The following is a 56,844-nucleotide window of genomic DNA, read 5'->3' as shown; positions in this document are numbered from 1 at the left end:
CCAGGCGGCCCTGAGAGGACTCGTCACGATCAGGAAACCACTGGTGGCCAGCAGCAGGTGAGGCGGGCTCAGCAGGGCAGCAATGTTGGCCTCAATGCCCAGCAGCGTGTGCCAGAAGAGGTCGAGCACACCACCAGCCATGAAGACCAGCCCTGCAAAGAAGGCCAGGCGGTAGGCTTTCAGTTCCGGGCGGGTTCTGGATTGCCAGAAGGCGTAGGCAGCGCACAGGAAGGTGGCAAAAAATCCGGAATACAAAACAGCGTGCCAGGGCGTGAAAAAGGTTTCGAGTTCTGCAACATGGGTGTGTGCCCAGCCATCCAGATACAGCCCTGCCACGAACCACAGAGAAGCCAGGGTGAACGTCCAGTCGATGGTGTTTGGAGCCGAACTGGACTGCGGTTGCGTCATGGTTCTCGTCATAAAGTCCTCCAATGTACACGGATGTCTCAAGTATGCTGCTGCACTGTGAAAAGCACTTCCGACTTTGGGAGTAGGCCATTGTGCCTAACCCGAACATCCCCCCATTTCTAACTATACGTTTGTATAAGTCAGTGATCTCAGGATGCCAGACTTTGCTAGAATCGTCAACATGAACCGCAACCACCGGGACCGCCTGATTGCCGCAGCAAAGCAGTGCCTTGCCGAAAAAGGCTATGCCAACACCACGGCAAGGGACCTGGTGGCCGCTTCTGGCACCAATCTGGCCTCCATCGGGTACCACTTTGGGTCCAAAGAACAGCTCCTGAACACGGCCCTGATGAAAAACTACGAAGAGTGGCTCACCCCCCTCCTGCAGAGGCCCCACCCGGAAACCAGCAACAGCACTTTCATTGCATCTGGCATCCGCAACTACCTGGATGTTTTCGAACGAGAGGGCTCAGCCTCCTACGCCTGCTATGAAGCCATCGGCCAGAGCCGCCACTCCACAGAAATCCACACTGACCTGCAAGGGGTCTACCGGGCCATCCGGGACAAGATCACCGCAGAACTGCAGCACTCCACCACCCTGAACCCCAACCAGAGCCGCAGTGTCGCCAGTCTCTTGATGGCCCTTGCAGATGGGCTCGCCCTGCAACGCCTCCTCGACCCTCAAGACAGCCCTGAACTGTCCAGTCTTGATGAACACCTGCTGGATCTGGCCCGCACATTGACCTCTGAGAATGCGAGAGGGAAAGATCAGTCCTGACCTTTCAGGGAACCGTGAATCATCCCAGAGTCCAGATGAAGATTTCTGCAAATATGGGCCGAGCCGACGGCCCGCCCCTACAGGTGTCATTCGAGATTTCTGGCAAGAGGGCGAGGCATGCCTCGCCCCTACATTGGTGGTAACAGATTCTGCCTTCTCCCTTCTGCCTTTAACCTGCACATCCTGCCCCTCAAATCCACAAATCACGTTACAGTGTAAAAACCATGTCCTCTCCCCTCCTTTTGCTTGAACATGTCCATGTGAAACTGCAAAACCAGCGGGTCCTGCATGACCTGAACTGGACGCTGGAACCGGGCCAGCACTGGGCCATTTATGGGTCCAATGGTGCAGGCAAGAGCACCTTCTTCAAACTGGTGCGGGGGGACCTGTGGCCCGAACATGGGGGTCTGAGGCAGTACAACCTCACAGGCACGCCCACCGAGAGCCCCATTCAGGCCAGGGAACGCATTGCTCTGGTCTCTCCCGAAGCGCAGGACTGGTACCTGCTGCAGGACTGGGAGCAGAGTGCCCTGCAGGTGGTGCTGACCGGGCTTTTTCAGAGCCAGTTGCTGTACCAGCACATTGAAGAAGCAGACCGAGTGCACGCCCACCATTTGCTGGAACAGCTTTGGCTGACCCACCTGGAGAACCGGGATGTGCGGATGCTGTCCCAGGGAGAGCGGCGCAGGGTGCTGCTGGCCCGTGCCCTGATCGGAAAACCTCAGGTGCTCTTGCTTGACGAATTCTTTGAAGGGGTGGACACGCCCTCTCGTGCATTCCTCAAGAAAGTGCTGGAAGATGTCGCTCACCGCACCACCATCCTCTACAGCACCCACCGCACCACCGAGGAACTCCCTTTCACCACACATGCACTGACCCTGAAGCAGGGACATCTGGAGGTGGGCCGTCCAGAAATGAAAACCCCTCCCATGTGGGGCCACGGGGTGCAGGTGCAGCAAAGCGGCAAGGTGCTGGTCTCTGTGGACTGCCCGGAGACCTATCGTGAAGAGCAACTGGTCCTGAAGAACATCCGGTTCGAAATGCATGAAGGGGAGCACTGGGCCATTCTGGGAGCGAATGGATCAGGAAAAAGCACCCTGGCAAAACTGATTCGCAAGGAGCTTTACCCTGCTTATGGCGGGAAGGTGCTGCACCACGGCCAGGAGGTCTCTGCCTGGGTGTCCAAAAAGGAATTTGCCCTGGTGGCCGGAGACCAGCAGCACCGCCACAAACTGAATGTTCCGGCCCGCATTGTGATTGCTTCTGGATTTTTTGATTTTGTGGGCAGGCACGATCCCCTGAGCAATGAACAGGAAGCCCGTCTGGAACAGGTGATCGAACTGCTGCAGCTTCAGGAGATTGCAGAGAAACCCGCCTCCATCCTCTCGCAGGGCCAGATGAAGAAGGTTCTGCTTGCCCGTGCTGTGGTCGGAAACCCGAAAGTGATCATTCTGGATGAAGCCCTCGATTACCTGGATGCCGATGCCAAAATGCTGTTCACAGAAGCCCTGGGGCAACTTGCAACGCACGGAACGCAATTCATCTGCATTGCGCACCACACCCTGGACCTGCCTGAATTCCTGACCCATGCGATGGTGCTGGAAAACGGAGAAATCAAGTATTCGGGTCCCATCCAGAACCTGCCAGAGCAAAACCTGCCCGGAGCTTAAACAGGCTGCCCGATCACGCTCTCAGCAAGCACAAACAGGACTTTTTTCAGGGCTTCTTTCAATTCTGGATCAATGATTTCTCCCTGAGGGCTGATTTTCCTGTTGATCAGGCCAATTTTCAACTGTGCCCCCTCAGGAACCCTGGCCCCGAGCATGCCCAGGGTGAGCATCAGGGAGGTGTGGGCATGCTCACCTGCTGTGGGATAGGGTGAGGCACTGATCGCTGCAACAGGACGGTCTGCCAGATCCCCTGATCCCACAAGCCAGTCCAGAGCATTCTTGAAGGAACCCGGGACACCTGCGGCGTATTCCGGGGTGCACAGGACCACCCCATCCGCAGACTTCACTTTTTCACGCCAGGACTGCACGGCTTCAATGCGAGGGGCATCTTCCACATCCAGATCAGGGTTGAAGTGGGGCAAGGCGTCCAGATCGTCCCAGACTTCAATGGCCACACCTGCAGGGGCCAGATGCTGAATGGCCTGCACCAGCAGGCTGTTGCTGGATGCTTTCCTGAGGCTTCCAGAGACGGCAAGAATATTCAAAGGACGGGACAGTTGAATGGAAGAATCATCGGACATCCCTCATCCTGTCCCGTGCTGGGCGCACAGATTGTGAGTTTGGTCAGGAGGGCAGAAATCCCACCACTTCACCAAAAGCGGTGTAGACTTTCCCACCCCACTCGGCAGAAAGGGCAGTGTCAAGTTCAGGCTTCAGGCCTTCCAGAATGAACGCAGGTCGGGCATCGATGCCAATGTGGCCTTTGCTGTCCAGCCGATCCAGCACCTGCTCAAAATCCCAGTCTCTGGCCCACAGTTTCTTGAGGGCCAGCAGAACTTCACGGCCCGGATAGGTGGTCTCGGTGGCCTCGATGTGCAGGTCATCGGGACGCCGCACATGCACAGGTCGTCCAGTGAGTTCAGAGTTTTTCAGGGCCAGGTAGATGCGCTGGATGGGGTCATCGAGCAGGTAGCTCTCGACCATCAGCTTCTGGGCCTTCTCGCAGGCCACTTCCAGAGCGTCCTCATCCACACGCTTCGGGTTGATGCCCGAAAACAGTTTGCGAAGCTGCTCTGGCAAGTTGTTGCTGGCATAAAACGTTTCTTCATAACGGGGGCTGAGAATGAACCCTCTGGCCATCTTCAGGTGGTGCTTTGCGAGCCTCAGGCCTTCTTGCCCCACTTCTTCTGCGCTCTGACTGGCAGCTTCCCGGAAAGTGTACATACGTCAATTTAACCCATCTGCCAGGGTCAGGAGCAGAAGGTGTTCACCTGATCCAGGCGTTTCCTGGAGAAAAACACCTGACGCTGATTCTCACTGAAATAAAAGGGAATCCTGTAATAAGAGAGGCAGCGCACCATCTCAGGTGTCGCCGTCATTCCGGTGTAGGTGGTCCGGCTGAAGAGGTAAAAAGTGAGCATCCCAAGCAGATAAACGAGGATCAACAGAAAAATTTGTTTGATGGTTTTCATGTGATGCCTGATCATTTTAGAGCATTTGACAGAGAAATAAGAGGTTTAAAGGCTGAAAGGGCGATTTTGAAACAAGAGGATTCTTTCGAATCCTCTTGTTTCACTGATAAACGCAGTAGGGTTGACAGAGCCAGAGAGCACCATCAGGGCAATTGCTGAGCTGCCATCGGTGTTGCAGCACCTGCCTCAGATTCAGAACCCTGATGGGCGGCTTATACTGCCAGTATGTCCCGCAGAATCACCCGAACCGATGTCCTGTCCCTGTTGCTGGGACTGCTGGTGTGGGCAGGTGTGGTGGTGCTCTGGGGCCAGCAGCGCCATGCAGAACTGCAGGAAGGGTTTGACACCGAGGCACGCATCCTGCATCGGGTGCTTTCCCAGCGTGCAGAGCAACACGACGCCATTCTGGACAGCCTGACCATCTCTGTGGAACTGGGCCTCAGCGAGGGGCAACTGGGCACTTTTGTGCAGGCCCTGACCGGACGCTACCCGCAGATCTCAGGGGTGCAGCTCTGCACCCTGGATTGCCAGTGGCTTTTTCAGAAGAACACCACTGAACACAGTTACCTGCTGTCTCGCACCACCAGCACGGATGGAAGGGTACAGCTGTGGATCGATCCAAACCAGTTACTCAGGCCAGGGGAAGGCATGTCCAGAGCCACTTTCACCCTGCAAACGCCAGAGCGAAAACTGCTGCTGGAGGTGCCATCAAAAGATCCAGTGTCTGATCTTACAGAATTGCAGGTGGAAAAAGTTCTGGGCTCGGCTTCCCAGCCTTTTGTGCTGACGGTGCATCAGGCGGTGCTTTTCAGGGATTTTTCTGTGGGCCAGATGGTGGGCACAGGTCTCCTGATCCTGCTGCTGGCTTATGTGGCAGGACGCGGACTGCAGACGGTCCTGACCGCCAGACGCCTGGCCTTTGAGGCAGAACAGGCCCTGCAAAGCGAAAAGGAACGGGCACAGGTGGTCCTGAGTGCTGTGGATGATGCCCTGATCACCTTTGACCGCAACCACACCATCGTGTATGCCAATCCTGCAGCCCAGACCCTCCTGAACGGTGCAGGCCCTCTCATTGGAAGTGTCCTGCTGGAGCAGATCAAATTTGAAGAGGGGCCCTCTCTGGCGACACTGCTTGAGCACTTCTGGCAGCATCCTGCTTTCATGGAACTGCCTGATGGGCTGATTCTGCAGGGCAGGCACATCGAGGGCAGCCTCTCCCCTCTGCCTGACCAGTCCGGGGCCGTGCTGGTCCTCAGGGATCTGGGGCCTTTCCGCCAGAGGATGCTGCACGCCCTTGAGGAAAGCGAACGCAAACTCAAGGAACACGAGGCCCTGCTCAGCCATGTCATGCGCATCAACACCACCGGGGAGGTTGCTTCAGGCATGGCCCATGAGTTGAATCAGCCGCTCACGGCGATCCTCAGCCACAGCCAGGGGGCCCTGAGGGTTCTGCAGGAAGGCGAAATGGATCTGGCCCGCACGGCACTGGAACGCACGGTGACGCAGGCCAAAAGGGCAGGCGAGATCATCCAGCGCCTGAGGGCACAACTCACCCGGCAACCCCTCGTGGCTGTGCGGGTCAACCTGCAGCAACTCATGGCCCGTCTGGTGCAGCTTCTGGAAGCTGATTTGCAGAGCAGGCACATTCAGCTGAACATTGATCTGTCTCAGGCTCCACCTGTGGAGGCAGACCCCATCCAGCTTGAACAGGTGCTGCACAACCTGATCCGCAACAGCATGGAGGCCCTGCAGGACACGCCTGCATCAGACAGGAAAATCACGCTTCAGGCCAGGACAGAGGGATCACAGCTGCTGCTCTCTGTCCGTGACCACGGTCCAGGACTCTCTGATTCGGCCTTAGAGCACCTGTTTCTGCCCTTCCACAGCACCAAAAAAGACGGAATGGGGATCGGGCTGTCCCTGTCCCGCACCCTGATGCAGAGCATGAATGGAGAGCTCTCGGGAGGCAACCATCCCGATGGAGGGGCCCTTTTCACCCTCACCCTGCCGGTCTTTCAGGAGGAACTGCATGTCCACTGACCCCCCCACAGACCATCCCCTTGTGCATGTGCTTGATGACGATCAGGCGGTGCGCGAAGCCCTCGAATTTCTGATCCAGACCATCGGTCTGCATGTGAAAACCTACAGCACCCCCATAGCGTTCTTTGCCGAATTCGATCCCGACCCGGTGGGCTGTCTGATTCTGGACATCCGCATGCCCATCATGAGTGGCCTGCAGGTGCAGGCAGAACTGAAACACAGGGGCATCGACCTCCCCATCATCTTCATGACCGGGCATGGTGACGTGGAGCTGTGCAGGCGGGCCTTTTTGAACGGTGCAGCAGAGTTCCTGCTGAAACCCATCGACGAGCAGCAACTGATCGATGCCTTGCAGAAAGCGGTGCGGCATCACATCCAGACCCGCGAGAAACTGGCCTCCACCCAGCAGGCCAGAGAATTGCTGGACAAGCTCTCTCCCAGAGAAAAAGAGGTGCTGGAAGGCATGCTGGAAGGGCTCTCCAGCAAACAGGTGGCAAAAGACCTGGGGCTTTCCCCACGCACCGTGGAAACCCACCGTGCCCACATCATGGAGAAGCTGGAGGTTTCCTCGCTGGCACAGCTGATCCGCCTTTACTTCAATGCCCTGCATCCGTAAAACTACGGATGCCAGACCGTAAAGGACCGAATTTCATCTCTGGAGCAAAGTTTTTAACATGTTCATCAAGGAGATTGAACATGTTGAAATACACCCTGACCCTGCTGGTTGCTGCTTCCACCATTGCCTTTGCCCAGAACACCGTCACCACCCAGAATGTTTCCCTGGCTGCTGCCAACACCATTGCCATGCAAGCTGTGGCTGAATGTCAGGCCAAAGGTTATCTGGTTTCTGCCACCGTGGTGGACCGCTCCGGTCTGGTGGTCGCCGTGGCCCGTGCAGATGGAGCTGGCCCCCACACCATCGAGGCCAGCAAGGCCAAGGCTTTCACTTCCGTCTCTGCCCGCAACCTGACCTCTGCGGTGCTGGAAAATGTGCAAAAGAACGCTGCTGCCCAGTACCTCCCGGACATCCCTGGTTTTCTGGTGCTAGCCGGAGGGGTTCCCATCCGTGCAGGCAATGAAGTGATCGGTGCCGTGGGCGTCGGTGGCGCACCCGGAGGCCATCTGGACGAGCAGTGCGCGGTGGCCGCCATTGCGAAGGTGTTCGGGCAGTAACTGCCAATCACACATGACAAATCCCCCAACACCCGGGGGATTCTGTAGGGGCGGGCCGATGGCTCGCCCCTGATGCATAAAAGAAATCCTTACTTGGGTTCGTTGGGCCAGCTTCCAACCACGTTTTTGGCTGCCCACTCCATGCTGGTGAGTTCCTTCACGCTGGGAATCTTGCCCTTGGTGACCACAGTTTTGCCTTTGCGGTCCACAATGGGGCCTTTGAAGGGGTCAAAGGTGGGCTTCTTCTTGTTCATCTGGGCCAGACGCTTCAGCACCAGGTCGTACACGCTGAGGGTCCCGAGGTCAGCAGTTTTGACCTTGACGCTCTGCAGTTTGGCCTTGTAGACGGGGTTGATGAGGGTTTTTTCGTCTGCACCCATCATCACGGCTTTGTCCCCGAGCAGTTGCCAGTAGTCGACGTTCTGCAGGTTCTTGGCAGTGTAGGTGCCGTTCTGGACTTTCTTGAGGAAGTCGGTGTAGAAGATGCTCCAGTCCACAAGCTGACCAGAGGCCATGGTCTTGGGGGCATATTTCAGCATGGGGCTGTAGTGCCCGAAGCTGGGGAGGCCCTTCTTGTCGGCCACCTGGGACACGGTGGGGGTGTCTTCAGTGAAGGCGAAGGCGTCCACGCCCTGGGCAATCAGGCTTTCGGTGGCTTCTTTGGCACCGTTGGGGTCGTAGAAGCCTTTGAGCCAGGTGACGTTCACGGTGGCTTTGGGATTCGCTGCGGCCACCCCGAGGGCGAAGGCGTTGATGTGACGTTTCACTTCAGGAATCGGCACAGCAGCAACGTATCCGACCTTGTTGCTCTTGGTGAGGGCTCCAGCAATCAGACCGTTGAGGTAGTAGATCTGGTAGAAGTCGGCCATGTAGTTGGCGATGTTGGGTCCGCGCTCCACACCGGTGGCCCAGCCGAAGATCACGTCGGGGTATTTCTTGGCGGCTTCCTTCACAGAAGGACCATACCCGAAGCTGGTGGCGAAGATGACCTTGGCCCCCTGCTTGACGAGTTGGTCGATGTAGGGCACAGCCTGGGCTTCAGGAACAGACTCGACGATCAGGTTTTCCACACCGAGGGTCTTTTCAACTTCCTTGCGGGCCTGGTCGTGGGCGTAGGTCCAGCCGTAGTCTCCGGCGGGGCCAATGTAGATCCAGCCGACTTTGAGTTTGTCTGCAGCCTGGGCAGAGCTGACCAGGGCAACGGTGAGGGCGAGTGCAGCAGCTTTCTTCATTACCTTCCTCCTTGGGAATGGGGCCTCATTGAATTGTGCGGAACAGGGGGACAGGAAAGCCTGTCGGGACCTTCCCATTCTAGCGTTCTCCCCGGCGGTAGGGGGTCCCGAGGGCTTCGGGCACACCACCAGAGCCTTTTTTGCCGATTGCGGTGAGGATCAGCACCAGAATCACGAACAGGTAGGGCATCATGTTGAGGAGGTCCGGGGACAGTTTTTCCTGCAGGCGGAAACTCAGCACGTAGAGGGCTCCGAAGAACACCGAACCAAGCATCACATACATGGGATTCCAGCGGCCAAAGATCACAATGGCGAGGGCAATCCAGCCCACGCCTCCAGTGGTGCCCTGCGTCCAGGATGGGCGGTAGGCCACCGAGAAGAATCCTCCTGCAATTCCAGCCATGAATCCTCCGAAGATCACTGCGGCGTAGCGGATCAGGGTCACGTTCAGGCCCTGGGCATCGACCGCTTTGGGGTTCTCTCCGGCAGAGCGGAGCATGATCCCCAGTCTGCTTTTATACAGCAGCAGCCATAACAGAACTCCAATCAGGACTCCGAGGTATGTTAAAACGCTTTGATCTGTGAAGAGCATCGGTCCCAGGATGGGGATGTCTTTCAGCACGGGAACGCTGATGTTCTCCAGGGTGGTCAGGAGCGGCTGACCTTCGTAGGCCTTGCCGATCAGTCCGGTGGCTCCGGTGCCCAGGATGGTGAGGGCAAGACCCGAAACGTACTGGTTCGCCCTGAGGGTGATGGTCACAAAAGCGTGCAGGGCACTGAAGACGGCCCCTGCGACTCCGGCCATCAGGATGCCCAGTGCCGGGTTGTCGGTGGCCATGGTGACCGCAAATCCGGTGAGGGCCCCGACCAGCATCATGCCTTCCATCCCGAGGTTCACCACTCCGGCCCGTTCCACGTAGGTTTCGCCCAGAGCAGCCCACAGCAGTGGGGTTCCGAAAGCAAGGGCACGGCCAATGATGCCCACCAGCCAGTTTTCAGCGTCCATCGGTGCGCTCCTTGGGAGTGTGGGGAAGTGCAGGGGGTGTGGCCCGCACGAGTTTGTATCTCAGGAGGGGTTCGGTGGCAATCAGCAGGAACAGCAGGATGCCGTTGAACACATCCACAATCTGGAAAGGCATCTGCAGGGTCACTTTCATCACGTCTCCAGCAGCGAAGATCAGGCCAAAGAAGGGGGCGGTGATCAGCACACCGAGGGGGTTTCCTCTGGCAAGCCACGCCACAATGATGGCGGTGTAGCCGTACCCGAGCGAGAGCTGCAGGGGGTCAAGGAGTTTGTGGTGAATGCCGGTCAGCTCTCCCACCCCTGCCAGACCTGCGGCCCCCCCAGAAATCAGCATCACCAGCAAGGTGGTCTTCAGGGTGTTCATTCCGAGGTATTTGGCAACAGAACTGCTCTCACCGAGGATGCGCATTCTGAACCCTTCGGTGGTGCGGCCCAGAATGAGCCAGGTGACCACCGCAAAGACCACCGCAAGGATCAGGGTGCCCCAGTGCAGGTTGGTTCCCGGCAAAGTGGGCATCCAGGCGGCATCCGGGATGGGGTCGGTGTAGGCGTAACCATAGGCGGTTTTGCCTTTCCAGGGGCCGTTGATCAGGTAGTTCACCAGGTTGATCGCCACGTAGTTGAGCATCAGGGTGGTGATGACCTCGTTGATCTGCAACCTGAGTTTCAGCAGGGCAGGCACAAAGGCCCACGCTGCTCCGGCCAGAAATCCCACCAGGATCATGGCGGGAAGGCGCAGCACATCAGGCATGGGCACAAAAAGGCCCATTCCGGCAGCAGCGGTGGCCCCGATCAGCAGTTGCCCTTCTGCCCCGATGTTGAAAAAGAGCGTCCTGAAGGCGAGCACCAGTCCAACCCCGATCAGGAGCAGGGGGATCGTTCTCTGCAGCACTGCAGAAAACCCGGTCCAGTCCGTCAGGGTTCCAGTAAAGATGCTCTGGAACGCCTTCACCGGACTGATCCCGTACATGGAGAACACCACTGCAAGCAGTCCCAGGGCCACCAGAATGCTGATCAGAGAGAGCAGCAAGGTCCAGCGGGTGCTGGGGGCTTTGCGTTCCTGCACCAGAAAACCAGCAATGGTCTTCATGCTTCACCTGCCATCATCAGGCCGAGTTTCTCACGCTGGAATTCGGCGCGTGTGAGGGTTCCAGTGAAGGTCCCGGCAAAAATCACCACAATGCGGTCCGAAAGGTTCATCAGTTCATCGAGGTCTTCACTGACCAGCACAATGCCCATGCCCTGTGCCCGTTTTTCCAGCAAAAGCTGATGCACCTGGGTGGTTGCCCCGATGTCGAGACCATAAGTGGGGTGGGCCGCCACGAGCACATCCGGGTTGCTTTCAAGTTCGCGGGCCAGAATGAGTTTCTGCACGTTCCCACCGCTGAGGAGCCTTGCACGGGTGTCTGCTGTGGGGGTGCGGATGTCGTACTTCTGGATGTTCTGCCGGGCATGCTCCCGGATGGCGGCAAAATCCATGATTCCAGCCTTCGAGTAAGGGTTCTGGTTCATGGCCCGCAAAATCAGGTTCTCCTCGACAGTCATGTTGGGCACGATGCCGTAGTGGTTGCGGTCCTCGGGCACGTGGGCAATGCCAGATTGGAAGAAGGCTTCTGCATTCTGGCCTTTCATGTCCTTGCCTTTGACAAAAATGTGCCCTCTGGTGAGGGGCCTCAGGCCCGTCAGCACCTCGATGAGTTCCAGCTGTCCGTTTCCGGCAACGCCTGCCACCCCGAGGATTTCGCCCCCCTGCACACTCAGGCTGACCCCTTTGAGGGCAGGTGTACCCCGTTCTCCCATCGCCCAGGCGTCTGACAGGTGGATCATTTCGCCTCTTAAATGGGGATGCCCGGCCACCCGGGTCTCTTTCAGCTCTTCCCCGATCATCATGCGGGCCAGGTCGGTCTTTTTGAGGTTCTCGTTTTTGGTGTTTCCGGTGACTTTGCCTTTTCTCAGCACGGTGATCTGGTCGCTGATGTCGAGCACCTCATCGAGTTTGTGGGTGATGATCACCATGCCGTGGTCCTGGCGCATGCGCCTCAAGACCGCGAACAGTTCCTGCACTTCCTGGGGCGTGAGCACACTGGTGGGCTCGTCCAGGATCAGGAAACGGGCGCCCTGCAAGAGCACTTTGAGGATCTCCACCCGTTGCTGCTCCCCGGCAGAAAGCTGCCAGACAGGGGCTTTTGGGTCCACTTTCAGGCCATAGCGCCCGGAGAGCTCCACAATCCGCCTGCGGATGTTTGAAGTGGGGTTCCAGAAGGACGCTCCACCGTGGGTGACCTGTGAAAGGGCAATGTTTTCTTCAACGGTGTGGGCACGGACCAGCATGGGGTGTTGTGGCACCAGACCCACACCCAGACGGATGGCGTCTTTCGGAGAGTCGATGCGCACAGGCTTTCCGTCGAGCAGGATCTGTCCCTGGTCCGGGTGGTAGATCCCGTACAGCACATTCATCAGGCTGGTTTTGCCTGCCCCGTTCTCACCGAGGATGGCGTGCACCTCTCCCACATTGAGGGTGAGGGTCACATCGTCGTTGGCGATCACGCCCGGAAACGTTTTGGTGATGTGACTGAGGGTGATCTGGCGTGCAGACACCCCATTTTGAGAGGCCATCAGGAAGGTCTCCTGAGGCCTGACCACAGCGCGGGGTGGTGAAACCCTTGCTTGACTTGCATGTTGTTCCTTTCAATCTGTCTCACATGACAGACTTACGCGGATACGCGTGCTCCAGCGGTGCACCTGCCTGAGGTGCGGAAAAGTCGTGCTGACTGGATACGGTCTTGACGTGAGCCCCATCTCACGCGATTGGACTCAGCGCAAGTGTATCTAGCATACAGAAGGCTTGTCAACCAAAAATCCCCGGTGCTGGATTTTCATCTCTGGGCACCGGGGTTACAGATCCATTCAGTTGTGTTTCAAACAACAGTCCTTACCGAATGGCGCAGGTCTCCACCTGTGCCTGGAGGGGGTGACCATTCAGGTCAGTCACGTCAATCTGCACAGGATTGCCAGCAGGAAGCAGTGTCGAATACCACCCTGTATTTTTGGTGTTGGTGTTGCGTGTGAATGTCAGGTTTTCAGTGTTGCCATTTGCATACTTAATTTGCAACTTCAAGTCAAAAACATTACTTTCAACAAACAGATCAATCTTCTGGCGATGGTTCAAAGCAGTCAACTGATCCAGCAATTCCTTTTTTAGAGCGGGACGCGAAGATTTACATTTACCAAGCGCAAGCGCCACCAGATTTCTAAGCAAAGATAAACTTGACTGGTTTCCAAACCCCTGATAATAAGCCTTCTCCCAGATCATCAATTTAGGCTTTTTTTCTTCAAAACTGCTGCTGACCAGGTATTGCTCAAGCCCTCCAAATGCTCCTCCACCATCCATTGAGTAATTCTCTATACTGGATTTCAGGTAATACTGCAAAAAACCAGGAAAATTGGAAGGCTTGGTGCTGTAGCTTGTTCCCACCAGCACAACATTACTCTCAAGGTCGTCAAACAGACCAATAGATTCAGGAAATTCAAATCTATATTTAACGTCGGTTTCCGGAAGATTGTTACTGTTGCATATTTTATTAACATCTTTTCCGGTCAGAAAATCGCTATTGTATTTTCCATCGGCAATCATCTTAAACTCGAGATCGCCCTCAGTCAGCAATTTAAGTCGAGCAACGCTTCTAGCAAGCATTGCCGAAGTCTCTTGGACGCCTTTTGTTTTCCAGTGATGATCATCCTTAAAAAAGAAACCTTCTCCATCAAGTAATGTCAGATCATCAGCATAGATGCCAATCTTATTTAGCTGTTTGATGGTTTCACGGTACAGCTGAAAGGTTTGATTTCTATCAAATTTGGCGGTATCAGGGTACTCATCAGGATCGATAAACATTGATCGGTTTGGTATAAGTGGCATGTAAATTTTTGAACCATAAACATCATTGAATATCCTGCTTAGTATTTCAATATAAGGCAGTGCTTCGGCAGAGATTTTTCCGTTCACTTTGAAGTCAGTATTGCGCAGAAACCAACCGTTCTTGCCTTCATGGATCATGTACGCAGGATCAGAGTAATTTTTAAGGTTTTTCAGTTCAGTGCAACCAGCAGCATGGGAAAGACCCAGACTGAAAAACATCAGACCCAAAACAACTTTTCTCTTCATCAAATCCTCCAGCAGAAAGCCTGTCCCTCCGCAGTTGCAGCCTCTGGAATGTCATTGTGCTGAAGACCTTTGGAGGGGACTTTCAAGATCATACCTTTAAAATCACCTTCAGCATCTGCAAGCGCAAGCGGAGCTGGATTTTGATGTAATAGATTAGAAAAGTAACAAGTGCTTTATGTTTTTCTCATTTTATGTTCATTTCTACAAGTTTTGAGGCCCAACATGTTTTGAAGGTTTCGCTGAGGAATCACGGCTTTGTTGGCGTCTGCAACAGTCATGAATTTCAGCAGAAAAGAGCTGATCTGTACAGGCAAGACTGGTGTTTCACCCATGCATCACCTCTAAACCTCGACGATATTGGTTATGATGAACAGCATGAAGCCAAAGGATTTGCTTGTGAGAATCATCAGTCTGGGTGTTGTGATGGGCACTGTGGCCAGTGCCCAGGAAGGCCTTTATGACCCTGCCCCTCCCGCCAACAGTGCATTTGTGCGCGTCTTCAACCCAGAAAAAACCGGTGTGGACGTTGCTGTAGACAAAAAAACCTACGGTAAGATCAATGCTTTCGCAGCCAGCAGCTATCAGGTGATTCCAGAAGGAAACCGGACGTTGACCTTCAACAAAGAAAACAGTGCCCTCAAGTTCACTGCTGGAAAGTATTACACCCTGGTCCTGCAAGCCAATCAGGTGGCAGTGCTCGAAGATGTGGCCAACACCAACCGGGCCAAAGCCCTCATCACGGTGTACAACCTCAGCGACAGCAAAAATCTCAGCCTCAAAACCGCAGATGGCAAAGTCACGGTCCTCAAAGACATCGAAGTGGGCAAAAGCAAATCCCAGGCCGTCAATGGCATCAAAGTGGCCCTGAGCGTTCTCAATGACACCAAAGCCATTGAGGCTTTCAAAGAAACCCAGCTGGAACGTGGGGCGGCTTACAGCGTGTTTGTCACAGGCAGCAAAGGCAATTACCGGGCAGTCTGGGTGCAATCCACCACCACCACCAAATAGGATCCAGGGATGATCTTCAGTTCCTACATTTTCCTCTGTCTTTTTCTTCCCCTCTTCCTGATCATTTATTACCTCACCCCCACCCGTCTGAAATCCACCCTGATCCTCCTTGCCAGTTATGCGTTTTATGGGTGGTGGCGCTGGGATTTCCTGTACTTGCTTGTCGCCATTACGGTGGTCAGTTACCTGTTTGCACTGGGCATTGAAAAGGCCAGAGACGCAAAACAGGCGAAGTTCCTCGTCAGCACAGGCATCGTTCTGAACCTGCTGGCCCTCGGGTATTTCAAGTACGCCAACTTCGGCGTCGACAGCTTCAATGCCCTTCTGCAGGCTTTCGGGACACAGCCCCTGCCCTGGACCCCGATCCTGCTTCCCATAGGGCTGAGTTTCTTCATTTTCCATGCCATCAGCTACCTGGTGGACATCTACCGCAAGGAAGCCCAGCCCACCCGCAACCTGATTGACTTTGCAGCCTTCATTGCCCTGTTCCCTCACCTGATTGCCGGACCGGTCCTCAGGTACCACCTGCTCGCCGAGCAATTCAGGAGCCGCACCCACACCTTCGAGAAATTCTCCCAGGGCTCCCTGCGCTTCATGGTGGGCTTCTGCAAGAAAGTCCTGATTGCCGACAGCATCGCCCCTCTTGCCGATGCCTCTTTCGCCCTGCAGAACCCAACCCTGCTGGATTCCTGGCTGGGGGTTCTGGCCTACACCCTGCAGATCTACTTTGATTTCAGCGGGTACAGCGACATGGCCATTGGCCTCGCCCTGATGATCGGCTTCAAATTCCCCGAGAACTTCAACCACCCGTACATCTCCAGAAGCATCACTGAATTCTGGCGCAGGTGGCACATCAGCCTGAGCTCCTGGCTGAGAGAATACCTCTACATTTCACTGGGTGGCAACCGCAAAGGGGTGGCCAGGACTTACTTCAACCTCTTTCTGACCATGGTGCTCGGTGGCTTGTGGCACGGCTCCAACTGGACCTTTGTGCTCTGGGGGGCATGGCATGGTGGCATTCTTGCTCTGGAGCGCTTTCTGGGCAGCAAAAAGCTCTGGAAACCCGTTCCGGCCTACCTCTCCATCCCTGGCACCCTGATCCTGGTGATGGTGGGGTGGGTGCTCTTCAGGGCACACAATGTCGGCAGTGCCTTTGAGATGTATGCGGGCATGGTCGGACTCAATGGCCTGTTCCTCAGTGATGCTCTGGGTTATCAGGTGACAGGACTCCAGCTCATCACCATCATGCTGGCCCTGATTCTGATTTTTGTGGGCCCCTGGTGGATGCAACGCCAGCAGTCCCGCGAGGTGGGAGAGGTCATGCGGGTGGGGTATGCCACACTGTCGATCCTGCCCCTGTTTGTGCTGGCAGCACTCCGTCTGGCCGCACAGGATTACTCGCCCTTTCTGTACTTCCAATTCTGAGGTGACAAGATGATCCAGAACATCAATGAATCCACCTCTGTGCCTGCCACCACCCAGCATGCCCACCCTCATCTGCAACTGATTCCAGGCATTTTCATGCTGGGGTTCCTCACCCTCGGGGCGGTTTTTGCCCTGATCTCTCCAGGCCTCCGTGATCTGCCCGAAGGGAAAGATGTGATCACAGGTGAGTGGGCGGTCACCTACGAAAAAACCTTCAACAAAGGCCTGCCCTGGAGAGACACAGGCATCCAGGCCTGGGGCACCCTGGAGTACTTTGCCTTCCAGAATGGCCGTCCTGGTGTGCTGGTGGGCAAGGAAGGCTGGCTTTTCACCACCGAGGAATTTCAGTTCTTCAAAAACGAGGCTCAGGAAACCCGCCAGAAGCTGGAAACCATCCAGCAGGTGCAACAACAACTGAAAGCACAGGGCACAGAACTGGTGGTGGCCCTGATTCCTGCCAAGACACGGGTCTATGCGGACAAACTGGGCAGGTACCCGATGCCCAGTTACACCCTGAAACGGTACTTCAGCTTCCGTGATGGCCTCTTGCAGGCAGGCATCCCTGCCCCGGACCTGCTCACTCCCCTGATACAGGCAAGAAACTCGGGCGAGGTGTTCCTCCACACCGACACCCACTGGACCCCCTTCGGAGCCAGTGTCGTTGCTGAATCGGTGAAAACTGCCCTGGATCAACTGCAGCTCAACCTGCCCACCACAGCCTTTGAGACCCGCGATTCAGCGGAAATCCAGCACTCTGGCGACCTCCTGAAGTACATCCCGCTGGGACCTTACCAGGACCAGGGGCCACAGCCAGACCATTTCACAGAGAAAGTCACCGAGCAGGCCAGCACAGACTCCTCTGCCCTGCTGGGAGATGCACCAGACGACGCCTCAGACCTGCTGGGAGACAGTGCAGGTGTGCCTGTTGCACTGGTGGGCACCAGTTACAGCTTCAATCCGAAATTCCACTTCGAAGGTGCCCTGAAACAGGCCCTGCAGGTGGATGTGCTGAACATGGCCCTGGAAGGCAAGGGACCGATGGTGCCCATGCAGGAGTACCTGAAATCCAGCGCCTGGAAGGACACCCCACCAAAAGTGGTGGTCTGGGAGATTCCAGAGCGGTTTCTGCCTGTGCATTATGAAGAAACGCCCTGATCGGGCGTTTCTTTTTGCGCTCTGCAACACCAGACTTACAGGTCAGTTCACAACCTTGGTCTTGTTCTTCATGAAGTCCATCAGCACGTATTGCCCGATGTTGTAAGGGGTGGTGAAGTACGCCTTGCCTTTGGTCATCTCGGTGATGCGGCGCACGAAGGAGATCAGGTCTGCGTCCTGTGCCAGCATGAAGGTGTTGATCTGGATGCCCTGCCTGCGGCAGTTCGCCACTTCCCTGAGCGTCGCTCCAAGCACGTAGGGGTCGAGCCCATAAGCATTTTTGTAAATGCGGCCATCGGGCAGGGTCAGGGCACTGGGTTTCCCGTCGGTGATCATCACGATCTGCTTCATGTCCTTGTTTTCGCGTTTCAGCAGTTGCTGGGCGAGTTTCAGGCCTTCAGCGGTGTTGGTGTGGTAGGGGCCAATCTGGGCCTGGGCCAGCTGAGAGATCGCCACCTGTTCTGCACTGTCATGGAACAGCACGAATTTCACGGTGTCCCCGGGATACTGGGTGCGAATCAGGTGGGCGAGGGCCAGAGCCACCTGCTTGGCCGGGGTGAACCGGTCCTCTCCGTACAGAATCATGCTGTGGGAGCAGTCCAGCAGCACCACGGTGGCTGCACTGGAGAAGTATTCGGACTGACGCACCACCAGATCGCTTTCCTGCATCTCACCAAAGCCCTTGTGGATCACGTTCTTGAGGGTTTCGGTGGTGTCGAGGTTGAGGGTGTCGCCGAACTCGTAGGATTTGAGTTCTCCGGTCTGCTCGACCCCGGAGGCGTAATCGTGGGTGTCGTGACTGCCGGAACTGGAATGTCCCATGCCGCCCATCAGGTCCCTGAGCGTCTTGTAGCCCAGGAAGTCGATGGCCTTGTTGGTCAGTTCGAAACGGGACTCGCCGCTGTCGCCAGCACCGCCCCCCTCCCCATCCTCGAATTCCTTGCGGATGAAGCCGTCCTGCACCAGCTGGTTCATCAGGCGCTGCACTTCCTGGCCGAGTCTGCTCTGGCGCATGTCCTCGGATTCCAGGGCTTCGCGCAGCATCTGTTCGGGCACCAGGTCCCGGTTGACCAGCGCTTCCAGGATCGCATCAAACAGGTCATCCATGCTGGGGCGGGCGTCCGGGTCCGGGTCATACCGGTCGTTCATGCCAGAGCCCAGCAGGGCTTCCTGAATCATCTGCATCAGTTCACTGGAATCGAGGGACTCCAGTTCGGACTCAAATTTGCTGTACCTGGTTTGCTTCATGGTTCCCCCGTGTTTTTCCATGGTACGCCCAAAGGGTTGGGGGAATCGTAGGAGGAATGGGATTTCAGTTTTCTGAAGTTGCCAGCTGTTCCAGACGCATCCGCTCTTCCTGGGTGTGGTAGGCGCGGGTCCAGCCCGATTCGCTTTCCACCATGCCTCCAGCTTCATCGATGGATACACTGCTGGTCTGCACATCAAACACAAAAGCACCGTACTGGGGCAGGTCTTCCAGAAGACCAGGGTCAAAGAATTCCGGGGGGTCCTGCTGGGGGTGCCCAGTGCCCTGTGCATCTTCCAGAATCAGGTAATCGCTCATGGGGTAGCCTTCCAGGGTGGAGTCCACGCCGAAGTACATTCTCACAAAACCACGGTCCCGCAAAGCTTCAGAAAGCCCCGAAAAATCTTCCCGATACTGGCTGTTGTAGAGCCACATGGCAGTTTCGCTGTCGATGCCCTCGTCAAGTTCCTCTGCAAGGTCTTCCAGCATTTCCCGTTGCTCCTGCGTGTGGTAAGCGCGGGAATCCGCTTCTCCCACATCAATCAGGCCTCCATCCGGGTCAGGCTCCACCGTGGCGGTCTGCACCTGAAACACGTAAGCGTTGCAGTAGGGCACGCTGCTGAAAAGCTGCAAATCCAGCAGGGGATGCCACTCTTCCAGGGTTTCCGTGCTGCCATCGAGCCGTTCCACCACCGAGTAATCGGCAGGGTCCCCTTCGTCATTGTAGAAATTCAGTCCAAAATAAACCCGTTTGATCCCTGCATTCAACAGGTCTCGGGCGGTCTGCTCCAGGGCTTTGCGGTTGCGGGTGTGGAAGTGCTGGAGGGCATGGTCGAGGGGAGACATGCTTCAGATTTTACAATTTGATTGCAATTCAAATGCAAAAACAGGAGGTGGGTCCACCTCCTGCTCGGGTTCTGCTGGGCTTCAGTTCCAGCGGCCCCCGCCTTTGAAGCGGGTTTGCTGCTCGGGTTCTGGAGCGGTGTAAGACTCTTCCGCACGGGCCAGTTTTTTGCGACCATACAGGCCCTCAAGCACAAATTCTGCTGCGCTCAGGCGGTGGGCATCGGTGCTGCCCTCGGCAAGCTGGTTGGCCAGAGGAATCAGGCCGGGCAGGTTGCGCATGCTCCGCAGGGCACCCATTTCATCTCCGGCCTGCGGGACCTTGAAGACACCACCTTTCTCGAACCAGTGCTCCAGATCGGTGGTGTCGGCACGCACGCGTCTGGCGAAGACCTGCCCCGCAGCCTTGCGGATGATCTCTTTGGCAACAGTGTCTGCGCCTTTCAGTTCACCTTCATATTCCAGTTCCAGTTTGCCGGTGATGGCTGGAAGGGCCTGATAAACATCCACCACCCGGGCCACAGGTGCATCTCCATGCATCAGGGAGCGGCGTTCGGTGCTTGCAGCCACCAGTTCGGTCAGGCTGATGGGCAGACGCTGGGACACCCCGGAGAGTTTGTCCACCCGATTGTCCTCACGGGCCTGGAAGGCAATTTCCTCAATGAGTTCCTGAATGAAGCCAGGCAGGGTCACTCCAGTGGGCGTGTAGGCCTCATTCCGGGTGATGGTCATGCCCTCTTCCACCGTCTTCGGATAGTGGGTGCGGATTTCCGAGCCAATGCGGTCTTTCAGGGGCGTCACGATCTTGCCGCGTGCCGTGTAATCCTCCGGGTTGGCCGAGAACACCAGCATCACGTCCAGCAGGAGGCGGATCGGGTAGCCTTTGATCTGCACGTCCCCTTCTTGCAGGATGTTGAAAAGGGCCACCTGCACCTTGGGGGACAGATCGGCCAGTTCGTTCACGGCGAAAATGGCCCGGTTGGCCCGGGGCAGCAGCCCGAAGTGCATGCTGCGGGTGTCGCCCAGCGAGGTGCCCAGTCGGGCCGCCTTGATGGGGTCCACATCCCCGATCAGGTCGGCCACTGTCACGTCTGGAGTGGCAAGTTTTTCCACGTAACGGTCACTGCGGTGCCACCAGCGAATCGGCAGTTGCAAACCATGCGATTCCAGCAGAGCCTTGCCTTCTGCACCAATGGGATTGATGGGGTCATCGGGCATGTCGATGCCGTCAATCACCGGGATGTACTCATCAAGCAAGGTGGTGATCTGCCTCAGAATGCGGCTCTTGGCCTGACCACGCAGTCCCAGCAGAATAAAATTCTGCTTGCTCAGGAGGGCTCCCACCACCTGGGGAACCACAGTGTCTTCAAACCCTTCAATGCCAGGGAAGAGTCTTTCACGGTTACGGAGTTTCTGAATCAGGTTCCTGCGAACCTCGTCTTTGATGCTTTCGGTTTTGTGGTCAAAAGGCTTGCGCCCCTGGTACTGCGGAAGTTCAAGAAGTTCCCCTAAAGTGTGAGGTTGCAGCATATCTCACCCTAGCATCTGGGCTTGAAATCAACTGTGAAATAAAACAGCCACACTGTGCAGGAAAACACAGGGCCAGAAGTTGTGCGCAGCAAAAGAAGAACACCCCCTTAAGGGGTGTTCCAGGGTCCCAGGAAACTCAATCCTCACGCCAGGATTGCTGCTCCGGCCAGTTGGCCCGGGCCGCGAAAGCCGTGGTGGCCGGGTAGAAGGGAGGCACTGTCCCACCGTTCATGAAACGCATGTCAAATTTGAAGCCGTCTCCGTAGCCATTCACAATGTTGACCACGCCATCGCTGCCAATGCTGCCCACCCCGCGTGGAGGATCAGATTGTTCTGCAATGCTGCCCAGCAGGTGAATGCTGCCTCTGGGAGCATTTTTGTTGTAGTCGTCTACTGCAAAGCCCTTGCCCGTGTTGCCAGCGAGAATGGCAGCATGGATGTAGATGTCATTGGGAGCACTGGTTCCAATGCGCACACTGCCTGTACCCGAAATGATGCCCATCACGTTCTTGGCACTGGAATCTGTGCGGGGATCGGTTTCATACACCAGATCGCCCTGGATGATCACATCGTTGGCAGCAGCAATGTTGAGCTGGGATTTGCTGGCCACTGCAGGTGGAATCACGCTGGGTGTGCTGTTTTCTGGTGCAGGGGAAGGCAGAGCACCTGTGCGGGCAGGCCCACGCAAGTCCACGATCTGGCCATTGGCGTACAGCTGTCCATTGGGAATTCCGGTCAGGGTCTGGGCAGATCCTGTCGGAGGCTGAATGGTGGTGGTGTTGGCGGTGTAATCCACGGTGATGGTGGTGATTTTGTCGTTGGCATCCTTGATGGTGTAAACCTGTTTGCCTGCGTTCACCGACATTTGCACCTGTTTGGCATTGCCCTGAATGTAAATTCCTCCGGTCAATGCTGAGCCGTTGTTCGGGACATAAACTCCGTTGCCCAGTGAAGAGTTGCATCCCGTGGGTGCTGCACTTCCCAGTGCAGTGCAAATTTGAGATTGAGTCGGCACCGTGCTGGTGTTCGGATCAAGCCCCAGGGCAGCCCGCTGCTGAGAGAAGCTGTTCTTGGGCAGGTCCACCTTGGGCTCCTGGTACTTCATGCCCCGCCCCCCCCAATCTGGTGAGGTGCAACTGTGGGACTGGGTGGACACAGCGGTCCACTTCTTGGTGGTGCAGTTCCACATCTCAACTGTGGCAGCGTTGGTGGTGGCCCCATATTTGAACTGAGGAGAGCCTGCAAAGCGCCAATTCTTGTTGACGTGCACAGGGCCGTCATAGTTCATGCCTGTGGCGTAATAGTTCCCTCCAGTGGAACCACCATCATCGGCAAGCAGCACGAATTGGTTCAGGTAGGTGCGTCCCAGTCGAACCAGCATGTTTCCGGAGGTGATGACATTGCGCTTGAATTGCTTGTCGTTCCCGGTGGTTTCAATGACGTACTCCATCCAGTAGTCCTGTCCAGCACTGCTGAAGCTTCCGCTGTCTGCTCGCATGTTGCTGAACTTGATTTTGGTGGCGTAGCTGTTGCCATTGATGGTTCCACTTCTGGTGAAAGCAGAATTGCCATTGAGGGAGGTGATGATTGCATTGTAATTGCTGCTGTCGATGATGGGATCGGTTGCGGCGTTCTTGGAGGAGGCTGCGAATGCCGTGAGGTAGGTCTTCATTGCATCGTTGACCTTGGTGAGGCCATCATTGACCATGAAGAACTGCGCCTCAGCCTGTCCTGCCTCGGAAACTGCACGGGCATTGGCCATGCGGGTCTGGCTGGCGCTCTGCTGGTACTCCGAGGTGGTGTTGGCCACCGACAGCATTCCCAGCAGCACAATCACCGTCAGAATGGCAAGGGTACTGACCAGAACAAAGCCTTGTTTGTTGTTGTTCATGATGACCTCATGGATTGGTGGGTTCTGCCAGTGTGGTTCTGCGCATGAACACATTCTGGCTCAGGGAATAGGTGCGGTAGGCGCTTTCACCGGGCAGTTTTTTCTGGGCCCGGCCGGTGATGGTGAGCCGGATCGATGCAGGTGTGCTGGCTGGCGTGTTGGTGTAGGTGAGTCCATCGGTGGAATACTGAAATTTCAGGTCAGTGATGTCAAAAGCCACAATCTGGGGATCTGCACTTCCCAGCTTGCGGTACAGCACGGTGCTTCCGGTGCTGGCATCTGTACCCAGGTAGTACTGCACAATGTTCATCTTCATGAAGCTGGCGGCAGGGGTCCAGACAATGCCCGTCAGTTTTTGCTGAACGTGCAGGACCTTTTTCTGGCCCGAATTGGCAAGACAGACGTTGCCCCCATTGTTGCCCACCTGCACCCACTGGGACCAGTTGCCTGATGTCACCAGGGCCCAGTCTCCTGCCACAAAGACATCCTCACAGGTCTTGTTGGCATAGTTGGGTTCAATGATGGGGGTGTTGGCACTGTTCTGCAGGCTGTTGCCATTGGGCTCTGGGATGGAGAACTTGCCGTTGTGGTCCATGTCGGTGATGGTGATGCTGGTGTTGGTGCTGGCCGGAAGGGCAGGGATGTTGTTGTTCAGAATCACCCGCGTCCCGGTGGCTTCCCTCAGGTCCTGGGACATGATTTCTGCAGCGCCCCGGAGGGTCTCCTGCAAAGGAATCAGCTGGTCCTCGCGCCCTTTGAGGCGGTATGTGGAGCTGAAAAGGGAAGCACTTGCACCCAGGATCACCAGGCCAGCGGCAGACGCGATCAGCATCTCAACCAGCGTGATGCCCAGAATCTTTTTATTTCGCGAATTGTGAGGTGAGGGCAACATTGTATTCCTTTCCTGCCTGTTTCCAGTACACAGTGGTTTCGATCTGCCAGAGCTCAGAACTGGTTCCGGTTTGCAGCTGGGTGAGCTTGATCATGTGCCGGTAAGGCCCCAGCTGGGTGCTCAGGGTGCTGGCATCGGTGGCATGACTGGCAACCCCATCTGAAGCAAAATTGTTGTTGTAGGGGTAATTGCAGGTGACTGTGGTTCCACTCTCTGTGCAAACACTGCCAGTGGCGTCCAGAGGCTCAAGTTGCTGGCGGTAGCGGTCCATCCAGATTTCTGCTGCAGCCAGGGCCTGGGTGCGCACCCTGGATTGTTTGTTGGTTCCGGTTGAACCCAGGAAGAGCGGGGCAAAAATGGCCACAATGATTCCGAAAATCACAATGGACAGCAAAACCTCAACAATCGTCAAACCCATCTGACTTTTTCGCATCAATACTCCCTTGCAACCCCTAGCGCAGTGACCAGGATCGTCTTGCTGTATTTGGGGGCCGTCGCCGTGATTTTGGGGATGCTCACTGCAGAGCCAGAACTGTTGGTGCTGGTCATGAAGCCCCGGGTGCTGAAATCCAGCTTTGAACCCGCTGTGAAACCACCGAGCGTCACTGTGGTGTTTGAGCGTTGTTTTTGAAGCTGCCAGGTGTTGCTGACATTCTTGTAGACCTTGTAGGTGTTGCTGCTGGTGAGCTCAATGCGGTACGGTACGCCAGTGGTGACCGTTCTGCTGCGTGCAACATTGATGTCCTGGACCAGTCCCTGCACAAAATTGGAAGCCCTGCTGTTTTGCAGCGTGCCCATCATCATATAGCCAGCGATTCCCAGCAGAATCCCCACCACCACAAGGACAACCAGCAGTTCGATCAACGTGAAACCTTTATGACGGTGATACATTGCCTGCCTCTCCTCAACCCATGTTTTCTGGATGAAAGGGAAAAGCAACAGGAAAACACGCCCACCCGGGCTGCTTCTGCCACAGTTCCTCACAATCATCATTGTAACGAAATGTTTATGGAATGCAATAGAGGGTTTTACAGTTTAATTTCGTTTGGCAAATAGAAAAGTAACATTTGGGTTTCTCATTTTTCGTTTTATGATGTGACATCGCTGGGATTGGTCTGCTGGGCTGCTTTGATCGCTTTGTTCAGAGCGTTGAGCGATTTCAGGGGAATTGACACAACCTGCAAGGCTTCCAGATAATTCACCAGCAATTCTGGGTTGGCAATCTTGACCCCACCCAGGTCAAACCCCCGAATGTCACTGTTGTCAAACATGGCCACTGGTGTCACCCTGACCTTGAGGGTGCGCTCAAGAAACACATTGCGGCTGCGAATCAAACGGATCAGGTGGTCCTGGGGTTCCCCATTGACTTTGAGACCCATGCCCTGGGCCACCACATACCCCATCAGGGGTTGCATGTAGACGGCATAGATGCCATACCGAGACAGCAGCACATAATCAAAATTGGTGTTTTCCACATACACATCTTCTCGGATGTACCAGTCATCGCTCAGTGTATAGACCCAGTGCGCCATACGCATGGACAGTGGCACTGGCGGAGGGGTTTCAGGGGTGTCGGGCACATGCACATCGTTTTTGCGGAAGAACATCACTCCACCAGACCTCCGCCCCACCCTGCAGACCACGGTGGGGAATCTCCTTGTTTCAAATATTAAAACATGCTTACAAAAGAGTATATCTTTCTTCAGCACAGCTTCAGCCCACCTGGGTCAGATGGGCTGGGTACAGGATCAAAGTTGTCCAGACAGGTGTTTTAAGTGTAATAAATCTGTTACTTTCCTCTGAAGCCTCCGTACTGCCCACGGAAATACAGCAGGGCCTCCTGATCGCTGTAACGGGTGTGGGTGATTTCACCCAGAAACAGGGTGTGGTCACCAGCTTCGATGGCCCGGTCTTTTTTCAGCACCAGATTCACCAGTGCGCCTTCAAGCACCGGAACACCATCCCACTCCACAAATTCGGGCTCGCTGTCATGAAGTTTCCCGGCAAAGTGGTTGCTCCAGTGGGCCTGGTCTTCAGACAGAATGCTGATGCCAAATTGATCTGCAGCAATGAGTTTGTCGTGCATGCGGGCCTTGCGGGCCACAGAGACCAGCACCAGAGGGGGGTCCATGGAAACGCTGACAAAAGCACTTGCGGTCATGCCATGCACCTGACCTTCAAATTTGCATGAGACCACGGTCACACCACTGGGAAAACGTCCAAGACTGGCACGGAAATGGTTGGGGTCAATCGGATGAAACATGCCTCTCAGGATAAACGCAAACAGCACAGGTCAAAGGGAGGCGGGTTACACCAGAGCCAGCATCATCTTGCTGATTGAGCAGGGGTTTCCTTCTGCTGTGCAAGCTCCTTGCGCACCACATGCTCACGCACCTCGGAGATCACATAAGTGCAGGCCTCCACACAGGGAATCGCACCTGGAACCCCATCCAGAAAAGTCTGGTAAAGGGTATCGCCGTACCACAGGCGGGATTTCAGGCAGAAGCCACAGATTTTCTTGCTGACCTGATCCACGTCCTTGAGGGTTGCCTGCTGCACACGGGTGTAAATCCCGGTCTGCCTGCGTGCCGTGCTGATCCATGGGGTGACCCTGAGGGCACCTTTCTGGTACAGGCAGGTGTCCTCAATGACACTGGGGTAAACATAAGAGATGGCTCTTCTGAAATCCTGCTCGTTGAAAACCGCTTTCCAGCCTCTGGGAAGGTTGCGGAACGTGTGCACAGGCCGGTATTCTCCAGAGTCCGAAATGCGCACGAGATCCCGCAGAGACTCTGGGCTGACGAACACCTGCAGCTGGTCTTTGCCTTCATCCAGCATGTGCTGCAAGGTGTACAGGCCAACATCCTGGCGGATCAGAACCTCCCCCAGACGCATGCCTTCACGGGCCAGTCCCAGAAAAGTGTCCCATGCCGCCTGCTGCTCAGGACTGGGTTCACCAGATGCAGAGCTGGTTCTCCAGGCATCCTGCGCAACCTCCAGAATCACCTCGGTGATCATGGGATGGGTGCCCACAGGCAGGGCGTAATGGACGGTGTGGTCTGTAAAAGTGGTCCTGGAACCATTCAGTCCCAGCTCTTCTGGGATGGTTTCCTGGGTGTGCCACCCCTCGGCGGTGAAGAAAGGCACCATGATCACGTGCTTTGAGGTGAAAAGGGTGTCCCAGGTGTCCACTCTGGGATCTTCATCCAGAAACAGGGCATGAACCTCTTTGAAAAGGCCCTTTTCACGGATGCGGTCCCGGTTCTGGTAAATCACCCGGTTGCTGTTCTGGTTGCGGGTGGTCCCGTGTCCAATGATGAGGAGCCCGGTGTCCTCTGGTGAAAAGTCAGGGCAGGCTTCCCTGGCCCGTTCCAGAATCACATCGGTCATGCGAGGATGCACCCCATAAGGCTGGGTGTACCGCACGGTCTTGCCCCCAAGCTGACGGGTGATCCCATGCGGTGGGACGGGACCCGAATGTCCCAGGTTCAGCTCTCTGGGGATCACGGTTTCCGTGAAATACCCCTCACTGATGAACATGGGGATCACGGTGACATCGGAATACCGGGTGGTTCTCAGGACCTGCCTGAGGGAAGGCTCTTCTTTCCAGTACCCCTCGATGACCTCGCTGAAGGAACCTGCCTTGCGCAGCAGTTCGGCGTAATGGTAGACCGCCCGTGCGGAATCAGGATTGAGATGGGAGCCGTGTCCGATCAGCACCAGTGAACGCATACCGCCCATTCTACCCAATAACCTGACGCACTTCCTGAAGGGTTCTATGCGTTTTGGCAGATGCTGAAAAGGTGAAAATGAGGTGAACTGACCCATGGACACTTCCACGAACACTTCATTTCGAAATCTCCCACAGGGCACAGGTCTTTATCTCTCAGAGCGCAATTTGCAATCCGATTTTCCGGTGCTGGCCCATCTCTTCAGGCCCGGTCAGCGGGTGATGGATGTGGGTTGTGGTCCGGGCAGCATCACCCGGGGCATTGCAGCTTGCGTGGGACCAGAGGGTTATGTGCTGGGTGTGGATCAGGATGCCAGATTGATCGAGCAGGCCAGAGAGCACCCCCACAACCCTCCACAGCTCTGTTTTGAGGTTCAGGAAGCCACAAACCTGATGGGGCAGGATTTTGATGTGGTCACTGCATCAAGACTGCTCCTGTGGGTCCCAGACCTGAACGCTGTGCTGGAGTCCATGCTGCGGGTCCTGAAACCAGGTGGACTGCTGGTGGTGCTGGACAACACCGCCAGACGCATCACCTGGACCCCTGAACTTCCCGAAAGCATGCAGGCTTACTTTTCTGCATATCAGGCCTGGAGAACAGCCCAGGGACTGAACAATCAGGTGGCTGATGATCTGCCTGACCTGCTTCAGGAACTGGGCTGTCAGGACATCCAGACCCTTCCCAGTCCTGAGCACACCACCCGCGATCATCCCCTGTTTGAAAAACGGTCTGGACTCTGGTCACCTGCAACCTCAGGCCGGGCAATGCAGGTGGTTCAGGCTGGGTTTTTCTCTGAAGAAAACAGACAGCAGGCCGAAAAAGACTACAGGCTCTGGATGCAGAAAGCAGGCCAGTCGATCACCACCCATCTGGCAACGGTGGTGGCCCGAAAGGCCTAGCAGGGTCATTTCTGTGCGGTGGTCAGTCTGGGAACCATCAGGATGGCATTCGGCACAGGTCTGGACCATGTGCGGTTCAGGAACCCTCCAGAGACAAACACTGTGGCACTCGTTCCACTGTCCAGGCGCATGGCCTCTTTCAGACCTGCTTTGAGGAGAGCCCGGGCGAAGTCTTCTGGAGTGCCCCACTTCAGGTAGGCAAAGACGTAATCTCCAGCAGAGGTGGTCCCAAAGGCCACCTGACGGGTGGGTCTCCAGACGCTGGTCTTCACATCGAAATCTTCCTGGGCGGCATTCACAGCGTACTGGCCTTCACGGACCAGCATGGGACCTGCAGCCAGCACATCACGGGCGGTGGTCCAGCTGTCATCGGCCCAGGCCACGCTCACCCCGACAGGGGCTCCAACCACGGTGGGCAAAAAGGGATATTTTTCGGGCTGGAAGGTGATGGTGAGCTCCCCCTCTGCAGCTTTGAAGGCAGATGTGCTCACACGGGTGACCACCCCATCTTGCACGGTGAGGGTCACGTGATTTTTACCGCCCACCACATGCTTGTCATCCCCGACAAACAGGGTCAGCCAGCCATCTCTGGGACTGGAGCGCACCGAGTTGACCCGGCCCTGGCCCTGAGGGGTGGTCAGGGTGTATCTGGCCTTGGGGATGCCCCACATCAGGTCTCCGGTGGGGGTGAAACCAACAGCAGAGCGTTTCTCCAGGCCGCCAAACAGCAGACGACCATCGCGGACCACCATGTCCACAGGGAAACCGGTTTTCATGTCGAAGTAACCGCCATTGATGCCTGCCACAGCCTGTCCCTGCTTCACAAAAGTTTCCACCCCTTGCAGGAAACCAGAGGTGAGTTTCGGCTGGAACTGGCTTTTCTTGAAGACCAGCAGTTCCAGATCTCCCAGTTTCTGGTAGGTCACGCCTGCAGGCAGGTTGGACAGGTTGGGAAAGGGAGGCAGCACCGGACGCACGTACTGGAAAACATCAATGACCACCCTGGGTGGGTTCTGCAAGGGGAAGACTTTCATATCGGCATCTTTTGAGAGGGTAAGGGTGGCCTGCATGCCCTGATGGTTCTGCTCCACCCGGATGCCCTTCACCCCTTTAGAACCTGAAATGGCCTGAGCAAGCCCCTGCCCCTGGGCACCCACCAGGGTGATTTTGTTGTCCTTGACCTCGTATTGAATGGGCATATTGAGGTCCAGCACAATGCGGGTGCGCTCGGTGTACTCCTCGGTCTGGACGCTGTGCCGGATGCCCTGAAAAGCAGGGATCACAGGCTGGGGAACTTCAACGGTCGGACCTGTGTTGACTGGAGGCTGTACAGGCTGAGGATTCTGGATGGCTGCCTCCACCTGAGGAACAGACACACCGGGCACAGCAGCATAATCGATCAGCTCTGGAAGGTTGTTCACCGCCCGGAAACCCAGGGCATCCATGATGGGGAGAGGCACATACCATCTCCCCTGCTCGAACAGCAGGCCTGGCAGGGAGGGAATGTCCCAGCCTGATCCACTTTTAAAAGTGATTTTGATGTTCTGAAAAGCAAGTTCGATGCGCTGGGCATCCTGGTTGATCTGTACACCCAGCAGAGCGAGTCCTTCCAGGGGAAGCACTTCCTGACCCTGCAGGGTGCGGGTGTCGATTCGGACATTCTGACCCGCCACATAAACGGGACGGGCCAGGACAGAACCCATGGAAAGCAGCAGAACAACAGCAAAAACCCTGGAGCGCATAACATCCCAAATGTAAGGGTTTTGTGGCAGCTCTGGGTGAGATCCCACAATGATTAAGACCACAACCTGAAAACCTGCCTCCAGGCAACAGTCACACTTATGTAACATAAACCACAATATCTGGTTACAATAAAAACACCTTATGAAACGCGCTCTGATGTTTCCCATGCTGGGCCTGCTGCTCGGGGCCTGCAACACACTGAACACTGCTCCTGCAAACCCAGGTCAGGGAGTGGTTGCTCAGGCATGCACTTATTCCCTGTCTTTCACCCCTGCTTCTTACAAAACGGGCTTCACCAATGAAGCCAACCCGAACAGTGGCCTGTACGAGTGGTTCGGGACGGAGTTCAATCCCATCACCCCCTCTGGTCAGCAGCATCACGCAGCCAAAGTGAATTACCGCCGTTACTCCTGGGACAGCTTCTACAACTTCTCCACCGGGCAGTACGACTTTTCCTGGCTGGGCACGGTGATTGGGTGGGCCAGAACCCGGGGCCAGAAACTGGCGTTCCGCATTCAACCGATGGGTGATCCCCTCGAACCCGATCCAGCCAACCGCTCTTACCTGCCCACCCATGTGGAACCTTACAGCACCCGGGTGACTTACCCGTCCACGGGAACCCCCCAGGTGGATGTGGTGGTGCCCAACTGGAATGATCCCACCTTCCTGGCCCTCTACAACGACTTTTACCAGAAGCTGCGGGATTACCTGATCCAGACCAACTCGGCAAAAGACATTGCCTTTGTGGACATTGGCACCTACGGTTTCTGGGGAGAATGGCACCTGTGGACCGGAACCCCCGCTGTTCTGCCCGAAGCCACACCAGACACCCAGAAGAAGCTGGTGGACATCGTCACCGACAACCTGATGGGCCTGGGTTTCCCCCTGGTGATGATGAGCGACGGCAAAGACGCCCTTCCTTACGCCCTCGCCAAATCCAGCCAGATTGGCTGGCGCAGGGACTCGCTGGGCTGGGACCACTTCAGTGGAGGCCTGAGCAGCAGTTATGATGCAGCTTTCATCGAGAACACCCTGAAAACCCGTTACCTGACCGCCCCGGTGGTGGCTGAGTTTGCACAGGTTCTGAATCAGCCTGGAAGGGACCGTCCGAACTTCTTCACCCGTGCCCTGAATGATGTGAAAACCTACCACATCACCACAGTCAGCAACGGGAACACCACCCTGAGCTGGACGAGCCTGACCAGCACCGAACAGACCCAGGTGAACACCATCCACAAAACCGCAGGCCTGTGGCCCAGACTGCTGAAGAGCACCGTGGGCACCAACTGCACCGATCAATTGAACGTGACGCTTTCCCTGCAGAACACCGGGAGTGCTCCGGCTTACGAAACCTGGAATGCCACTTACCTGCTGCAGAACACCGGAGGCAAAACCTTCACCCTGCCCGCCACCACACTTGACTTGCGGAACTGGAATCCAGCGAGCAGCAAGGATGTCCTGAACACCCTCAGCCTGCCTGCCACCCTGTCTTCTGGGAAATACAAACTTTATGTGACCTTCAAAGACAGCCTGAATGTGCTGCCGTTGCCGTTGGTCATGGCGGGTCCCACCCGGGACAGTGCAGGGAAACTCCTGCTGGGAACGGTGAACCTCTCCAGACTGGTGCCTGAAAAAGCACTAGTCACACCTGAAGGTGTCCACATCGACCTCTAAATCCTCTCCCCAGCTCAAAACCTGTCCCGAGCGTTCCAGATGGTAATTCTGAAAACGCTCGGGATTTCTCAAGGGGGCAAAGAGCAAGCCTTCTCGAAGCCAGGAAACCAGATTGACCCTGAGCTGGACGCCATCGGTGTAATGAAGCCTGAGACTGTAAGGTGGAATGTAATCCACGCGCTGAACACGGTACAACATGCCTCAGGTTACGTCCGATGCCCAGAAACCACATCAGCATATTCACATTCATGCTCTAAGCTATTTGTCGTGCTGCTCGCCCTGATCCTGTTCCTGGTTACACTTGCATTGGTCATCCTTCAACCCTTCAAACTCTCCATTGGCTGGAGTGCCTCCATCGGTGCAGCCATTGCCCTCCTGCTTGGCCTGGTGACCCTGCAGGACGTGCAGACCGTGTGGGGACTGATCTGGAACGCCACCATCACCTTCATTGCCCTGATCGTCATCAGCATGCTGCTGGACGAGGCCGGATTTTTCAGGTGGGCCGCCCTGCATGTGAGCCGCTGGGGAAAAGGCAGCGGGAGACGCCTCTTTGTGCTGATGGTGGTGCTTGGAGCCGTGGTCACCAGTGTTTTTGCCAACGATGGAGCCGCACTGATCCTCACCCCGATCATGCTGGAAATCCTGTTTGCACTGGGATTCACAGGAGTCACCGCTCTGGCCTTCGTGATGGCTGTCGGATTCATTGCAGATGCCACGAGCCTCCCCCTGATCATCTCGAATTTGACCAACATCATCACCGCCGATTACTTCTCAATCAGCTTCGAACAGTACGCCAGTGTGATGTTCTGGGTGAATCTGGCCTCCCTGGCAGGCAGTCTGGGATTGCTCTACTGGATTTACCGCAAAAGCATCCCTGCACGTTACGACATGCAGAACCTGCCTGACCCTCAAAGTGCCATTCGCAGCAGAGGGGTGTTTCTGTCTGGCTGGGCGGTGCTGCTGGTGCTGCTGGTTGGTTATTTCAGTGCAGAACGGTTTCACATTCCAGTGAGTTTCATCACAGTGGCAGGAGCAATCTGGCTTTGGATTGTGGCTGGAAGGTCACGGAATCTCAGCACCCGCAAAGTCCTGAAAAGCGCCCCCTGGCACATCGTGATTTTCAGCCTGGGCATGTATCTGGTGGTCTACGGCCTGAAAAACCAGGGCCTCACCGACCTGATCAGCCGACTGCTGGAACAGATGGGCTCAAACCTGTGGACGGGGACTCTGGGCGCAGGTTTCCTGATCGCCCTGCTCTCCAGCCTGATGAACAACCTCCCCACCGTCTTGATCGGCGCCCTCTCCATCGATGGTGCACAGGTGTCACAGACAGTCAAAGAAGGCATGATCTACGCCAACGTGGTCGGCAGCGATCTGGGGCCGAAAATCACCCCCATTGGCAGCCTCGCCACCCTGCTGTGGATGCATGTGCTGTCCCAGAAGGGCATTCAGGTGACCTGGGGGTACTACTTCCGCATTGGGATTCTGCTGACGCTTCCGGTGCTGCTCCTGACACTGGTGGTGCTGGTGGTGGTGCTGCAGTAGATCCCCCCGCGTATCGCTGACGCTCTGCGGTCCCCCTTAAGGAAAGGGGGTTGGTGGACAACTCAATTGGAGACCATCCCAGACAAGAAACGATCCCCCTTCGTCAAGGGGGACAGTTTCGAGCAGAGCGAGAAGCAGGGGGATCTTTTACCGCTTCATTGGAATCAGACTCAGAACAACCACCATTCCCAGCAGACTGAGGATCAGACCAGCGTTCCCGGTCCACAGGAACACCGCCGGAGTGAGTGCACTGACCACTGCGGGAACCAGATAGGCACTGCCCAGTGCACGGAAAGCGACCACAGCGCCCAGACTCAGGGCAAGCAGCACGGCGATGGCTGCAGGCAGGTAAGTGACCAGATAAGTCCCGAAAACAGCTGCGAGGGTCAGGCCCATCACCGCAAAAACCAGACCCAGCAGGGGCACACGGCGGTTTTTCAGCAGGCTCAGGAAGACCACCCAGCCCAGCAGCATCAGCAGGCTGATTGGTACGAAACTGAACACCTTGATGAGGGTTTCGCGGATGGCCACACCAGAGAAGGCCAGCACGATGCTCTGGGCGGTGATGATGTTTTTCAGGTCCCAGGTGTAACAGTTGCCTCCCTGACTGGTGGGATACAGGCTTCCGGTCTGAAATTTGGTGGTCTGGTCGGAAGTGACCACCAGTTTGAAGGACTTGATGGGTTCACGTTTGTTGCTGAGTTCGTAGCGCCACATGCGGGAACCCTGGTTCTTGTATTTGACGTTGACGGTGATCTTCTGGCCGGGCGTGACTTCTCCCTGCCAGAGGTAGCCCTCATTGAGGTTGGCAAGCTCGTAATTCTGTCCATTCACGGTCATCTGGAAGTCTTTGAGGGTGCCAGAGCCGTAGGGCAGCGGGAAATTGAAGCGGGCTGCGGTGGTCTCGTTCAGTGGATTCACAAACACGTAGGTGCCATCGAAAGAAGCATTGTAATAGGAGCGTTTGCTGTCCGAACTCTGGATGAACCCCAGGTCCACCTTGATGTCGGTGCTTTCCAGGGCAATGGGTTCTTCGGTGATCTGGGTGGCTTCACGGGTGAGGACCACATTGCGACCACTGCGGCGGAACTGGTCGCTCAGTCGGGTGATGTTTTCGGTGGTGGGATCAGGAAGGTAAGGGGTCAGGACCTCTGCTCCATCCACCCCGATCTGCTCCAGGATGTCTGGAGGGAGGATCAGGTTGCGGGTGTAGGTGCGTTCCTGCAGGTAGCTGGCGTAAGGGCTGTACTGGGTGGTGTCTCCGGCAGCAGGCATTTCGGTGCTGGAGAAGGTGGCACTTTCCCGGTGCATCAGGCGCACATTCAGGTCATTTCTGAGCATGCCCAGTCCGAGCCACGACACCCAGAGCACAACAGCCAGAACAATGCCCAGACCCACCGGACTGAACAGGGGTCTGAAGCTGCTGCCGATCTTGCGCAGGGCGTCCCGATCCACGCGGGTGACAATCCAGGCAAAAATTCCAATCACAAGCGCAACCCCGAGCAGAACGATGAAAATCCAGAAGGCATTCTGCAGGAGCATGCCCCAGAGGTGTTGCAGCAGGTCTTTAAGTTGTTCAATCATGATTTCATGTTAGGCCATTTTGTTTTTAATGGATATGACGAAAATAAGTCTGGGGTTTAAAACAATGAGAGGGCTTTCGGCTTGATTTTCTGGATTTTAAGCCTATAATTGTGGTGCTGACTTTTAAATTTCACACAAAAAGACAACTTCATGGTCGGGTGTAACACCCTGCGGTTAAAATGACCTCATGACTGGAACCGAACAGACAACGTTGCAGATGGGTTTCATAGGCCTGGGCCACATGGGTGAACCGATGGCCCTCAACCTTGTCCGGGCCGGGCTTCCCCTGCTGGTGTGGAACCGCACCCCTGCCAAGGCCCAGATTCTGGAAACTGCAGGAGCCACAGTGGCTGACAGCCCTGCTGACGTTTTCAGGCAATCTTCGGTGATCGTCCTGATGCTGGCCGATGAAGCTTCCATGGACCAGATTCTGGAACGGGGCACCCCTGCCTTCGCAGAACACCTGAAAGGCCGCATTCTGGTTCACATGGGAACCACGTCTCCTGAATACTCCAGAGGTCTGGAGGCCGATGTGAAAGCTGCAGGAGGACAGTATGTGGAGGCTCCTGTCTCGGGCTCTCGTGTCCCTGCAGAGAAAGCACAACTGGTCACCATGCTTGCTGGAACACCTGAGGCAGTGGGAACCGTCAAACCCCTGCTCAAACCCCTGTGCCGGGAAATGGTGGACTGTGGCCCGGTCCCGAATGCCCTTCTGATGAAGCTTTCGGTGAACCTGTTCCTGATCACCCTGGTCACAGGCCTCACCGAGGCGTACCACTTTGCACAGCAGCAAGGGCTCGACACCGAACTGTTCACACAGGTGCTGGCTGCAGGACCCATGAGCAGCGATGTCTCGAAAATCAAGGCCAGCAAACTGGTCAAACAGGATTTCTCGGTGCAGGCCTCCATTGCAGATGTGTTCAAAAACAACCGTCTGGTCGCAGAGGCCGCACGCAAAGCAGGCATTGCATCTCCCCTGCTGGACGTGTGTCATGCCCTTTACGGGGAAACGCTCCAGCTGGGTTTTGGAGGGCTGGACATGGCTGCCGTGGTCAAAGCCATCGAAAACCGCACAGAGCATGTGAATGCCGTGTCCAATGTGGATTGACGCCCTGATGCAAACACAAAACAGACATCCAAAAAAGGGTAGGGGTGGGCCGCTGGCTCACCCCTACCCCATGCATGTTCAGATTTACCGCATCATCACCGCAGGTTTGGCTCCCGAGATGATCATGCCCAGCACCTCGTCCTGCGTGACATCCTGGGTGCGGACGGTGCCGACCAGTTTGCCGTTTTTCATCACGCTGACCCGGTCGGAGAGGTCGAACACGTCGTGCATGTCGTGGGAGATCAGGAAAATGCCGACCCCTTCGGATTTGAGGGCTTTGATCAGTTCGCCCACCTGACGGGTTTCCTGGGGACCCAGTGCTGCAGTGGGTTCGTCCATGATCAGGACTCTGGCTTTGAAGTAGATGGCCCGGGCAATGGCGATGGCCTGCCTCTGCCCGCCCGAGAAGGTCAGCACGGGTTTTTTGAGGGTGGGGAGGTGGACTTTCAGGCGGTCCAGCACCTGTCTCGCTTCGTATTCCATGTGGTCTTCATCCAAAGTGGGGCCTTTGAGAAGTTCACGGCCTAAAAAGATGTTGGCGGCCACATCGAGGTTGTCTGCCAGAGCGAGGTTCTGGTAGATGGTCTCGATGCCGTAACGCTGGGCGTCTTTGGGGCTGCGGATGTGGGCTTCCTGACCGTTCACCAGGATCTTTCCGGAATCTGCAGTGTAGGCCCCGGAGAGGATCTTGATCAGGGTGCTTTTGCCTGCCCCGTTGTGCCCAAGAAGGCCAACCACTTCACCGGGCATCAGGTCCACGCTGACATCGTCGAGGGATTGCACCCCTCCGAAGCGCTTGCTGATGTTTTGCATTTCCACAAGCTTCTGCATGGTCACTTCACCCGGTTCCTGTTGTAAAGCACATCGAGCCAGACAGCCAGAATGAGGACTCCTCCTTGCACCACATTCTGCCATGCGGTCTGCAGGTCCATCAGGCCCATGCCGTTTGCAAGGCTCGACATCAGGAGGGCACCGAGCATGGCTCCGGTGATGGTTCCGACCCCACCTGCCAGCGACGTCCCACCGATCACTGCGGCAGCAATCACGCTGAGTTCTGCCAGGGTTCCGGTGGAGTTGGTGCCTGCATTCAGTCGGGCGGTCTGGATGGCCCCGGCCAGTCCTGCAAGGACACCCATCAGGGCGAAGATCTGCACGGTGAGCATGCGGGTGTTGATCCCGGCCAGACGTGCAGCCTCAGGGTTGCCCCCGAAGGCGAACACGTAACGGCCAAAGCGGGTGTAACGCACCACCCAGGTCATGATCCCAATCACCAGCAAGGTGATCAAAACAGGAACGGGCATGCCTCTGGCAATGTCTGTCTGTGGATAGGTGTAACCGTTCATCACCAGTGTGAATCCCAGAATCAGCAGCAGGCTGATCAGGGTCACCACGGCCTGCGCCCACACCGGACGGGTGGCGAGGCCTCTGGACTGGCGTTTGCGGTGACCGGAGATGTCTCCACCCAGCACAGCCAGCATGGCAAAAAGGCCCAGCGTCCAGGTCCAGGGTCCACCGATGGAACCATTGAGGCCCCCACCAAGCACCTGAAAATGCTCGGTGAGCGGGGCGATGGTCTGGCCTTCGGTGAGAATCCATGCTCCAGAACGATAAATGAGGAGTCCCCCCAGGGTGATGATGAAACTCGGCACCCCCAGGTAGGCCACAAAATATCCCTGCACAGCACCCAGCAAGAGGCCCAGCAAAAGGCCCAGCAGCAGGGTCACAATGGCATTCCAGGGGTCAGCAATCGGAAGGCGGGTGTTTGCAACGGCCATCACCATGCCTGCGAAACCCAGCATGCTGCCAATCGAGAGGTCGATGTTGCGGGTGACGATGATCAACACCATTCCGCCCACCATCACACCCACCACACTGGTCTGCACCGCGAGGTTCCACAGGTTGCGTGCCGTCAGGAACGTCTGGTCGGTCAGCAGGTGAAACCCAAGCCAGATCACCGCAATGGCGACCACCATGAACACCAGACGTCCATCCAGTTGCAGGCTGGACATGATGTTCTGGCGGTCCTGTTTTTCTACACTTCTCTGCATGTTGTCCTTTGAATCAGTTCCAGAGGGCTTTTCGTGCCGAAAAGCCAGGGGACGAATCCCTTGGCTTCAGTTCGGCATGTTTCAGATTTGAGCCTGGACGGGAGGAGGGATTATTTGCAGGCTGGGGGAATGCTCTTGCCGGTCACACCAGCGCACACTTCGGCTTTGGTGGCCCATTTGGCGTCGATGATCACGTTCAGGTTGTTCTTCTTGATCACCACAGGTTTCAGCAGGATGCTGCTCACGGAGACTTTCTTGGGGCCACCGTTGAAGGGTTTGGCTCCGGGGATCTTGTTGAGGGCGGTGCCTCCAGCGAGTTTCACTGCAATCTCGGCGGCTTTCTGACCGAGGGTGCGGGAGTCCTTCCAGACGGTTCCGGTTTGCAGGCCTTTGGCGATGCGGTTGAGGGCAGCTTTGTCGGCGTCCTGACCGGACACAGGCACCTTGCCCGCGAGACCCACACCACTGAGGGCGGCCACGGCACCGCCTGCGGTTCCGTCGTTGGAGGCGACCACAGCGTCCACCTTGTTGCCCTGGGCGGTGAGGATCTGCTCCATGTTGCGCTGGGCGACTTCAGGCTTCCAGCCTTCGGTGTACTGCTCTCCGACTTTCTTGATGGCTCCGGAGTCCATGGCTTTTTTCAGCACTTCCATCTGGCCCTGGAACAGAATGTCAGCGTTGGGGTCGGTGGGGCTTCCCTTGATGAAGACGTAGTTGCCTTTGGGTTTGGCACTGAGGATCATCTGGGCCTGCAGTTTGCCCACTTCTTTGTTGTCGAAGGAGATGTAGAAGGCACCTGCATCTTCAATCAGTCGGTCATAGGCAATCACAGGAATGCCTTCTGCTTTGGCCTTCTGGATGGCGGGCAGGATGGCGACGTTGTCCTGTGCGAGCACGATGAGAACGTTTGCGCCTTTGGTGATCAGGCCTTCGATGTCACTGATCTGTTTTTCGTTGCTGCTCTGGGCATCTGCGCTGATGTATTTTGCGCCCGTTTTGGCGAGTTCGGCTTTGATGGCGGCCTCATCGGTCTTCCAGCGTTCCTCCTGAAAGTTGGACCAGCTCACCCCGACGACCACATCTGCAGCGAGTGCAGAAGAGAATGCAGAAACACCAAGAGCACATGCAAGAAGCCAGGCTTTTTTCATACAACAACCTCCCCATCGAAGGGTTTTCCCTTCGTTTCCTTCTTTTCAATTGCGTTTCGTTTTGGAGTGTAAGCGCATTTGACAATTCTTGTCAATCACCATGCAGCTTGCAAAGGATATTCAGGGAGATGATTTCATTTTCACATCATGTAACATGTTTCAGTAACATATTACATCAGAAACATCCTGATCAAAAAAGATGTTTCAGCCGTGATTTGACCACAGAGAACAGTTTCTAACAACAGATAACTGTTACGATTTGAACTTTGTCAAAAGATGTATGGATGAGGATTTTTTTCAGGAAAATCCTGAAACGACTTTTGACAGCATCCAGGAAAGGAGAACATCGCCAAAACGACTGGCCAGGGCACAAACTGCAGGGAGAACAGATCTTGTGGGCAGAGAAAAGCTGAAGTGGATCAAATGTAAGTTACTAAAACTAACTATTCCTGTCAACGCCAAAATCTCCTGCAATCGGGGCAGAAGTCAGCCTCCCCCGGTGCCATTGGCAGATCCTGGAGCGCATTTCAGCGATACAGACAAAGAAAACGCCTCAGAAAATCCGATGAGCAAACTGGCATCAATCAAAAAACTCCCGTTTTACCCCATCCCTCAACACGAGAGATTGACAGACAGCAGGTTTGCCCCTACACTTTAGTTAGTCTTTCTAACTAATTCAGTCCCCGCCCCGGTCACCCCAGGTGGCCCCTTCAAGGAGAACCCATGACCCAGTACCAGCCCAAACCTGAACACAAATTCACCTTCGGCCTGTGGACCGTTGGCAATCCGGGCAGCGATCCCTTCGGAAGCGCCGTGCGTGAAACCATTTCTGCCCCTTACATCGTTGAAAAGCTGGCCGAACTGGGTGCATGGGGGGTCAACTTCCACGACAACGACCTGATCCCCGCAGACGCCACCCCTGAGCAGGAACGTCAGATCAAAAAAGATTTCCGCGCCGCTCTGGACGCCACCGGTCTGGTCGTGCCCATGGCCACCACCAACCTGTTCAAAGACCCCATCTTCCGTGATGGTGCGTTCACCAGTGCAGATGCCCGCGTGCGTGCCTATGCCATCCAGAAAACCATGAAAGCCATGGACCTGGGTGCAGAATTCGGCGCAGAAACCTACGTCTTCTGGGGTGGCCGCGAAGGCACCGAAGTGGACGCTGGAAGCCGCACCCTGGACGCCATGGCCTGGTTCCGCGAAGCCCTCAACTTCCTCGCTGAATACAACATTTCCCAGGGCTACAACTACAAATTCGCTCTGGAACCCAAGCCCAATGAACCCAGAGGGGACATCTTCCTGCCCACCGTGGGTGCTGCCCTTGGTTTCATTGCCACCCTGGACCACCCTGAAATGGTCGGCGTGAACCCCGAATTTGCCCACGACACCATGGCTGGCCTCAGCTTCCCCCACGCCATTGCACAGGCCATTGACGCTGGAAAACTCTTCCACGTGGACCTGAACGACCAGAAGATGGGCCGCTTCGACCAGGACCTGCGTTTCGGCAGCGAAAACTACAAATCTGCCTTCTACACCGTCAAACTCCTCGAAGACTCCGGCTACCAGGGTCCCCGTCACTTCGACGCCCACGCCCTGCGCACCGAAGACTACGACGGCGTCTGGGAATTCGCAAGAGGCTGCATGCGCACCTACCTGATCCTCAAGGACAAGGTCGAGCAGTACAACGCCGACGAGGAAATCCAGGCCGCTCTCGCCGAATACTTTGTCAAAGATGAAGCCCTGAGTGGCCTCACCGCCAGATTCAGCCCTGAAAATGCCCAGAAGCTGAAAGACACCAGCTTCGATCTCGACGGCATCCGCAGCAAGGGACGCGGTCTGGAGAAAATCGACCAGCTCACTGCTGAAGTGCTGCTCGGCGTCCGGGGCAAATAACCACAGCACTCCGGGAGGAGACCCTTCTCTTCAACGTCATCCCTCCTCCCTGTTGCCCCTTTCCACCCTCGAAATTCTTCCGGACCAGGGCCTCTCTCTCCCCCTGGTCCTTTTTTAATGGAGGCAACAATGGCTCAAGTGACCCTGGGTCTGGACTTAGGCACCTCTGGCGCACGCGTTCTGGCGGTCGATGCCACAGGCAAAATCATCGCAGAAGTCATCAAAACCCACCCCCTCTACACCCCCCAGCCTGGATGGACCGAACAGAACCCCCAGGAGTGGTGGGACTCTTCGATTTCTGCCCTGGGGGAAGTTGTGGAGCAACTTCCCGAAGGCACCGAAGTGCTGGCCCTGGGCCTCTCAGGCCAGATGCACGGGATGGTCGCTCTGGATGCTCAAGGGCAGGTGATCCGAAATGCACTCCTGTGGAACGACCAGCGCACCGGAAATGCCGTCGAGAAACTGAACAGCATCATCGGCAAGGACACTTTCATTGCCCGCACCGGAAACCCGGCCATCACCGGATTTCAACTTCCCAAAGTGATCTGGCTGCGAGATGAAGAACCCGAGAACTACGCAAAAGTGCGCCACATCCTGCTGCCCAAGGATTACATCTCCTACAGGCTCACCGGAGAGATGAGGGCAGAACCCAGTGACGCCTCTGGAACCAACTGCTTCCACCTTGCCAGCAAGCAGTGGGACGAAGACATCCTGGGTGCACTGGACATTCCTGTTTCCTATTTCCCAGAAGTGATTGCTTCTGATGATGTGGTGGGACGCCTCTCTGCAGAGGTCGCAAAACAGGTGGGCCTGCCCGCAGGCATTCCCGTGGTGGCAGGCGCAGGAGACAACGCTGCAGCGGCAACCGGCCTGAGAATCAGCCAGGACGACATCCACACCGGAACCCTCTCCCTGGGCTCCTCTGGCGTGATCTTCGCCCCCCTCACCGAGGCAAATCCTGATCCACAGGGCCGGGTGCACCTGTTCTGCCACGCAGATGGGGCCTACAATCTGCTCGGGGTGACCCTCAGTGCGGCCAGCAGTCTGCAATGGCTCAGAGACACCCTCTTTCCAAACCACGCCTTCACCCAGCTCACCGAAATGGCCGCCCAGAGCAAACCCGGAGCCAACGGCGTGACCTTCAAACCTTACCTCGCCGGAGAGCGCACCCCCCACCTGAACCCCAACCTGAGGGCTTCCCTCTCTGGATTGTCTCTTGCCAGCAATGCCAACGACATCGTGCGCTCTGTGCTGGAAGGGGTCGCTTTCTCCCTCAAAGACGCCCTGAACATCATCCAGCCCCTCACCCCCCTCAAGCAGGTCCTGGCCACAGGTGGCGGCTCCAAATCCGACCTGTGGGTGCAGATCCTGGCCGATGTGCTCGAAATTCCCGTGCTGAAACCCGCTTACGTGCAGGGAGCAGCTTACGGTGCAGCCCTGCTCGGGTTCAAAGTGGCCGGATTCCCCCTGCCTGAACGTGAACCTGCCGTACACACCACCCTGCCCCAGAATGCGGATGCTTATCGGGAAGGGTATGAGCGGTATGTGGGGTACATGGGGTAAGGGCAGAAGGCTGAAAGCAGAAGGCAGAAGGCTTTACTCTGCTCTTGCTCCAGCCAGGATATAAGCCTGAAGCTCAAGCCCGAGCCCATGTATCTTGCCTTCTGCTTCCCCATGCTAAAATTCCTCCACACAGGACCCAGACCATGAAACACGCAGGTGCCATTGCGGGCGATCAGGCCCTTCTCAAAAAACTCAACCGGATGGCCCTGCTGAGGACCATCCGGGAAACCCCTGGCCTGTCCCGTGCAGACCTGGCCAAAAAACTGGATCTGGCCAAACCCACCGTGAGCCAGCTCATTCAGGAGCTCGCAGAGGAAGGCTGGATTTTGCTGGGAAGCCAGGAGGCGTCCCGTGTGGGACGGCCTTCCCTGCCCATCCATTTCAACCACGATGGGCTCGCCCTGGTCGGGGTGGAACTGACCCCCCACCAGTTGAATCTGGTCGTGACCAACCCCCGGGGTGAAGTGCTGAAGGCAGAACAGGAACGCCACGCAGGAGGAGATCCCACCAGCGTGCTTTCCCAGACAGCAGCCCTGATGGTTCGTGCACTGGAACACTGCCAGACCGAGAAACGGCAGGTGGTGGGGGTCGGTCTGGGGCTTCCCGGCCCGGTGGACCCCAGAAGTGGAGTGCTGCTGTACGCACCCAACCTCGACTGGTCCAGTGTGCCGGTGCAGTCCTTTCTGGAGTCTGCCCTGAAACAGGCCGGGCAGGACGTGCTGCTCTACATCAACAACGAAGCCAAGACCGCAGCCATGAGCGAGTACATGTTCGGGAACCTGACCGATGTCGAGGACCTGATCTACCTGAGCCTCGGGGAAGGTCTGGGCTCAGGCTTTGTGCTGAAAAGAGACATCCTGCATGGCCGCAGTGGTTACGCCGGAGAGATCGGGCACACCATCTTGCAACCCGATCAGGGCAGGCGCTGCACCTGCGGAAAAACCGGATGTGCAGAAACCCTGATCAGTGTGCGTGCCCTCAGCCAGAGCCTGTTCGGACATGGGCAGGGCACCCTGAATGAAATCACCGAGGCCCTGCAGGTGCAGAACCCAGAAACCTTCAGTGCTGTCCACAGTTTCTCCCGGTATCTGGGCATCCTGATCAGCAACCTGCTCACCACCTTCAACCCCAGTCGGGTGGTGCTGGGAGGGCCCCTGATGGGCCTCTCAGAGCACTTCTGGGACAGCATGCTCAACGAGGTGCGCACCCGGACCCATCCCGGAATCTACACCGATCAGGTGATTGTGAAGTGCCGCTTTGAAGAACACGCCAGTGCCATCGGGGCTGCAGGAAGTGCTCTGCAGATGGCCCTGAATGTGCGGTCTCAGGTCTGAAGAAGCCGTCAGCATTCAGCGGTCAGCCATCAGCTCTGTTCAAGGTTGTCATTTTTCAAAAATACTTTTCTGTTACGCTCGGGAAGCCATGAAGGGCTTTCCGGGTTTTTTCTTTGCAGGTGAAGGGTGAAGTGGGTCGTGTGGGTGCTGGTGCTGGTCCTGGCAGCAGGCACAGCTTCTCATTTTCGCCAGACCGCCATTCTGGAGCACCAGTTGCAGCTTTCCAGGCAGCAGACTGCATCTCTGGAAAAAGGCAATCAGAAGCTGAAAAAGCAGATCTCCAGGCACGTCCAGAGCATCCAGAAACTCAAAAAAGAGATCCACACTCTGAAAAACAGCGATCAGGCCCAGTTTGAGCGGGCCATCAAAATCCTGCAATCTGGAAAAAGGGATCTGGCCCTGCAAAGCCTGAGGAATTTCGTGCAGCGCCATCCCAGATCGAAATACCTGGCAAAAGCCAGCACAGAAGTGAAACGCCTCGAGACCCAGATCTACAGGGAGCATCAGGCCCGCGTGAAGAAACAGCAGGAGGCGACACGCAGGGCTGCGGAACAGGCCCGACAGGCAGCCATGCAAAAGCAGGGATTTGAGGTCGTATCTGTGCACACCGACTGGATCAGGTCCGGGACAAACCAGTACACCCCCAGAATCCAACTGCAGGTGAAAAGCCTGACCTCAAAGCCCATCAATGGTCTGATGTTCAGGGCGAAGTTTCTGCTGGAAGGAACGGGAGAACGACTCGGGACTTCAGACGTCAAATTGGAGCTTGCAGGCACACAGGAGGTCCTGCTGATGAGCAGCAACAGCATTGTGTTGGAAACTGGCGAAGTCTCCAAACTGCCTGCAACCTCTGTGCAAGTCACTTTTGATGGGACAGGTCAATCGGGAGAGGTGGGCGCTTTCCCGATCAAACCTGTGGTTGCAAGGTGAGGTTCAGAGCAACTTTTCTGCAAAGATGGCCCGACAGGCCGTTCAAGGACATGCAGATTGCTGCCAACAGGGCGAGGCATGCCTCGCCCCTGCAATGGTGGTGATAGGGCCTTCTGCCTTCTGCGTGTCTCACCTTCTGCTCCCAACAGGTCTATAACCCAGAAAATCCTGTTCTCCTGCAAGGTTTAGACTGATTTTCATGTTCAAGGCCAAGCTTTCCCAGAAGATTCAAGCCTTAAAACCCTCCAGCACGGTGGCGGTGACCTCCCGTGCTCTGGAACTGAAACGCCAGGGGATCGATGTGATTTCCATGTCGGTGGGTGAACCGGATTTTGACACCCCGGACCATGTGAAGGAGGCTGCGTATCAGGCCATTCGCAGTGGCAAAACAAAATACACCCCTGTGAACGGGATTTTTGAATTGCGCGAGGTCATCAGCGAGAAACTGCTCAGGGAAAACGGCCTGACCTACACTCCTGAGCAGGTCACGGTGACTTCCGGGGGCAAGCAGGCGCTCTTCAATGCCCTGGTGGCCCTGATTGATCCCGGGGATGAGGTGATCATTCCTGCACCTTTCTGGGTGTCCTATCCGGAGATGGTGACTTTTGCAGGAGGGGTTCCGGTTTTTGTGGACACCCCCGCAGAAGAAGGATATGCCCTTGACCCTGAGAAGGTGCGTGCTGCAGTCACGCACCGCACCGTGGCCATCATGATCAACAGTCCCTCCAACCCGACAGGCGTGGTTTATCCTGAAGCCACCATTCGGGCTCTGGTGGAGTTGTGTGTGGAAAAAGACCTGCTCCTGATCACCGATGAGATGTACGAGCACATCATCTATGACGAGAAGCATGTCTCTGCAGCAACTTACGGCTGGGACCATGTGCTGACCATCAATGGGGCTTCCAAGGCTTACGCCATGACTGGTTGGCGCATTGGTTATGCCGCAGGCCCAGAGCACCTGATCAAGGCCATGAATGCCATTCAGGGACAGAGCACCTCCAATGCCAACAGTGTGGCCCAGTACGCTGCTTTAGAAGCCATCCGGGACAGCAGGCAGTACATTGATTTTGCCCGTGAGAAGTTCCGGGAACGCCGGGATTTCATTGTCTCCGAACTGAACCATATGGGCCTGCCCACCCCCACCCCTCAGGGCGCTTTCTATGTCATGGTGGACACCACCTCCATTCATGCAGATGAGATCGAGGCCGCCAGACGCATCCTGGACGATGCCAAAGTGGCTGTGGTCCCTGGCACGGATTTCCGGGCTCCGGGCCGCATCCGCATCAGTTACGCCACCAGCATGGAGAACATTCAGGAGGCGTTGCGTCGCATTGGCACATTGCTGTGAACTGACTTTTTCTGGACAGGGGCAGGTTTCCCTGTCCTTCTTTTTTCACGGATTGCCCTGGATTGAATTGCCGTATTTTGCATACCGTGCTATAATGTTCTACATCAGTCGGCGAAGAGCCGATTTTTTTATTGCCTTTTTTGCAGATCGTGTGCTGGCTCCTGAATTCTTAGAGGCAATGGCATAAAATATGGCCCATGTCACTGTTCGTCTTCGATGTGGATGGCACCCTCATCGATGAAGCCACCGATGCCCACGCGCCAGAACTGGTCACGCACCTGCAGGCCCTGAAAGCCAGTGGTCACAGGATCGCACTGATCACCGGGCGTCTGGGGCTGCCACGGGCCCTGCTGAACCTCATTGAGCCAGATGCCCGGGCTCTCGGGAATGGCCACAGAATTGTGCTGGGAGAAAACCAGGTGCGCACCCACATCCTCACGTCTGCAGAAGTTGAAGCCGTACTTGCCCTCATGCCTGATGGGCTGGAAGTGGTGGGCTCTGCCCTGACCGATCGACCTCTGGCTTTCGTTCAGGATGTGGACGCTCCAGTGTGGGAAGAGTGGCGGCAGGCAGGTCAGTTGCGTTCACTTGAAGAAATGACCGGCCACAACATCCTGCAACTGCAATTCAGAGGCAAAGCTGTCCCCCTGCTGAAATCCAGAATTCGTGAAACGTTGCCGCACCTGAACGCCTCGGGTGCAATGGAACCTTATCTGGAGTTCCTGACGGTCACTGCACAGCAGGCCAACAAAGGCCATGCCCTGAAAGAAATTTCGGCCCTTCTGGACATTCCGCTTGAAGACGTGGTGGCTTTTGGAGACAGTGAGAACGATCTGGAGATGCTGCGCCTGGCGGGGCACTCCGTGCAGGTGGGACATGTCTCCTGCCTGAAAGACATCTGCAAAGAACAGGTGTCCTGCCCACTGGTGGGGGTCCCCCAGTGGCTTGGACGGTACCTGGAAGGAAGACCCTGATGCGTGCACTTTTGACCGTGCTGATGCTGCTGGGCGGCGCACTGGCCGCCACACCCTCCAAGGTGGAGACCCTCCACATCAAGACCAACACCCTGGGCCGGACCATGACGGTGCGGGTTTACCTGCCCCCCGATTATGACAAGCAGAAGAAGTATCCCACCGCGTACCTGCTGCACCCTTACGGTGGAAACGCCAGTTTCTGGTTTGGCAGCATGCAGACCCGAAAGGTGATGGATCGACTGCTTGAAGAGAAGAAAGTTCAGCCCATGCTGATTGTCTCGCCAGACTATGACAACAGTTTTGCGGTGAACAGCCGTGAAGCCATTGCCGGGGTGAATGCAGGCCGCTACGCCGATTACATTGTGCAGGAACTCATTCCCTACATCGACAACCGGTACTCCACCACCACCTCCAGAGATGGGCGTTTCATCGGGGGCACTTCGATGGGGGGGTTTGCTGCCCTGTTTCTGGGCCTCACCTACACCGAACTCTTCAGCAAGATTGCAGTCCAGAGTGCTGCCATCTGGGATGGCAACAACGATCTGTACCAGGACCAGCGGGACTGGCTTTACGCCACACCAGCCTTGAAGGCAGACCGTGATCCCTTTCAGCTCCTTTCCAAAGTCAACCTCAAGAGCCTGGTGTTCCGGGTGGATGTGGGCAAGTCCGACCCCCTCAGGGATGTGAATGAACACCTGGTGCGTGCTTTGCGGGAAGCTGGAGCACAGGTGGAGTTCTCTGAAGAGAAAGGCGGCCATGACACGGCGTACTGGTCCAGCCAGTTGCCGGGTCTGCTGACCTTCTTTGGAAAAGCACCCTGAACAAACAGGGAATGGCATCCAGTCTCAATGCAGCCTGAACGGTACAATAAGGTCCTTGTGAGCACGCACCTTCTGGCCTTTGATTTTGATGGCACCCTTTTTGACGAGCACGAACAGCAGGTCCCGGAGGCGCTTTACGGGCTGATTCAGCAGGCTTTTGATGCTGGCATCCGCATTGCCCTGATCACAGGCCGCTGGGAGTTGCCCCCTGAGTTTCTGGCAAGGTTGCCCCACCATGCCCGCGCCACGAGCAATGGTGGGCAGGTGCGCATTCAGGATGAGATCCACGTGCAGCACCTCATTTCGCAGGAGGATGTGGAGAAAGTGGCCCGGCTGACCCACACCGAGGCAGAACTGTATGCCTTCTCGACCACCCACTTTTTCACCCGGGCACCCCAGGGGGCACGCAGCCAGCGCTGGAGCCGTTACCTCCCCGTGAAGCCTCTTGAGGAGCTGGTGGGGGCAAAAGTCATGAAGCTCAACGTGGACCACATTTCGGTTCCAGAACTGAAATCCACCCTCTCTGAGCACCTGCCCCACCTGACCCTCACGGGCGGTCAGGTGCCCTACGAGCACTTCCTGACCATCACCCCCACCCAGGCCAACAAGGCTGAGGCCCTGAAGTACATTGCCAGCACACTCGGGGTGGGCCTGAAAGACACCACCGTCTTCGGGGACAGCGACAATGACATTGAGATGCTGCGTCTGGCCGGGCATGCTGTGCAGGTCGGGCACATGCCTTATTTGCAGGAGGTCTCGGACGAACAGGTGGACCGACCCGCAGACCTTGTTGCCTGGCTGCAAAACTTCCTGGCGGGCGTGAAGGTGTGAAACTGCTGGTCTGCGGCAACGTCAACGTGGAAACCAGTGTTCCCGTTGAGGGCTTCCCTCTGGAGTACCAGCCCGTGAATTACCTGAAGTTCCAGACCACGATGCGGGTGGGAGGGGTGGGGTTCAACGTTGCGAAGGCCCTGAAAACGCTGGGCAGCGAAGTGCATTTTGCAGCCCTGACCGCACCCGATCTGCCGGGTCAGGTGGTCCGGCAGGAGATCAAACGCTCAGGTCTTCCTCTGGCCTTTCTCTCGGAAGTGCTTTCAGAGACCCCGCAGGCAGTGGTGCTGCATGACCCCGCAGGACGACGCCAGATTTTCACCGACCTGAAAGACCTGCCCGATCGGACCTATTCGCAGCAGCTTTTTCATGAGGCCCTGCAGGGCACCCACTTTGCCGTCATGACCAATGCACCCTTTGTGAAACCTCTGGTGCAGGATGTGGTGGGCAGTGGTGTGCCCTTCGTGACAGACGTGCAGGACCTGCAAAGCCTGCACCACGAATACAACCTTCCTTTTCTGGAGCATGCAGAGGTGCTCTTCTTCAGCCATGAGAAAATGCCAGAGCCTCCTGCAGAATTTGCCCCAAAACTCGCCCGCACGTATGGCACAGAGGTGATCGTGGTGGGTCTGGGGGAAGAAGGGGCTCTGCTGTATCAGGACCGCACCCTGCAGCATGTGCCTGCCTACCCCCCCGCAGTGGTGCGCAGCACGGTGGGGGCCGGAGACGCCCTGTGCGCCTGTTTCACCCACTTCTATGCCAGAGGCATGCACCCTCTGGAAGCGCTGCAACGGGCGGTGGTTTTTGCTGGAGTGAAGATCTCAACCACCGGAGGCAGTGAAGGCTTCCTCAACGAAACCCAGCTGGAAAGTGTCTTTTCTACACTGCAACACGGGTGACATTCGGCTACAATGGTCCGCGTATGCCCAAAGTCACGGTGGAAAATTACGGTACATTCGAAATCGAACAAGGCAAGAGACTGGTCCTGGGGCTCGAAGAGGCAGGCGTGGACGTGCTGCACCGCTGCGGTGGCAAGGCACGCTGCACCACCTGCATGGTCGAAATCCTGGAGGGTACCCCCACCCCCATGACAGTGGCTGAAAAGACCGTCCTGGAAGCCAAAGGGCTTTATGGACAGGGCCGCCTGAGCTGCCAGATCACCTGCGAGTCTGACCTGGGCCTCAGGACCATCAAAACCACAAAAACCACAGGACTGGAACCTGGAACGAAACCAGCAGAGGTCATTGAGCCTCAACCTGAGTATCTGGCAGAAGGCTGAAGGCCGGGAGCCCAGAGCCAAGCGACTCAGCGCGAAGCAGGCCGCCCTGCAAGCGCGGAGTAGAGTCAAGACAGGGCCGAGGGCAAAAACAGAAGCCAGGGACATGAAATCAATGCATCCAATGGTTCATGACGTATGCTCAGAACATGGAACACTGGCTGCCCCAGATCTTCCTTTTTGGAGGGGGAGTGTATGCCCTTGCAGGCAGTGTTTTCAACTGGAACTGGTTTTTTGAAGATGATTTCTCTGGTCTGATGGTGGAATGGCTCGGAAGAAAAGGAGCCCGAATCTTCTATGCTGGACTCGGGCTTTTTTTGGTGTTTGTCGGCTGGGTGTTCACCCTTTAAACAGGTTTCAGAAGGTCATTTCAAGTAAGGATAGGGATTCATGGCCTTCCATTTGAAATCATAAATGCCGTAGTGCAGATGGGGTGGCGTGGTCCGGGCATTTCCGGTGTTCCCCACATAACCCAGAACTGCACCTGCTTCGACCCAGTCTCCCACCCTGATGTCTGCTGCATATTTTGAGAGGTGGGCATAGTAGTGGTAATTTCCACCAGGCCCCAGGACCGTGACGGTCTCCCCTCCCAGACGGTTCCAGCCAATGCGGGTCACAATGCCTCTGGTGCTGCTCAGGATGGGGGTTCCTGTTTTCGCAAAGATGTCGATGCCTTCATGCTTGCGCCCCTCACTGCGGGCCCCTCCCCAGGTGTCCACCAGCTGGTTGCGGCCCACCCCCTTCACCGGAACAGGAAGCTCCTGAGGCATGGGTTCCCGCATGAGCTCGGCATAGCGGGCAGCATTGCGCAGGTAGGGATAAAGCAGAACACCAATCACAATCAGGACAACCAGGGGAAGGGTCCAGCGCAGGGCTTTAAGCATATGCTTTCAGTGTTTCAAGTTTTGAATGAGGATTTTACTGTTTTCAGGAGATCTTTGAGAAGTCAGCAGCTTTCGTTACAGAAAGTTTCTACCCACAGGGCGAGGCATGCCTCGCCCCTACACCTGCCCTCGGCCCTCGGCCTTCTCCCCACTGTGAACTGTGAACTGTGAACTGCAAATCCCTGATGGTAGACTTGACCCCGTATGAGCGAGTGGCTGGATGAAAGTTATTTCGAGTACCTGAACGGTGTGGACCTGTACTTCGAGCAGGTCGGAGACCCGATGAATCCTGCCATCATTTACCTGCATGGCGGGCCTGGTTACAACAGTTCCTCTTTCCGGGACCTGATCGGTGAGGACCTGATGCACTACCAGATGGTCTACCTGGACCAGAGGGGCAGTGGGCGCAGTGGGGAACTGAAACAGGACACCCTCTTGATTGATGATCTGGTGGAAGACCTGGAGGCCGTGCGGGATTTTCTGGGGCTGGAGACCTTCACACCACTGGGGCACGGTTTTGGTGCACTGATTGCCCTGGAGTATGGCCGCAGGTACCCGCAGCATGTGCAGAAGATCATCACGGTGAACCCCTGGATTCACATGCCGGAACTGGCCCTGGAGTTGCTGAAGGCCGCAGCGGAGTACACCGGGAAGCCTTTTGAGGACCCCAGGGCAGAGATCCTGCAGAACCTCAAGGAAGACGAGTACCCCCTGGTGGGTGCCGTGCGGGTGGAGCGGGCTTTTGAGCTGCTGAACGCCCGTGACCTCCTCAACCACATGCAGTTCAAGGACATGCAGAGCCGCATGCGCCTGGAGTTCAGCGATGTGGAGGCGCAGCTTCTGGGCAGCGGTGAGGTGCAGGAGGCTTTCGTGCGGGCAGGGATGTGGGAGTTTGAGTACCCCGGTTTCCTGGTCGAGCAGGAATGCCCGATTTTCGCCCTGGTGGGCCAGCATGACCGCACCAGCTACCCGGATCAGGTGCAGTGGCTGGAAGATCTGGCCGGGGCAGAAATCACCGTACTGGATGCTGGACACTATCCGTGGCTGGATGCTCCGGAGGACTTTGTGGATGCACTGGACCGCATTCTGCTGGACTGATCAGTCCTCGTGCTCGTCTCCGGGCACCAGAAAGAGCCCCATCAGGTGTTTTTCACCGCCAGGATTCTGTTTCTGGCGGTATTTTTCGTACAGGTCGAGCAGTTCCGCAGTCAGGCTGCGGGCATCTTCCACCGTCAGCTCCATGTTCTGCCACATGCCCAGAATGCGGTGTTTGACCATCATCTCGCGTGGGCTGGTTTCATCGAGAGATGGAGGGTTCTGCTGCCCAAAGACCGTGGAGAGTTTGCGGTCCTGCTCGCCAAGCTGGAAGGTCAGGCCCCATTCACCCACCTGTGGAACGTTGCGGAAGGCCAGTTCCAGAAAACGGTGCATCAGGGGTTCGATCTGTTCGGCCATGAAGTCCACCACGGTGCTGTACACGGTGTCTTTGAAGGGCAGGAAGAATTTTTCCTGGGTGGGGGCGTAGTACTTGATGGGCCGGCCTGCCCGTTTTTCCTCGCGGGAGACTTTGAGGATGCCTGCCTTGATGAGTTGCTGCACCCGGTAGTGGGCTTCGCTCATGTCCATGTGGAGGCTTTCCACCAGATCCTTGAGGGTGTGTTCCCGCTGCATGCAGGCCCCCAGAATGCGCTGGTTGAGGCTGTTGAGGAGCACATTGCAGTTGCGTCTCTCGCTGACGTCAATCATGGTTTTTCTCCGCAAAGAAAAGCCCGACCCAGTGCGGTCTGGCCTCCGGGTCCTGCAGATGGGTGTATTTCCGGTAAACGCCAATGAGTTCCTGGTACATGGCCTCTGCCTGCTCTGGAGCCAGCCTGAGCTGGTCAAAGGTCCCCAGAATGTGGTTTTCGGTGGCCCACTGTTCGATGGGGTTGCGCTCCAGACCATGATCGGTTTCCCGCTGGATCTGCAACATGAAACTCTGCCTGCGGTGGCTGTAGGCAATGGAGAGCCCCCACTCTCCGGGCAGGTCCTGAGCTTTCTGGAAGGCCGATTCCCAGAAGCCCCGCAGGGAGGGCGCAGTCAGGCCGTGGCAGTATTCGGCCATGTCCTCATAGGGGGTGTTGCGGAAGGCCACAAAGAACGACTCATCGGTGGCCTGATAATGCTTGATGGGGCGTCCTGCCCGCTTTTCGGTCCGGCTGATTTTCAGGATGCCTGCCCGCAGGAGGCGCTGCACCCGGTAGTAGATGCCGTTCATTTCTGTCCTGAGCTGTTCGGTCAGGTCGCTGAGGGTGCGTTCCCGGGGAATGCACAGTTCGACAATCTGACGGTTGAGGGGTTCGAGAAGCAGGACAGGCGCAGCCACGGTCATGGTTTCATGGTGCCAAACTTCTACTTGAAAATCAGTATTTTTTCTGGAGTAGCTTTGCCAGCACCATCAGAACATGAGTGCGACCAAACTGTGGAACAAGAATTTCACCCTGTACTGGCTCGGAACGGCGCAGTCCAATTTTGGAGATGCCTTGAACGGCATTGCCATGAGCTTCCTGATTCTGGACCTGACCGGCTCAGCGACCAGCATGGGCATCAACCTGGCCCTCTCCATGCTTCCGGGCATCCTGAGCCCTTTTGCCGGGAACCTGATCGACCGCATCCCCCTCAAACCCCCTCTGGTGGTGGGGGACCTGCTGAGGGGAATGCTTGGCCTCGGGGTGTTTTATCTGGCCGCCCACCAGATGCTCACCGTTCCCTTGATCTACCTGTTCACGGTGCTCTTCAGCCTGATCGGGGTGATCTACCGCCCTGCTGCAGGAAAAATCTTCCCGGAATTGGTGCCCAGGGACCAGCTCACCCGCGCCAATGGCCTGATGGGCACGGCCACCCAGACCATGCAACTTCTTGGACTGGTGGGAGGGGGACTGCTGATCAGCACCCTGGGCACCGCCAATGCCCTGTTGATCGATGCCATCACCTTCTTCATCATGGCGGTGGTGTTCATGCTTGTGGACATCCCAAAACTGCACCCCAGCAAGCCTGAGCCTTTCTGGCAGGGCATGAAGGCAGGAATGCAGGTGATTGGCCGCAACAGCATTCTGCTGCTGGTGATGGTCATGGCCTTCCTGATCAATGGTTCGCTGGCCCCCACACAGGTCCTCACCCCCAGAATCATGCAGGAAATCGGTCTGGGAGCCAAAGGGTACGGCTTCTGGATGGGGGCGTTCTCTGGAGGGATGGTGCTGGGCAGCATTCTGGTCTCCATCTTCGGCAACAAATGGAAACCTTCCCTGATGGTCTTTGTGGGCCTGTTCGGCCTCGGGGTGTGCATGCTCGGGATGATGCCCCAGAAGCACATCTGGGTGATGTTCGCAGCTTCTGCCCTGATGGGCGTGATGGTGGCTTTTGCCAACACCTTCATCTCGGTCCTGCTGCAAAGCACCGTTGAGGCCCAATTCAGAGGTCGTGTGTTTGGGGTGCTGGGCACCGTCGCACAGATCGGCATGCCCCTGATGATCCTGGCTGTTTCTGGGGTGGCAGATCAGCTTCCAGCCAGTGTGGCCTTCATCTTCGCCTCTGTGGTGACCATTTTGATGAGCCTCGTGTGGGCTGCACTTTCGGGCAAACGCCTGAAAGCCTCACAGGTCACCGCCTGACTTCAGGGCACACCCATCCTGCTGGGACATCGTCTTAAGATTCATTTGAATGTGTGGGATTTCTCTCCAACGTGAAAAAAAATGCACAGTAAACTACGTGCACACTTCTTCCTCTGGTGATCCCGGGCCGCACACCCGGGATCAATTTTGGTTTATTCAGAGCGTGCTTTCCTGCCCATCAGGATGCTGATGCCCTGCGAGAAGGTGATCCTGTTCTCCAGAATCTGGTACACCACCTCCACAATCGGGAGGTCAGCGTGGTGGGTCTGTGCCCACTCGTGCAGCAGGTAGGTGCTGCGGATGCCCTCAATGGCCTTTCCTCCCTGCCTGGGGTCCTGACCCTGAGCCAGTTTCTCTCCTGCTGCACGGTTTCTGGAGTGCTGGCTGGTGCAGGTGGCGATCAGGTCTCCAAGGCCAGACAGACCAAACACCGTGTCCTCGTCTGCGCCCTGTGCGCTCAGGTAGCGCTGCATTTCCTTGAGGGCACGGGTCATCAGGGCCGATTTGGCGTTGTCTCCCAGTTTCAGGCCATCCACCAGACCTGCGGCCACCGCGATCACGTTTTTCAATACCCCTCCAAGTTCCACCCCAACCAGATCGGTGGAGGTGTACACCCGGAAACTGGGGGTCATCAGGAAACTCTGGGCCAGCACTGCAAAATCTTCATCCTCGCTGGCCACCACCGTGGCTGCAGGAAGGCCCCGACTGACCTCCTCGGCATGGTTGGGCCCTGAAAGCACCCCAAGGGTCTTGAACCCCATCTGCAGGGCCACCTGACTGAGGCGTTCCCCTCCCGCCCCGAGGCCCTTGGCGCACAGCACAATGGGGGTCTCTCTGGGCAGTTGCTCCAGCAGGTCCTGCACCCCCACACTGGGCACCACCACCAGAGCGAGGGTCACATGGTCCAGGGCCTGGTTCAGGTCAGACGTGATGGGCAGGTCATCCGGCAAAGGCACACCGGGCAGGTAATCCCGGTTCTCCCGCAGGTTCAGCAGTTCCTGGGTGAACTCCGGGCGTCTGGCCCACAAAACCACGCTGCGGGCATGCTGGTGCAGCATGGAGGCCAGGGCCGTTCCCCATCCGCCTGCCCCCAGAACAGCAATTTTAGCCACGGGTGGCCTCCTTCACACGGGCAAACAGCCACACCCTGGGGGTGTCTTCATCGGGCGCTGCATAATCGGGATATTCACAGATGGTGATGTCCCGGAACCCTGCCTTCTCAAGCAGTTCCCCGAGTTCCCGGGGATCATACCCACGCTCGGTGTGCTGCTCAATGAATTCCGATCCGTCTTCCATGCGAAAGAACGCCTGAATCATGCCCAGTTCCCGTTCCTCATCGTAGTGGTGGGACCAGTGGTAGTGCACGTCCTGCCCATCTTCTGCAGGTACCACCCCTTCAATGACCCCGCCCTCCCAGAGGTCACGCAGGCCGATCCGGGTGTTCACATCGGCAACAAACCAGCCGTCATCCGTCAGGTGGCCCCGCACACGCTCCATGCAGGCCAGCATGTCTTCATGGGTCAGCAGGTTGTTGATGGAATCAAACATGCAGGTGATCAGGTCAAATTGCCCGGGAACCTGAAAATCCGTCAGGCTGCCCTGCACGAAAGTCACGTCTGGCAGTTTCTTCTGGGCCACCGTCAGCATGTCTCTGGACAGGTCCAGCCCCGTCACTTGCAGACCAGCCTCCACAAAAGGACGGGTGCTGTTCCCGGTCCCACAGGCCAGATCCAGCACATTCCTGGGCGTGAAGCCCTCAGACCGCAGGAAAGTCAGGGTAAACTCTGCCCATCCGTCGTATTCAATCTCCCCCATGATGGCGTCATAAACGCTGGCGAGGGCAGTAAAAGGCGCTTGATGTGTCGTCACGGTTTTATTTTAAGCGTTGATGGGGTGAGCAGGCCGAGA

Annotated in this window: 55 protein-coding genes (1 of these 55 only partly in view); 25 read left to right on the top strand and 30 right to left on the bottom strand. The window is 56.5% G+C overall.

Annotated elements, in window-relative coordinates; all coding sequences use genetic code 11:
* Positions 1-420: the beginning of a hypothetical protein gene (locus DC3_RS12995; protein WP_146884948.1), read on the bottom strand. It extends 567 nt beyond the left edge of the window; the window shows 420 of its 987 coding nt (coding positions 1-420); it begins with the start codon at positions 418-420; its stop codon lies off the left edge, out of view.
* Between the two features lie 169 nt (positions 421-589).
* On the opposite strand from DC3_RS12995, the gene DC3_RS12990 reads away from it, so the two are divergent.
* Complete coding sequence (locus DC3_RS12990; protein ID WP_186816015.1) at positions 590-1,186, top strand: TetR/AcrR family transcriptional regulator; 597 nt, start codon at positions 590-592, stop codon at positions 1,184-1,186.
* A gap of 224 nt (positions 1,187-1,410) precedes the next feature.
* The gene (locus DC3_RS12985; protein WP_146884945.1) at positions 1,411-2,856 is read left to right on the top strand and encodes an ATP-binding cassette domain-containing protein; all 1,446 of its coding nucleotides are present in this window, start codon (positions 1,411-1,413) and stop codon (positions 2,854-2,856) included.
* Here DC3_RS12985 and DC3_RS12980 read toward each other — a convergent pair.
* The 3 genes from DC3_RS12980 to DC3_RS12970 are packed head-to-tail and all read right to left on the bottom strand — an operon-like array spanning position 2,853 to position 4,328.
* The gene (locus tag DC3_RS12980) at positions 2,853-3,437 is read right to left on the bottom strand and encodes an NADPH-dependent FMN reductase (protein ID WP_146884943.1); all 585 of its coding nucleotides are present in this window, start codon (positions 3,435-3,437) and stop codon (positions 2,853-2,855) included. The genes DC3_RS12985 and DC3_RS12980 overlap by 4 nt on opposite strands.
* 43 nt (positions 3,438-3,480) lie before the next feature.
* Positions 3,481-4,080, bottom strand: a complete 600-nt coding sequence (locus DC3_RS12975; protein WP_146884941.1) for a hypothetical protein — start codon at positions 4,078-4,080, stop codon at positions 3,481-3,483.
* Between the two features lie 26 nt (positions 4,081-4,106).
* Positions 4,107-4,328, bottom strand: coding sequence for a hypothetical protein (locus tag DC3_RS12970; protein WP_146884939.1), 222 nt, complete (start codon positions 4,326-4,328; stop codon positions 4,107-4,109).
* A 225-nt stretch (positions 4,329-4,553) separates the two neighbouring features.
* Here DC3_RS12970 and DC3_RS12965 point away from each other — a divergent pair, with 225 nt between their 5' ends.
* The 3 genes from DC3_RS12965 (at position 4,554) to DC3_RS12955 (ending at position 7,541) form a co-directional block, all read left to right on the top strand.
* Positions 4,554-6,368 carry a sensor histidine kinase gene (locus DC3_RS12965; RefSeq protein WP_146884937.1) on the top strand — a complete coding sequence of 605 codons (1,815 nt, stop codon included), beginning with the start codon at positions 4,554-4,556 and terminating at the stop codon, positions 6,366-6,368.
* Complete coding sequence (locus DC3_RS12960) at positions 6,358-6,984, top strand: response regulator transcription factor (protein ID WP_146884936.1); 627 nt, start codon at positions 6,358-6,360, stop codon at positions 6,982-6,984. Before DC3_RS12965 ends, DC3_RS12960 begins: the two co-directional genes overlap by 11 nt.
* An 80-nt stretch (positions 6,985-7,064) precedes the next feature.
* Positions 7,065-7,541: a GlcG/HbpS family heme-binding protein gene (locus DC3_RS12955; protein WP_146884934.1), complete on the top strand. Its 477-nt coding sequence runs from the start codon at positions 7,065-7,067 to the stop codon at positions 7,539-7,541.
* A gap of 89 nt (positions 7,542-7,630) precedes the next feature.
* On the opposite strand, the gene DC3_RS12950 is transcribed toward DC3_RS12955, so the two are convergent.
* From DC3_RS12950 to DC3_RS12930, 5 genes are all read right to left on the bottom strand, one after another.
* Positions 7,631-8,773, bottom strand: a complete 1,143-nt coding sequence (locus DC3_RS12950) for a BMP family ABC transporter substrate-binding protein (protein WP_146884932.1) — start codon at positions 8,771-8,773, stop codon at positions 7,631-7,633.
* Between the two features lie 79 nt (positions 8,774-8,852).
* On the bottom strand, positions 8,853-9,779 hold the full coding sequence (locus DC3_RS12945) for an ABC transporter permease (RefSeq protein WP_146884931.1): 927 nt from the start codon (positions 9,777-9,779) through the stop codon (positions 8,853-8,855).
* Positions 9,769-10,887: an ABC transporter permease gene (locus tag DC3_RS12940; RefSeq protein ID WP_146884929.1), complete on the bottom strand. Its 1,119-nt coding sequence runs from the start codon at positions 10,885-10,887 to the stop codon at positions 9,769-9,771. The genes DC3_RS12945 and DC3_RS12940 overlap by 11 nt, the downstream gene beginning before the upstream one ends.
* The gene (locus DC3_RS12935) at positions 10,884-12,413 is read right to left on the bottom strand and encodes an ABC transporter ATP-binding protein (RefSeq protein WP_146884927.1); all 1,530 of its coding nucleotides are present in this window, start codon (positions 12,411-12,413) and stop codon (positions 10,884-10,886) included. Before DC3_RS12935 ends, DC3_RS12940 begins: the two co-directional genes overlap by 4 nt.
* 316 nt (positions 12,414-12,729) lie before the next feature.
* Entirely contained in the window at positions 12,730-13,959 is a 1,230-nt protein-coding gene (locus tag DC3_RS12930; RefSeq protein WP_146884925.1) for an alginate O-acetyltransferase AlgX-related protein, read from the bottom strand.
* 375 nt (positions 13,960-14,334) lie between these two features.
* Between DC3_RS12930 and DC3_RS12925 the strand changes: the two genes are divergently transcribed.
* From DC3_RS12925 to DC3_RS12915, 3 genes are read left to right on the top strand one after another with little or no spacing between them, the layout of a single operon-like run.
* On the top strand, positions 14,335-14,967 hold the full coding sequence (locus DC3_RS12925) for an alginate O-acetyltransferase AlgF (protein ID WP_186816014.1): 633 nt from the start codon (positions 14,335-14,337) through the stop codon (positions 14,965-14,967).
* 9 nt (positions 14,968-14,976) lie between these two features.
* A complete protein-coding gene (locus DC3_RS12920; protein ID WP_146884922.1) occupies positions 14,977-16,392 on the top strand; it encodes an MBOAT family O-acyltransferase in 1,416 nt (471 codons plus the stop codon).
* Between the two features lie 9 nt (positions 16,393-16,401).
* Entirely contained in the window at positions 16,402-17,547 is a 1,146-nt protein-coding gene (locus DC3_RS12915; protein WP_146884920.1) for an alginate O-acetyltransferase AlgX-related protein, read from the top strand.
* 42 nt (positions 17,548-17,589) lie between these two features.
* Here DC3_RS12915 and DC3_RS12910 read toward each other — a convergent pair whose 3' ends face one another.
* The 10 genes from DC3_RS12910 to DC3_RS12865 form a co-directional block, all read right to left on the bottom strand.
* Positions 17,590-18,795 carry a vWA domain-containing protein gene (locus DC3_RS12910; protein ID WP_146884918.1) on the bottom strand — a complete coding sequence of 402 codons (1,206 nt, stop codon included), beginning with the start codon at positions 18,793-18,795 and terminating at the stop codon, positions 17,590-17,592.
* A 64-nt stretch (positions 18,796-18,859) separates the two neighbouring features.
* Positions 18,860-19,639, bottom strand: coding sequence for a hypothetical protein (locus DC3_RS12905; protein ID WP_146884916.1), 780 nt, complete (start codon positions 19,637-19,639; stop codon positions 18,860-18,862).
* Positions 19,640-19,720: 81 nt separating this feature from the next.
* Positions 19,721-21,166, bottom strand: a complete 1,446-nt coding sequence (locus DC3_RS12900) for a sigma 54-interacting transcriptional regulator (RefSeq protein WP_146884914.1) — start codon at positions 21,164-21,166, stop codon at positions 19,721-19,723.
* A 136-nt stretch (positions 21,167-21,302) separates the two neighbouring features.
* On the bottom strand, positions 21,303-23,057 hold the full coding sequence (locus tag DC3_RS12895) for a DUF4900 domain-containing protein (RefSeq protein ID WP_186816013.1): 1,755 nt from the start codon (positions 23,055-23,057) through the stop codon (positions 21,303-21,305).
* Positions 23,058-23,064: 7 nt separating this feature from the next.
* A complete protein-coding gene (locus tag DC3_RS12890; RefSeq protein ID WP_146884910.1) occupies positions 23,065-23,889 on the bottom strand; it encodes a PilW family protein in 825 nt (274 codons plus the stop codon).
* A 28-nt stretch (positions 23,890-23,917) separates the two neighbouring features.
* On the bottom strand, positions 23,918-24,382 hold the full coding sequence (locus tag DC3_RS12885) for a type IV pilus modification PilV family protein (protein ID WP_146884907.1): 465 nt from the start codon (positions 24,380-24,382) through the stop codon (positions 23,918-23,920).
* Positions 24,382-24,840, bottom strand: a complete 459-nt coding sequence (locus DC3_RS12880; protein WP_186816012.1) for a pilus assembly FimT family protein — start codon at positions 24,838-24,840, stop codon at positions 24,382-24,384. The genes DC3_RS12885 and DC3_RS12880 overlap by 1 nt, the downstream gene beginning before the upstream one ends.
* Positions 24,841-25,037: 197 nt before the next feature.
* Positions 25,038-25,556 carry a hypothetical protein gene (locus tag DC3_RS12875; protein WP_146884904.1) on the bottom strand — a complete coding sequence of 173 codons (519 nt, stop codon included), beginning with the start codon at positions 25,554-25,556 and terminating at the stop codon, positions 25,038-25,040.
* A 182-nt stretch (positions 25,557-25,738) separates the two neighbouring features.
* Positions 25,739-26,212 (bottom strand): flavin reductase family protein, encoded by a 474-nt coding sequence (locus tag DC3_RS12870; RefSeq protein ID WP_146884902.1) that lies wholly within the window; start codon positions 26,210-26,212, stop codon positions 25,739-25,741.
* 62 nt (positions 26,213-26,274) lie between these two features.
* Positions 26,275-27,681 carry a CbiX/SirB N-terminal domain-containing protein gene (locus DC3_RS12865; protein ID WP_146884900.1) on the bottom strand — a complete coding sequence of 469 codons (1,407 nt, stop codon included), beginning with the start codon at positions 27,679-27,681 and terminating at the stop codon, positions 26,275-26,277.
* Between the two features lie 94 nt (positions 27,682-27,775).
* On the opposite strand from DC3_RS12865, the gene DC3_RS12860 reads away from it, so the two are divergent.
* Positions 27,776-28,579 (top strand): methyltransferase domain-containing protein, encoded by an 804-nt coding sequence (locus tag DC3_RS12860; RefSeq protein WP_146884899.1) that lies wholly within the window; start codon positions 27,776-27,778, stop codon positions 28,577-28,579.
* 5 nt (positions 28,580-28,584) lie between these two features.
* Here the strand turns inward: DC3_RS12860 and DC3_RS12855 are convergent, their stop codons facing one another.
* Complete coding sequence (locus DC3_RS12855; RefSeq protein WP_186816011.1) at positions 28,585-30,282, bottom strand: phosphodiester glycosidase family protein; 1,698 nt, start codon at positions 30,280-30,282, stop codon at positions 28,585-28,587.
* A 181-nt stretch (positions 30,283-30,463) separates the two neighbouring features.
* Here DC3_RS12855 and DC3_RS12850 point away from each other — a divergent pair, with 181 nt between their 5' ends.
* Entirely contained in the window at positions 30,464-31,996 is a 1,533-nt protein-coding gene (locus tag DC3_RS12850; protein WP_146884895.1) for a DUF4832 domain-containing protein, read from the top strand.
* Here the strand turns inward: DC3_RS12850 and DC3_RS12845 are convergent.
* Positions 31,961-32,194: a DUF2442 domain-containing protein gene (locus tag DC3_RS12845; protein WP_146884893.1), complete on the bottom strand. Its 234-nt coding sequence runs from the start codon at positions 32,192-32,194 to the stop codon at positions 31,961-31,963. The genes DC3_RS12850 and DC3_RS12845 overlap by 36 nt on opposite strands.
* Before the next feature lie 69 nt (positions 32,195-32,263).
* On the opposite strand from DC3_RS12845, the gene DC3_RS12840 reads away from it, so the two are divergent.
* Entirely contained in the window at positions 32,264-33,541 is a 1,278-nt protein-coding gene (locus DC3_RS12840) for an arsenic transporter (RefSeq protein WP_146884891.1), read from the top strand.
* A 147-nt stretch (positions 33,542-33,688) separates the two neighbouring features.
* On the opposite strand, the gene DC3_RS12835 is transcribed toward DC3_RS12840, so the two are convergent.
* Entirely contained in the window at positions 33,689-35,125 is a 1,437-nt protein-coding gene (locus DC3_RS12835) for a hypothetical protein (protein ID WP_146884890.1), read from the bottom strand.
* Between the two features lie 187 nt (positions 35,126-35,312).
* On the opposite strand from DC3_RS12835, the gene DC3_RS12830 reads away from it, so the two are divergent.
* Positions 35,313-36,233: an NAD(P)-dependent oxidoreductase gene (locus tag DC3_RS12830; RefSeq protein ID WP_146884888.1), complete on the top strand. Its 921-nt coding sequence runs from the start codon at positions 35,313-35,315 to the stop codon at positions 36,231-36,233.
* An 84-nt stretch (positions 36,234-36,317) separates the two neighbouring features.
* On the opposite strand, the gene DC3_RS12825 is transcribed toward DC3_RS12830, so the two are convergent.
* The 3 genes from DC3_RS12825 to xylF form a co-directional block, all read right to left on the bottom strand.
* The gene (locus DC3_RS12825) at positions 36,318-37,064 is read right to left on the bottom strand and encodes an ATP-binding cassette domain-containing protein (protein WP_246130657.1); all 747 of its coding nucleotides are present in this window, start codon (positions 37,062-37,064) and stop codon (positions 36,318-36,320) included.
* A 2-nt stretch (positions 37,065-37,066) separates the two neighbouring features.
* Positions 37,067-38,281, bottom strand: a complete 1,215-nt coding sequence (locus DC3_RS12820; RefSeq protein WP_146884886.1) for a sugar ABC transporter permease — start codon at positions 38,279-38,281, stop codon at positions 37,067-37,069.
* A 110-nt stretch (positions 38,282-38,391) separates the two neighbouring features.
* Positions 38,392-39,429, bottom strand: coding sequence for a D-xylose ABC transporter substrate-binding protein (gene xylF, locus DC3_RS12815; protein ID WP_146884884.1), 1,038 nt, complete (start codon positions 39,427-39,429; stop codon positions 38,392-38,394).
* A gap of 723 nt (positions 39,430-40,152) precedes the next feature.
* Between xylF and xylA the strand changes: the two genes are divergently transcribed.
* The 11 genes from xylA (at position 40,153) to DC3_RS12760 (ending at position 50,752) form a co-directional block, all read left to right on the top strand.
* Positions 40,153-41,325: a xylose isomerase gene (gene xylA / locus DC3_RS12810; RefSeq protein WP_146884882.1), complete on the top strand. Its 1,173-nt coding sequence runs from the start codon at positions 40,153-40,155 to the stop codon at positions 41,323-41,325.
* 129 nt (positions 41,326-41,454) lie between these two features.
* Entirely contained in the window at positions 41,455-42,888 is a 1,434-nt protein-coding gene (gene xylB / locus DC3_RS12805; RefSeq protein ID WP_146884880.1) for a xylulokinase, read from the top strand.
* A gap of 143 nt (positions 42,889-43,031) precedes the next feature.
* Positions 43,032-44,222, top strand: coding sequence for an ROK family transcriptional regulator (locus DC3_RS12800; protein WP_146884878.1), 1,191 nt, complete (start codon positions 43,032-43,034; stop codon positions 44,220-44,222).
* 126 nt (positions 44,223-44,348) lie between these two features.
* On the top strand, positions 44,349-45,152 hold the full coding sequence (locus tag DC3_RS12795; protein WP_146884876.1) for a tol-pal system YbgF family protein: 804 nt from the start codon (positions 44,349-44,351) through the stop codon (positions 45,150-45,152).
* 199 nt (positions 45,153-45,351) lie between these two features.
* Positions 45,352-46,500 (top strand): pyridoxal phosphate-dependent aminotransferase, encoded by a 1,149-nt coding sequence (locus DC3_RS12790; protein WP_146884875.1) that lies wholly within the window; start codon positions 45,352-45,354, stop codon positions 46,498-46,500.
* A gap of 197 nt (positions 46,501-46,697) precedes the next feature.
* On the top strand, positions 46,698-47,474 hold the full coding sequence (locus DC3_RS12785; protein ID WP_146884873.1) for an HAD hydrolase family protein: 777 nt from the start codon (positions 46,698-46,700) through the stop codon (positions 47,472-47,474).
* Positions 47,474-48,295 (top strand): alpha/beta hydrolase, encoded by an 822-nt coding sequence (locus DC3_RS12780; protein ID WP_146884871.1) that lies wholly within the window; start codon positions 47,474-47,476, stop codon positions 48,293-48,295. Before DC3_RS12785 ends, DC3_RS12780 begins: the two co-directional genes overlap by 1 nt.
* 57 nt (positions 48,296-48,352) lie before the next feature.
* Positions 48,353-49,126 (top strand): HAD-IIB family hydrolase, encoded by a 774-nt coding sequence (locus DC3_RS12775; RefSeq protein WP_186816010.1) that lies wholly within the window; start codon positions 48,353-48,355, stop codon positions 49,124-49,126.
* A complete protein-coding gene (locus tag DC3_RS12770) occupies positions 49,123-50,025 on the top strand; it encodes a carbohydrate kinase family protein (RefSeq protein WP_146884867.1) in 903 nt (300 codons plus the stop codon). The genes DC3_RS12775 and DC3_RS12770 overlap by 4 nt, the downstream gene beginning before the upstream one ends.
* Before the next feature lie 23 nt (positions 50,026-50,048).
* The gene (locus tag DC3_RS12765; RefSeq protein WP_146884865.1) at positions 50,049-50,405 is read left to right on the top strand and encodes a 2Fe-2S iron-sulfur cluster-binding protein; all 357 of its coding nucleotides are present in this window, start codon (positions 50,049-50,051) and stop codon (positions 50,403-50,405) included.
* 146 nt (positions 50,406-50,551) lie between these two features.
* A complete protein-coding gene (locus DC3_RS12760) occupies positions 50,552-50,752 on the top strand; it encodes an immunity 17 family protein (RefSeq protein ID WP_146884863.1) in 201 nt (66 codons plus the stop codon).
* 15 nt (positions 50,753-50,767) lie between these two features.
* Here DC3_RS12760 and DC3_RS12755 read toward each other — a convergent pair whose 3' ends face one another.
* Positions 50,768-51,286, bottom strand: coding sequence for a M23 family metallopeptidase (locus tag DC3_RS12755; protein ID WP_146884862.1), 519 nt, complete (start codon positions 51,284-51,286; stop codon positions 50,768-50,770).
* A gap of 204 nt (positions 51,287-51,490) precedes the next feature.
* Here DC3_RS12755 and DC3_RS12750 point away from each other — a divergent pair, with 204 nt between their 5' ends.
* Complete coding sequence (locus DC3_RS12750; protein WP_146884860.1) at positions 51,491-52,384, top strand: alpha/beta fold hydrolase; 894 nt, start codon at positions 51,491-51,493, stop codon at positions 52,382-52,384.
* Here the strand turns inward: DC3_RS12750 and DC3_RS12745 are convergent, their stop codons facing one another.
* The gene (locus DC3_RS12745; protein WP_146884858.1) at positions 52,385-53,032 is read right to left on the bottom strand and encodes a helix-turn-helix domain-containing protein; all 648 of its coding nucleotides are present in this window, start codon (positions 53,030-53,032) and stop codon (positions 52,385-52,387) included.
* Positions 53,025-53,657, bottom strand: a complete 633-nt coding sequence (locus tag DC3_RS12740) for a winged helix-turn-helix domain-containing protein (RefSeq protein WP_146884856.1) — start codon at positions 53,655-53,657, stop codon at positions 53,025-53,027. Before DC3_RS12740 ends, DC3_RS12745 begins: the two co-directional genes overlap by 8 nt.
* A 73-nt stretch (positions 53,658-53,730) precedes the next feature.
* On the opposite strand from DC3_RS12740, the gene DC3_RS12735 reads away from it, so the two are divergent.
* Positions 53,731-54,936 (top strand): MFS transporter, encoded by a 1,206-nt coding sequence (locus DC3_RS12735; protein ID WP_146884854.1) that lies wholly within the window; start codon positions 53,731-53,733, stop codon positions 54,934-54,936.
* Positions 54,937-55,088: 152 nt separating this feature from the next.
* On the opposite strand, the gene DC3_RS12730 is transcribed toward DC3_RS12735, so the two are convergent.
* The gene (locus tag DC3_RS12730) at positions 55,089-56,048 is read right to left on the bottom strand and encodes an NAD(P)H-dependent glycerol-3-phosphate dehydrogenase (protein ID WP_146884852.1); all 960 of its coding nucleotides are present in this window, start codon (positions 56,046-56,048) and stop codon (positions 55,089-55,091) included.
* Positions 56,041-56,805 (bottom strand): class I SAM-dependent DNA methyltransferase, encoded by a 765-nt coding sequence (locus DC3_RS12725; protein ID WP_246130656.1) that lies wholly within the window; start codon positions 56,803-56,805, stop codon positions 56,041-56,043. The genes DC3_RS12730 and DC3_RS12725 overlap by 8 nt, the downstream gene beginning before the upstream one ends.
* Between the last annotated feature and the right edge of the window lie 39 nt (positions 56,806-56,844).

The organism is Deinococcus cellulosilyticus NBRC 106333 = KACC 11606, assembly GCF_007990775.1.
GTDB classification, from domain to species: domain Bacteria; phylum Deinococcota; class Deinococci; order Deinococcales; family Deinococcaceae; genus Deinococcus_C; species Deinococcus_C cellulosilyticus.
Note: the sequence above shows the minus strand (reverse complement) of the source record. Positions and strands in the feature narration are given on the sequence as shown.

Coding starts and splice junctions, on each gene's coding strand:
- DC3_RS12990 (WP_186816015.1), top strand. CDS start 590: ATGAACCGCAACCACCGGGACCGCCTGATTGCCGCAGCAAAGCAGTGC.
- DC3_RS12985 (WP_146884945.1), top strand. CDS start 1,411: ATGTCCTCTCCCCTCCTTTTGCTTGAACATGTCCATGTGAAACTGCAA.
- DC3_RS12980 (WP_146884943.1), bottom strand. CDS start 3,437: ATGTCCGATGATTCTTCCATTCAACTGTCCCGTCCTTTGAATATTCTT.
- DC3_RS12975 (WP_146884941.1), bottom strand. CDS start 4,080: ATGTACACTTTCCGGGAAGCTGCCAGTCAGAGCGCAGAAGAAGTGGGG.
- DC3_RS12970 (WP_146884939.1), bottom strand. CDS start 4,328: ATGAAAACCATCAAACAAATTTTTCTGTTGATCCTCGTTTATCTGCTT.
- DC3_RS12965 (WP_146884937.1), top strand. CDS start 4,554: ATGTCCCGCAGAATCACCCGAACCGATGTCCTGTCCCTGTTGCTGGGA.
- DC3_RS12960 (WP_146884936.1), top strand. CDS start 6,358: ATGTCCACTGACCCCCCCACAGACCATCCCCTTGTGCATGTGCTTGAT.
- DC3_RS12955 (WP_146884934.1), top strand. CDS start 7,065: ATGTTGAAATACACCCTGACCCTGCTGGTTGCTGCTTCCACCATTGCC.
- DC3_RS12950 (WP_146884932.1), bottom strand. CDS start 8,773: ATGAAGAAAGCTGCTGCACTCGCCCTCACCGTTGCCCTGGTCAGCTCT.
- DC3_RS12945 (WP_146884931.1), bottom strand. CDS start 9,779: ATGGACGCTGAAAACTGGCTGGTGGGCATCATTGGCCGTGCCCTTGCT.
- DC3_RS12940 (WP_146884929.1), bottom strand. CDS start 10,887: ATGAAGACCATTGCTGGTTTTCTGGTGCAGGAACGCAAAGCCCCCAGC.
- DC3_RS12935 (WP_146884927.1), bottom strand. CDS start 12,413: ATGGCCTCTCAAAATGGGGTGTCTGCACGCCAGATCACCCTCAGTCAC.
- DC3_RS12930 (WP_146884925.1), bottom strand. CDS start 13,959: ATGAAGAGAAAAGTTGTTTTGGGTCTGATGTTTTTCAGTCTGGGTCTT.
- DC3_RS12925 (WP_186816014.1), top strand. CDS start 14,335: ATGAAGCCAAAGGATTTGCTTGTGAGAATCATCAGTCTGGGTGTTGTG.
- DC3_RS12920 (WP_146884922.1), top strand. CDS start 14,977: ATGATCTTCAGTTCCTACATTTTCCTCTGTCTTTTTCTTCCCCTCTTC.
- DC3_RS12915 (WP_146884920.1), top strand. CDS start 16,402: ATGATCCAGAACATCAATGAATCCACCTCTGTGCCTGCCACCACCCAG.
- DC3_RS12910 (WP_146884918.1), bottom strand. CDS start 18,795: ATGAAGCAAACCAGGTACAGCAAATTTGAGTCCGAACTGGAGTCCCTC.
- DC3_RS12905 (WP_146884916.1), bottom strand. CDS start 19,639: ATGTCTCCCCTCGACCATGCCCTCCAGCACTTCCACACCCGCAACCGC.
- DC3_RS12900 (WP_146884914.1), bottom strand. CDS start 21,166: ATGCTGCAACCTCACACTTTAGGGGAACTTCTTGAACTTCCGCAGTAC.
- DC3_RS12895 (WP_186816013.1), bottom strand. CDS start 23,057: ATGAACAACAACAAACAAGGCTTTGTTCTGGTCAGTACCCTTGCCATT.
- DC3_RS12890 (WP_146884910.1), bottom strand. CDS start 23,889: ATGCTGATCGCGTCTGCCGCTGGCCTGGTGATCCTGGGTGCAAGTGCT.
- DC3_RS12885 (WP_146884907.1), bottom strand. CDS start 24,382: ATGCGAAAAAGTCAGATGGGTTTGACGATTGTTGAGGTTTTGCTGTCC.
- DC3_RS12880 (WP_186816012.1), bottom strand. CDS start 24,840: ATGTATCACCGTCATAAAGGTTTCACGTTGATCGAACTGCTGGTTGTC.
- DC3_RS12875 (WP_146884904.1), bottom strand. CDS start 25,556: ATGTTCTTCCGCAAAAACGATGTGCATGTGCCCGACACCCCTGAAACC.
- DC3_RS12870 (WP_146884902.1), bottom strand. CDS start 26,212: ATGTTTCATCCGATTGACCCCAACCATTTCCGTGCCAGTCTTGGACGT.
- DC3_RS12865 (WP_146884900.1), bottom strand. CDS start 27,681: ATGCGTTCACTGGTGCTGATCGGACACGGCTCCCATCTCAATCCTGAT.
- DC3_RS12860 (WP_146884899.1), top strand. CDS start 27,776: ATGGACACTTCCACGAACACTTCATTTCGAAATCTCCCACAGGGCACA.
- DC3_RS12855 (WP_186816011.1), bottom strand. CDS start 30,282: ATGGGTTCTGTCCTGGCCCGTCCCGTTTATGTGGCGGGTCAGAATGTC.
- DC3_RS12850 (WP_146884895.1), top strand. CDS start 30,464: ATGAAACGCGCTCTGATGTTTCCCATGCTGGGCCTGCTGCTCGGGGCC.
- DC3_RS12845 (WP_146884893.1), bottom strand. CDS start 32,194: ATGTTGTACCGTGTTCAGCGCGTGGATTACATTCCACCTTACAGTCTC.
- DC3_RS12835 (WP_146884890.1), bottom strand. CDS start 35,125: ATGATTGAACAACTTAAAGACCTGCTGCAACACCTCTGGGGCATGCTC.
- DC3_RS12830 (WP_146884888.1), top strand. CDS start 35,313: ATGACTGGAACCGAACAGACAACGTTGCAGATGGGTTTCATAGGCCTG.
- DC3_RS12825 (WP_246130657.1), bottom strand. CDS start 37,064: ATGCAGAAGCTTGTGGAAATGCAAAACATCAGCAAGCGCTTCGGAGGG.
- DC3_RS12820 (WP_146884886.1), bottom strand. CDS start 38,281: ATGCAGAGAAGTGTAGAAAAACAGGACCGCCAGAACATCATGTCCAGC.
- xylF (WP_146884884.1), bottom strand. CDS start 39,429: ATGAAAAAAGCCTGGCTTCTTGCATGTGCTCTTGGTGTTTCTGCATTC.
- xylA (WP_146884882.1), top strand. CDS start 40,153: ATGACCCAGTACCAGCCCAAACCTGAACACAAATTCACCTTCGGCCTG.
- xylB (WP_146884880.1), top strand. CDS start 41,455: ATGGCTCAAGTGACCCTGGGTCTGGACTTAGGCACCTCTGGCGCACGC.
- DC3_RS12800 (WP_146884878.1), top strand. CDS start 43,032: ATGAAACACGCAGGTGCCATTGCGGGCGATCAGGCCCTTCTCAAAAAA.
- DC3_RS12790 (WP_146884875.1), top strand. CDS start 45,352: ATGTTCAAGGCCAAGCTTTCCCAGAAGATTCAAGCCTTAAAACCCTCC.
- DC3_RS12785 (WP_146884873.1), top strand. CDS start 46,698: ATGTCACTGTTCGTCTTCGATGTGGATGGCACCCTCATCGATGAAGCC.
- DC3_RS12780 (WP_146884871.1), top strand. CDS start 47,474: ATGCGTGCACTTTTGACCGTGCTGATGCTGCTGGGCGGCGCACTGGCC.
- DC3_RS12765 (WP_146884865.1), top strand. CDS start 50,049: ATGCCCAAAGTCACGGTGGAAAATTACGGTACATTCGAAATCGAACAA.
- DC3_RS12760 (WP_146884863.1), top strand. CDS start 50,552: ATGGAACACTGGCTGCCCCAGATCTTCCTTTTTGGAGGGGGAGTGTAT.
- DC3_RS12755 (WP_146884862.1), bottom strand. CDS start 51,286: ATGCTTAAAGCCCTGCGCTGGACCCTTCCCCTGGTTGTCCTGATTGTG.
- DC3_RS12750 (WP_146884860.1), top strand. CDS start 51,491: ATGAGCGAGTGGCTGGATGAAAGTTATTTCGAGTACCTGAACGGTGTG.
- DC3_RS12745 (WP_146884858.1), bottom strand. CDS start 53,032: ATGATTGACGTCAGCGAGAGACGCAACTGCAATGTGCTCCTCAACAGC.
- DC3_RS12740 (WP_146884856.1), bottom strand. CDS start 53,657: ATGACCGTGGCTGCGCCTGTCCTGCTTCTCGAACCCCTCAACCGTCAG.
- DC3_RS12735 (WP_146884854.1), top strand. CDS start 53,731: ATGAGTGCGACCAAACTGTGGAACAAGAATTTCACCCTGTACTGGCTC.